Raw genomic sequence first — 56128 nt, forward strand, 5'->3', positions numbered from 1 at the left:
ACCGGTGACTGGGCCCTGCACGCCGACTACACGAAGGCGGGCGGCTGGACCTCCACCACCGAGCCCGTCAAGACCAGCGTCTCCCCGGTCAAGGCATCGTTCGAGGGCCGGGCCTCGGTCAGCGCAGGCCTCGTCGCCGAAGGCTCCGTCGCCCTCTACGACACGGTGGGCGTGAAGGCCACGGTCGAGCCGTATCTGCGGGCGGACGTGGACGGCTCGGTCAGCATCGACTCCAGCGGCGCCGGGCCGACCGTCCACGGCAAGGCCGGCCTCTACGGCGGCCTCGACGTGGACGGAGCGGTGCTGGCGCGGATCGCCATCATGGGTACCCCGCTGATCGAGAAGGACATCCCGTTCAAGCTCTACCACAACGAATGGCCCATCGTGGCCCGGGAGTTCACCTCCCCGCCCGTGGGTGCCCGGCCGAGCGCCTCACCGGCGAACTGACAGCTCCTGCTGTCACCTGATGCTGCGGGGCCTCGGCCACCAGGCCGAGGCCCCGCAGCGGATCACTGCAGACTTCCTGCTTGCATGCACCGGGTGCGCCCGCGTTCGGGGACCGCGGAGCCGGCTGCGTCGACCGGCTACGAGCGCGGCTCGCCGGTGGGCGCCATGACCGCCCGGGCCAGGACATGACCCCGGATGACGAAGTGCAGCGGGGCGAGCGCGGACTGCTTGCTCAAGCCGTCATCCATGCAGTGCAGTTGGCTCGCTGGCCGACTATGTCAGTCGCCCTGGTGTGTCTCCTCGGTCTCACCGGCGATGAGGCGGGTGATGAGCGCGCGGGTGCCGGTTGTGAGGCCGTCGAGGACCTCGGTGGCGTCGGCGCTGTCGGGGCAGCGGGTGAGGTTGCGCAAGGCGGCCCAGTTGTCGGCGATGGCGGTCAGGTGCTGCTGGTCGCGGCTGACGGCGGCCTGGCGCTGGGTGAGGTAGTGCTCGGCGCGCTGGTGGGCCTGGTGCCAGTCGATGTCACCGCGCTCGGCGAGTGCGCTGAAGGTCGGCCCCGGGTCGCGGTCAGCGAGGCGGATCGCGTCGACCTCCTCGACCCGTCGGCGAAGGCGTTCGTCTTCGAGCCGCTGGTCGAGTGCGGCGGTGGCGGCGTCGAGGGTGAGCTGGTCTTCGGTGACCTGGGCAGCCAGGTCGGGGGCATGCTGGCGGAGGCGGTCGCGCTGGGCCTGGATGGCGTCGGCCCTGGCCTTGCGCTCGCGGACCATGTCGCCGGCGGCGTCGAGGCCGAGCTTGCCGTCGCGGACCTGGTCGGCGAGGTCGGGCGCCTGCTTGAGTACGGTGTTGGCGAGGGACAGCCGGGTGCGGCTGATGTCGTGGAGCTTGGCGTGGGTGCGAAGGGAGTGTCCCGAAACTGAAAGCACCATCGCGTGGATCATGGAGCGCTGGCCCTCGCTGAGGTTCCGGCGGCGCAGGTTGGAGCTGAGGATGTACGCGGTCTGGTCGGTGCCGGTGTAGGTGGTGAAGCGGGGTTCGATGCCGCCGAGTTCGCAGGCGGCGAGGCGGTTGCGGCCGTCGAGGAGGACGCCGTCGGGGTCGAGGACAATGGGCATCGTCAGGCCGAACTCCTTGATGGACTCGGCGAGGTCGTGCATCTCATGCTCGGGGAGCATCGGGAAGCTGGCGGCGTACGGGTGGGTCTTCAGGGTGTCTCCTTGCTGGGTGGGGTTTCCGGGGGCACCGGGTCGGTTCCCCCGGAGTCAGCTGGTGCGCTCAGCGCGTGCGGCGCTGGGGGCCGGTGGCCGGTGCGGCGGGCAGGGTGGCCGGGCTGGCGGGGGTTATGCGCAGGCCGAGGGCGATCGCGCCGGGTGAGCGGAGGCGGGCGGCTTCGGCGGCGGGGTTGGGGGCGGGGTTGCGGCTGGTGTGCTGGATCCGGCCGAGGAGGACCTTGGCGGGCAGGCGGGCGGTGGTCAGTTCGCGCCTGGCGGCGGCTTCCTTGAGGAGCTGGTGGGGCTTGTGGCCGCTGGCTTCGGCGTCGTCGAGGACGGTGGCGAGGGCGGGCCAGTTGGGGTCGGTGAGGATCCGCTCGGCGTGGTCGGGGACGGCCGCGCGGACGTCGCCGGCGAGGGTGTTGCGGGTCTCCTCCTTAGGCTGGCGCTGGGCGAGGGCGGTGAGTTGCTCGGCGGCGGACTGGTCGTAGGCGGCCTCAAGGTGCTGGACCGCGCGTCGGGCGGCTTCGACCTGCTGGGCGTGGCCTCGGGCGGTGTGCCAGCGCTCGGCCAGGATCGCGGCCCAGACGAGGCCGGCGACCAGCACGGCGAGAGTGCTGCCGTCCTTGCCGCTGCCCGCGTACACGAGGTCGCGGGCCGCTTGGCGCAGGTCGGCCGCCGCCGCGTGGTCGGCCCTGACCTTCGAGCGCTGGGCACGGGCGAATGCGCGTGACGCGGCTCGCAGTTCGGCGCGCAGGTCCTCGGGTGCGGTCTGCGCGGTGGCCTCGATCAGTTCGCCGAGTGCGGTGACGTGGGCCTGTGCTCGCGCGTCGCCACTGGCGCCACCTTCCCAGTCGCCGTCGCTGTGGCCGAGGTCGGCGGAGAACGTGTCGAGGGCGTCGGTGGCACGCTGCCACGGGGTGCCGGGCCGATTGCGGCGAGCGGTGGGGTGCTCCTCGGGTGCACTGGCCGTGAGGAGGGCCTGGAGCTTGGGCAGCGACAGGTCCGGGGCGACCTTGCCGCCCGGGATGTAGACCTGCGCACCGCTCTTGTTGAGGTCGCCGGGCCTGCCGACGGAGTAGCCCTGGAGGTCGCCAGAGGGGAAGCGGCGGATCTTGACCTCGACGCCGTCGGCCTGGAGGTAGGCGAGGAGTTCCTCCAAGTCGGCGGCGTGGGGGATGGCGGCGCGGATGCGGTCCTGGAGCCACTCTCGGCTGGTCTGTTCCCAGCCGAGGCGCTTGGCCTTGTGCATCTCGGCCTGGGTGGGGCGGCGTTCGGCGGTACCGTCGCCGGTGCCGAGCTGGCGCAGGCCCAAGTCCTTCTCGATCTGGCGGCACTCGGCGCCGACGCGCTGGCCGCTCTTGTGGAGCTTGGGGCGGCGGCCGTCCTCGCGGACGGTGGTGGCGAGGATGTGGATGTGGTCGTCGGCGTGGCGGACGGCGATCCAGCGGCAGGCGAGGTCGTCGCCCTTGGGGGCGATGCCGGCGGCCTGAACGATGCGTTCGGCGACCTCGCCCCATTCGGCGTCGGAAAGGTAGCGGTCCTCCGGCGCGGCGCGGACGGGGCAGTGCCAGACGTGGTCGGTGAGCTTCTTGCCGGGCTCGCTGTTGCGCAGGTGCACGGGCTCGTCCAGGTAGCGGGCGAGTTCGGTGAGCGTGGCGCTCTCGTCGCGGCCGGGGTCGGGCATGCCGAGCATGGCGAAGCCGGCCACGATGTGCGGGTCGCGGTGCTCGTCGTGGCGGCCCGGCCCGTACAGGTAGGCGAGCAGGCCGCGGGTGTTGGATCCGGGCTTCTTGATGGGCGCGATCACAGTGGGTTCAGACCTCCTGGTCGGCGGGCTGGCGGAGGGCCTTCGCGATCTGCAGCAGCAGGTGCCGAAGTTCGTCGAGCGTTTGGCGGAGGTCAGCTGGCGGCCCGTATCCGCCGTTGAGGGCACGGGCGATCTGGTTGACGTTGTTCGCGATACCGCTGAGCAGGCGCAGGACCCTGGTGCGGAAGTGGTGCGTCTGGCGACGTTCTTCCGCCAAAGGCAGGCTGATGAAGAACCGGCCGTCGATGAACGCCAGGACCACGTCGGCGGCGAACCCGGACACGCCGTTGTAGCCGTTGGCGACGGCGGCGGCCTGCAGCCGGGCCTCCTCGTCGGGCTTGAACCGCAGTGGGCCGACGCGCTCCTCGCGCTTGGTGCCGGTGTAGCGGCGGTTCCTCAGCTCGGCACCGCTCGCGCCGCTGCCGTCGGCGGCGGGGCTGGTGTCATCGTCGGGCTCGCTGTCGCTCTCGTTGGGGTGGAGGGCGGCGAGGATCTGCTTCTGGACGGCGAGGAGCTTGTCCGGGTCGGGGCCGCCCTCGGCCCCGACCTGCTGGCCCGGCGCGCCCTCGCGTTGGGCCGTCTCCGCCACCCCTGGGGCGGAGACTCCGCGAGTCCGGCCACGAGTCGGACTCGCGGTACTACTGGCTCCGCCAGGGGCTCGGTCGCCGAACGCCCACTGCCAAAGACCCTTCACGGTATGGGACTTCCTCCTCTCCTTCGCGCTTCCGCCGGTGGGGCCGTGGGGGTGTTGGGTGTCGGTCACGGGCCGATCTCCTGTCGCGAGGTCGTCGAGGTGCTGTGGTGCGAGCGGGGTGTGAACGCGGCGCGCAGACCGGCTCGGGCAGAGAGCGGTTCGGCGGAAGCGCGATCCGATGCTTTGGCGAATGCCGCTGACCCTGTGTTGGACATCCGCCATACCGATTGACGGTGAAGGGGCCGCCCGCCAAGCGCCGTGCGGGTCATTGGCGGGCGGCCACCCATGGAGCGGTGACGCGTCAGGCGGGCACCGGATGCTCACGCGCCTGCTCAGGCTCGCGGTCGGCGTGCTCGGGCTGAGCGTCGGCCTGCTCATCCCGCAGGAGCGTCATCAGCTCCGTCCTGCGCTTGCTGCTGATCGGAACCCCGGCGTCGCCGAGGGCCTTCTCGACCACGGCGACGCTGACGCCGTACTCGTCGACGACCGGCCGCATCATGTCCACGAGCTGGTCCATGGTCTTCGCGGGAGGGCGTCCGGTGCGCTTGCGTGGCGCGACCGGTTCTTCATCGGAGGCCGGGACGTCTTCCCTGCTCTCCGTGACCGGCGCGGGGCTGGACGGGCCGTCCTGCTCCACCCTGGCTACGGGCTCGGCTGCCGGGGTGGGCTCGGGGTTTTCGTGCGGCGGGAGTTCGTCGTCGGCGGGCTCTGGCTCGGCGGTGACCTCGGTCGCGGCGGTGTTGTGGGCGAGGAGGGTGCCGCCGAAGAAGGCGAGGGCCGGCCATCCGGCGACCAGGATCCGCAGCCAGGCCGGGACGTGGTCGAGGTCGAGGAGTCCGGCGGTGGCGACGTTCGCGCCGAGCGAGGCGGTCAGGGCGATGGCGAACCAAGTCCAGGCGGTGCCGGCCGGGCGTCCGGTGGAGCGCAGGGTCCGCATCCGGTGCCAGGCGGCGACGAGCAGCAGGTCCACCGAGACGGGGTAGGCCCAGGCCTTCCAGCCGTGTTGCCCGGCAGCCTCGGCGATGTCGTGGAGGTGAGCGAAGGACAGGGCGCCCGCGATGGCGGCCTGTATGAGGACGGCGTCCAGGCGGGGGCGTATGGGTTTGGTGGCGGTCATGCGGGAGGGGTCCTCGCGGGTCGGGTGGTGGTGGTTTGCGGGATTGCCGTCTTTGCCGTCTTGCCGTCTTGCAGCTGCGGGACGGGCTCTGGGCTGGGGCGGGCGCGGCTGGCCGGTGGAGTCACTGCTGCGGCGGTGTTCAGGTTCGGGACGGTGCGCGTATCCGTCTTGGGGCCCGTATCCGTCCCAGCAGCATGGCCGGTGACCTGCGGTTTTACGGCAGGGACGGCTGGGACGGCACAAGACGGATGTGTTTCCCGTCCCGGGGCAGGCCCGCCGCTCGCATCGTGGTTCGGGCGGCGGCGGGCCGGTCGCGGCGTGGGACGGTTGCCGTCCTGGAGGTGGCGCCCTGCCGTCCTGGGACGGATGCGGCTTCCGTCTTGGGAGGCCGTTCCGTCTCGATGGAATGTGCTGTGACCTGCGGTTTTACGGCAGGGACGGCGGGGACGGCAGTTCGGGGAGGTTGGTCAGCCTCTGCTACCCGTGCCCGCGCTCTCGTCCGTGGCCGTGGGGGTGATGGGGTGAACGGTGGGGCAGTAGCGGCGCCAGGCGTCGAGGAACTTGTGGCGCGTGTAGCCCTTGCGCTGGGTTCCGTCGCCGAGGCGCACGTTGCCGGAGGTGATGCCGAACTCGCGGAGCATCGAGCCGAGCCCGCGCGGGCTCAGACCACCCCGGGCCGACTCGGCCCACGGGGCCTCGGAGTTGTCGTTGAGCTCGCGCAGCAACTGGTCGGTGGTCAGGCTGTCCGGCTCGCGGTTGGCGTGGAAGATCCGGCGGATGTCGGCGAGGATCCGCGCGCCGCCGAGGTTCTCCTCCTCCGCCTGGACCTCGGCGTCGACCATCCGCCTGCACGCCTGGCGGGCCAAGCGGGGCCAGGGGCCTCCGGCGAGGTCGGCAATGATCACCAGGGGCTCCCAGGTGTCGGCGGCGCGGTCCTCCACCGGCATGCTCGGCTCCAGGCGTAGGGCCCGGTCGCCAAGAGGTGCGGTCCAGCGGGCGATCCGGTCCCGGATCTCGTGAAACCCGGGGCTGTCGCGCTGAGAACGGTACGGCGAGACCGTCTCGCCCTCGGCGCGGCGGCGCATGCGGATCACGATCGAGCGGTCCATGATCGTGTCCGGGAGGTCGCCAATGCCGGCGATGGCCGCCATGGCGAAGGTATGGAATCGGCGCGGGGTGTGGTCGTTGCCGACGACCCGCAGCACGTACCGGTCGCGCTGGTGCCCGGCGTTGAGCAGGCCGCGCATCTCCTCGTTCTTCTCCGCCATCTTCGGGCTGCCGAAGATCGTGTCCGCCTCGTCCACGAGCAGGGTGGGCGGCTCCTCGGTGATCGAGCGGAACACGGCAGCCGGAGACGAGTTCACCGTCAGGAGCGCCTGGTGGACGGTCTCGGTGAGCACGTCCAGCAGGCGCGACTTGCCGCACCGCTTTGCCGGCCCGACCACCGCCAGGCGCGGGGCGTGCTGCCACGCCCCCTGCAGATGTGTCGCCGCCACCCACAGTGTGGTGGCGTCCAGCGCTTCCTCGGAGGGCAGGATCACGAATCGCGCGATCCGCGCTTTCAGCTGCGCGAGCAGCTCTGCGCCCTCTGTCGTCTCGGTGTCCGGCATCAGGTCGATCCCGTCCGGGACGGCAGGCTCAGCCGGTGCCGCCTCGACGTCGTCTCCACAGGCTGTGGACACAGACTCCGGCTGTCGGGCCGACAGCAGGGTGCCGGGCTCGCCCGGCTTGGCGACCGGCGGCCAACTCGCGATGGAAGCTGCCGGATCGGGCTGGTGGGACGTAGACTCCATGCTGAAGCTCCAGACTGGGGCGCGGGACCTGAGCCGTCGCGCGCCACCGATGAAGGTCGCGGATAAGGACTTCGCCTGGCCCTCGGTGTTCGCAGCACCGGGGGCCTTCGTGCGTCTTGGGGTCGGCGGACTGGGGATACCGGTCCGCTCAACTCGCAGGGACTGCCTGCACCTTGGCGGTGGTCCCTCGGCGGCCGAGGCCTCCGAGGGACCACGAACGTACGGTCATGCCGATGGAAGATCCACTCCATGCGGGCAAGTACGCCCACGGCAGACGGGCTTGTCGATCGGCCTCTCGCCACGTCAAGCTGCATCAGCCGCCGAACCTTCACCGACCGCCGCCTCGATGCCGAGCAGGCGCAGAAGGTCCGCCGTGATCACGCGGTACTTCTTGCCCAGCCGCAGGACCCGGCAGGGGTACGCGCCGAGACGGGCCAGCTCGTAGCCCTTGCTCCGCCCGAGGCCGATGGCGCGGTTGGCGGTGTCGAGGTCGATGGCCGCCGGCAACGCGAGGAGCTCGGCCCGGCCCATCCCCTGAACCGTCGCCGACATCTCACCAGTTCGCATATGAACTCCAAATCCAGGCTTCCCCTGAGTAGGGGGCGGCGGCGGAGTGCCGCAACAGAGAGGAGCTTTCCAGTAGCTACTGTGTCGATATGACACAACGCGGAAATGAAGACTGGTCCACCGACGACGAAAACGCACTCGACTGGCACGAACGGATCACCAAGGACGTGATCCAAGCAATCACCCGAAGGAGGAAGTGTCTTGGACTGTCCGCTCAGGATCTGGCCGACGAAACAAGGGACTTGGGCCACGAAGTCCCTCGGAACGTCATCGCCAACTGGGAATCTGGCAGGCGAAAGACGATCACGATTCCCGAGCTGATCATCGTGGCCGAGGCTCTGGAGACCGCGCCGGTCGAGCTGCTCTACTCCCCTGCCCTCGGCGGGCATGTCGACTACCTGCCGGGAACCAGCACCGGCCGCTGGGCGGCCCTCACCCGCTTCACCGGAGAAGCCCCCCACACGATGGGGATGTACCGGCTCCGCCTCTACCGGGAGCACGCTCGGATCTGGCAGGAGATCCAAGAGGAACATCACGACGCGGTCCAGCTGGAGTTCACGTTCTTCCGGAAGGACTGGCCGTCCGACGGGAAGGCGAAGTTCGACGCTTTCGTCGCCGCTATTCGCGAGCGACTTCACCCCGTCAGAGCACAACTGCGCGAGATGGGCCGGGAAGTCCCCCGTCTCACCTCGAATCTCGGCTTTCTCGACGCCGAGCTTCCCCCACTCAAAACCGACATCGACTTGGAGGACGAATGAAGGGTTCCACCTACCACCGCTGCTACTGCCGCGACGCCGAGACCGGGAAGCCGCTCGGCAAGGCGTGCCCGAAGGCGGGCAGCCGCAAGCACGGCTCCTACTCCATACGTCAGGAGCTGCCCAACGCCGATGACGGCACCCGTCGTTCGTTCAACCGCGCCGGCTACGAGATGCTCAAGGAGGCGCAGGCCGACCTCGACCACATCCGCGGCCTGCTCGCCCTCGGCAAGGAGGACCCGGACGACCTGGCCCTGGTCGCCGATCTGCTGGTGAAGGTCGCCGACGAGAAGGCGCAGCTGCCCGACATCGAGGAGACCCGCCGCCGCCTGAAGACCGGTCAGGACCTCTCCACCCGGGTCACCGTGGGCGAGTGGCTCGACACGTGGCTTGGCGGCAAGAAGATCCGCAAGTCCGGGATCACCCGCTACGAATCCGACGTACGGATTCACCTCAAGCCCCGGATCGGGCACGTCCGCGTCGACCGGCTGCGGGTGAGCACGCTCGCCGAGATGTTCACGGCCATCGCCGACGCGAACGAGGAGATCCTGGAGAACAACGCCCTGCGGCACGCGCTGAAGGCCGAGCTCGCCACGGTTCCGATCAAGGGCGTGGAGAACCGTGCCCGCCGCAAGGCCCTGCGGGCCGAGCTCGCCGAGATGCCGCCGTTCCGGCGCACGACCGGCGCGGCCACCCGCCAGCGCATCCGCGCCACGCTCCGGACCGCCCTGAACGCCGCCATCCCCGAGGGCTTGATCACCTTCAACCCGGCCGCCCACGTCGAGCTCGACCCGGCGACCAAGCCGAAGGGTCTGGTCTGGACGCCCGAGCGGGTCGCCCAGTGGCAGGAGACCGGCGTGAAGCCCTCCCCCGTGATGGTCTGGACGCCGAAGCAGACCGGCGCGTTCCTCGACTTCGTGGCTGACGACCGCCTGTACGCGATGTGGCACGTGATCGCCCTGCGCGGGCTTCGCCGGGGCGAGGCGTGCGGGCAGCCGTGGTCCGAGACCAATCTCGACAACAGCTCGTTGACCGTGACGGCCCAGCTCGTGCAGGACGGCTGGGAGGTCGAGGAGTCCGACCCCAAGACCGACGGGAGCTTCCGGACGGTGGCGCTGGACGACGACACGGTGGCCGTCCTACAGCGCCACCGCGAGCGGCGGCAGAAGGAGCGGGCCGACTGGGGGCAGGCCTGGAAGGAGACCGGCCGGGTCTTCACCAACGAGGACGGCTCCTGGCTCCACCCGGGCAAGGTCACCGACATGTTCGAGCGCCTCGTGACCGCGTCCGGCCTGCCACCGATCCGGCTGCATGACCTGCGCCATGGCGCGGCCACGCTCGCGCTCGCTGGCGGGGTCGACATGAAGGTGGTGTCCGAGATGCTCGGCCATTCCTCGATCAAGATCACCTCGGACACCTACACCAGCGTCCTGCCCGAGATCGCGAAGGATGCCGCCGAGGCTGCCGCGAAGCTCGTCCCCCTCCAGCGGAAGGCCGAGGCCGAGGTTCACGCCAAGGCCGCAGCCAAGGCCGAGAAGGCCAAGCGGAAGGCCAAGAAGAAGGCGAAGTCCAAGGCCAAGAAGGCCAAGGCCTAGAGCAAGATCAACACCCGCGCTCACGCATCGCTCACGCAAGCGATCTTGTAGCGCGTCACTGACGCCTGCCCGCACGCCCGGAAACAACAAAAGGCCCAGGTCAGCGGCTATCTGACCTGGGCCTTCTCGGAGCCGCCTGCGGGATTCGAACCCGCGACCTACGCATTACGAGTGCGTTGCTCTGGCCAACTGAGCTAAGGCGGCACCGTTGCCGTGTGTGGCGGCAACGCGGGCCAGTCTACACAGGTTCGCAGGTGATCCGTAGCCGAGGCGGTCGGGGCCGGGGCGGGGCCTGGACGAAGGCGGGGCATAGGTGGGCAAGAGGGGATAGTTTTCGCTTCAATCGACCACCAGTACGACGTTACGATGAGCGCCCCCCGCCCCCCTTCCCCACCCCGGAGCGCATCGTGCTCGGCGTCAACAACCTGGCGACTTACATCCTCGGCGCCCTCGTCATCATCCTGCTGCCCGGCCCCAACTCGCTGTACGTGCTGTCGGTCGCCGCCCGGAAGGGCATCCGGACCGGCTACCGGGCCGCGGCGGGCGTGTTCGTCGGCGACCTCACGCTGATCAGTCTGACCTCGCTGGGTGCCGCCTCGCTGCTGAAGGCCAACCCGGCGGTGTTCGCCGTGGTCAAGTTCGGTGGGGCCGCGTACCTGCTGTGGATCGGCTTCGGGATGCTCCGCGCTGCCCGGCAGCTGTGGCGCGAGCGCCGGGTCGAGGCCGATCCGGCGGCCGAGGCGGCGCCGGAGGCGGTCGAGCGGCCGTTCCGCCGGGCGCTGGTGATCAGCCTGCTGAACCCGAAGGCGATCCTCTTCCTGCTCTCGTTGGTTACCCCGAGTAAAACAGGATTCTATCCCCGTGGTGGTTGGGCCGGTAGGGCGATCGTGAACTGAGTGAGCACCCCGGCCGAAACTGGATAGCCGCCTTGGGGGAGATGCACGGAAGCCCCTGCCCATCTGGGCAGGGGCTTCCGCGTGGGGCGGCTGGTTGGCTACACGCTTGTTCGGCCCAGCAGCCGGCGCACGGCGGGGAGACAAGTCCCGCAGGCAAGGACGACATAGGGTCGGCCGCTCGGCCTGTCGATGGCGCCGGCGGCGGTCACGTCCGGGCCGGTGTGGTCGCACTGGCTGCATGTCCGATCGGACGCGCGCTGTGGCGTAGCGACGGTGTCGATCATCACGCCACCGCCCCAAGGGAGTGCGCACCTTCGTAGGTGTAGCCGGGATCGGGCATGGCATCCGAGCCGATGACCGCCAGTGCTTCGCGCCGGGCGGCCTGTCGTTGTGCCTCGGTCGTCTCGGTCTCCCACCGACGGACCCAGAGCGGGACCACGGCGACGGTTGCCGGTCGGGGCAGTTCCTCGGGGGTGGGAATCGGCTTCGGAGTCGGCGACGGCTCGACCGTCTCGGGCGCGTGGTGTGCTCGCTGCTCCCGCTCGATCGCCGCGGCGTCGACTTCCTGCCGGGTGGGGCCGAGGGGCAAGGTTCGTACCGGCTCTGGCAGGTTCACCGGCTCCGGCGTCGGCTCGGGGGCGAAGGTCACGGGGGTTGGCTCGCGGCGGTGGTAGGCGGGCACCCGGAGTCCTGACACGTCCGGGCGGATGGGAAGGGCGCTTCCTGCCCGGTGGCGGCCGGTGGGGGTGTCCGTCGCGCCGCTCATGTAGAACGCGAGGGTGGACGCTGCGACCAGGCAGCCGGCGGCTGCGGTGAACCAGCTCCAGAATGTAATGTCCGACATGCTGTCGAGTGCTCCCTAAAGCCTCGGCGGTTGACCCCCGGCGCCGGCCCTAATCGGCTCCGGGGGTTCTTTCGTTGGTGACGGTACTCAACCTGTCCATACCTGTCCATGGCTAACCCTGGCTATGCCTGGCTAACCCCCGCCGCTACCGTCATGGGGTGTTTGAGTTCAGCCCTGCCCGCGCCAAGTGGGAGCAGATTGCCGAGGTCGTCGGCGAGAGAATCAAGGCCGGCGAGCTTCGCCCGGATGACAAGCTGTCCGAGGTGCAGCTCACCGAGGAATTCGGCGTCGACCGGAAGACGGTCCGCAAGGCAATGGCTTCACTCCGATCGGCGGGCTTGATCATTACCAGGACCGGCATGGGCAGCTTTGTGACCCACCCGGCGGAACGTCCCGACACGCTGTCTGCATGAGCACGAGAGCGTGAGCCCTAGCCTTGAACTGACTTACTGTCAGCTCTAGGGGTTGGTCACCGTGACTTCGTTCCTGGTTGGCTCGCGCGCAAGCGCTCTGGCGCGGGCGCAGGTCCGCGAGTACCTAGCTCTGGTGCGCGAGCAGGTGCCAGGCGTCACGTTCACACAGCGGCCGATCCTCGAAGGCGGCGACCGCGACCGCCGCTCCCTGCTGTCCAGCGTTAGCGCCGTGAGCGGCGGGTCAGCATTCAGCACCGAGCAGGAAGCGGCGTTGGTCCGCGGCGATGTGGACGTGGTGGTCCACTCCCTAAAGGACCTGCCCACCGCCAACCCCGAGGGGCTCATGCTGTTGCCTCCACCCGGCCGCGAGGAAGCGCAGGACGCGCTGTGCGGGTCGACCCTCGCCGGCCTGCGGAAGGGCGCGCGGGTGGGAACCGGTGCTGCTCGGCGCGTCGCGCAGCTGCTCGCGGTGCGGCCTGACCTTGAGATCGTTCCGATTCGTGGCAACGTACCCACCCGTCTGCAGAAGCTGCGGACCATGCGGCTCGACGCCGTGGTGCTGGCGGTCGCCGGTCTTCGCCGGCTCGGTCGCGATGATGAGATCACCGAGGTTTTGCCGCTCGACCTGTTCCCGCCGTCGCCCGGGCAGGGCGCGTTGGGGATTCAGGTCCGGGAGGACAACCGGGCGATCCGAGACGTGCTGTCGACGGTCGGGGACGCTGCCGTTGACGCCGAGGTGCGCGCCGAGCGAGCCCTACTTGCCGAGCTGCACGGCGGGTGCAGCGTCCCCGTTGGCGCGTACGCCGAGATGAGGCCGGACGGCTACATCACGTTGTACGCACAGGTGACCTCGCTCGACGGCAGGCGCCGTGTGTCCGGGGAATTGCTCGGCCACGGCAGCGAGCCGGAGTCGCTGGGTGCCGCCCTAGCCGGTGATCTGATCGACCAGGGCGCACGGTCCATCCTCGACGCTATCCGGCCCGCCGCTGCGGTCTAGCTGTTGAGCTGCCGGGCGATCTCCACCGCGCCGTACGTGACGGTGGCGGTGGCGCCCGCCCGGCGGAGCGTGGTGCACAGCTCGGTGAGCGTCCGCACGTCTCGCTTACCGGCGGCGTCGAGCGGCGCGAGCTTGTTGTACTCGCCGCTCACCGAGAACGGGAACAGGGGCGTGTCCGTCCGGGCTTTGAGATCCCGGACCATGTCCGCGGTGAACATCGCGGGTTCCAGCAGCAGCAGGTCGGCGCCGTCCTCGACCAGCCGCAGGGCCGCACTGACGAAGTCGGCGGGTCGAGTAGGGCTGATCTGGAACTCGCGGTCCGCCCCGGCGTGCGGCGTCGCCCCCATGGTCAAGCGGAACCCGTCGTACAACGTGCTGAGGTAGATCACGTGGGGCATCACGGACCGGTCGCTGTATCCGGCCTGGTCGAGCGCGGCGCGCGCAGCCCGGGTTGTGCCAAGCACCATGGACGCCGGGCCGATGATGTCGGCGCCCGCCTCGGCGTGGGCGACAGCCTGCTGTGCCGTGACCTCGATCGTCGCGGTCACGTCCGGCCGGCCGTGCTGGTCGGTCACGTAGCACAAGCCGCCCGGGGTGTACGAGCACAGGCACGTTTCCGTCATGACGGCGATCTCGGGGGCCGAGCCCTTCGCCGCGCGAACCGCGCGAGCCATCAGGGAGTTCGGTTCCAGCGAGACGCTGCCGGTGGCGTCCCGCGCGGTCGCCTTCGCGAAGATCTTCACGGACGGTATGCCGAGCCGGCTGCACTCGCGCATCACGGCGGGGATGCGGTCGACGGTCGTGGTCGGCATGGGGCCGTCATCGGCCCGGCTGTCGGTGACCAGGAGCACCATGGACAGGTGGGCCGGGGTAAGGGGCGGACCCTCCAGCATGCGGCGGACGGCGGGGTTGGCCCGCAGGGGGTGGCTGCTCACTTCGGTGTCACGGGGGCTGTGCATGGTCTCGCTCATGGTCCCTCGCTTCCTTGGGTGATGAACCCGTCCCGGCCGGCGGTCTTGGCAGAGAGCAGCAGCCGGGACGGGGGTCTGTGGGGTGTTACCGGACGGACTTCGGCGGCCGGTCGGCGCGCCGCGCCTCGTATTGGGTTTCGATGTGTCGGGGGCCCGCGCACTTGAGCGACCAGGTAGCACGGCGCCCGTCGCTGTTGACGCACTCGAAGCGCACTGCGGTCCGCAGGACGGTCCCGGTGATCGGGTCGAGCTTCCTCGCGCGCAGGATGAGCGTTCCCCGGCGCCCGTCGTGATGGACGTACCAACCTCCGATGCGCGGGAGTGCGAGGCGTTCGACGCAGCCGCCGGCCGCCCTTTCGGGACACTGGCAGCCGTTCGCGCGTTCGTCGAATTCCGGCGTGTAGGTGGCGCTTTCGTCCGAGGCGTATGGGTCCGGCGCTACCGGTTCGGCACGCTGCCGTTTCGGGATCGGCACGGTCGCTGCCTTCCTGGTGGTCCTGATGATCTGTGGGTGCCTAGGCGGCGCGGAACTGCTCGGCCGGCTCGCCCAGGTAGGCCAGCCGCAGCCGGATTCCGCGCAGTGCAGCGGCGTACGCCGCCCGAATCCGGTGCTCGGTGAACGGCATCGTGTACTCGTGCAGTACGCCGAGGGGCACCCATTCGAGCGCTGCGATCGCCTCCGTGCGCACCGGCAGGGACAGCGCGTCGGCCTCGGCGTTGGCCATCACCCCGCCGTCAATGACCACGGTCAGCACCTCGGCCGCCCCGGTGTCGAGGGCGGCCGGGTGGCGGTCGAGAGTGAGTACGCCCGCGGTGGTCCTGCGCATGCCCATGTCGTCGACGAGCGCCCGTACGGCGACCTCGGTGACCGACTCTCCCGGGTGCATGGCGCCGCCGGGCAGCACCATGTCGTCTCGGTGGGCCGGCTGGATCAGCAGCACCCGGCGTCGCCGGTCACGGATCAGCAGGGAGACGTCGACACGGCGGCGGGGCTGTTGTGGCGCGATGCGTGGGGGTTCCACGGGAGTTGTTCCGTTCGTTAGAAGCGTCGGGGGCCCGCCCCGGGCGGAATGGACCAAGATTCCGAGGCCCGGGGCGGGTGTCGTGGTGCCCCCTGCCCCGCGAGCAGTACAGGGCAGGGGGCGGCGTGCGCGCGTCGGGGGCATGACGTCCTTCGCGCGCCCCGACACGGTGCGGACCCTCGTAGCCGCGTGTGCCGGGCGTATGACCCGCCCTGGTCGTACTGCGGACCACGTGCGCAGCACCAGGGCGGGGATTTCCGAGGGCGGTGTCAGGTGTCGCCCTCGGAGTGTGGGGCCCGCTCGGGTCACGGCTGGGGGGCACACGGCGCTCGCCGGGAAGGTAAGCCGCGCCGTGTGTGCGCGTGATCAGAGCGGGCGGTCTGTGGGTTAGGCGTCGATCGGCTTCGGGAGCAGGTCGAGCGCCGGGAGTCGCCAGAACGGCCGGCGGGGGCGAGGTCGGGCGTGCCGGGCACGGGCGGACGTTCGGGCCGCCATATCGCGCCGACTGGCGAAGTTCCACGCCCGGTCGGCGAGTTGGTCAACGCATGCACTACAGGCGAACATGGGGGCGTTGACCACGCCGGGGACGGTCACCGCTCCCACCCACAGCACGGGTACGGCGGCGCGCCCGCAGGACAACCAGCAGTCGCCGACCGTCCATTGATTCCCGTCGTCGGGCTGGGCCGGCAGCGGACGGTCCGCGGGAGCAATGCCCGCCAGCACGGCAGGCGCGGCAGCGAGGGCGGTCACAGCGGCTCGACCTTCGGCACCATCACCATCGGCAACTCGGCCAGCAGCCGGTAGGACCGATGGCCCGGGTTGTCCCAGACGTGCCGGCGCACCCACTCCCCGTATGCGGCATCGCTCTGCACCGAACCCGAGTCGGCATGACACGGCTTCTCGTTCTCGTCCTCGGACACACAGGTGAGGATGAACGAAGCCCGGACGACGTCCGGTCCGGGGTCGCGCTGAATCGTCCACTCACTGTGGCGCGTGACCTTCTCCGACTCACGGGCGACGCCGAGGGGACGGTTCGTCGGGTCGGGCGTCCACAGCCCGTCGTCGCGGATCACGCGGCGTCCGCCGAGCCGACCCCGGGAACCGGGTACCGGTGGTCCGGAACGATGTCGACGACCACCCTCGGCTCATCCCCGTAGCGTTCGATGTTCGCGGGGTTCGTCGTCCACTCCGTGCCACCCTCGGGCGGTCTCAAGTAGGCCTCGCCGCCTCGCATATCCATGTAGGCACCGAGCCGGCCGGTTCGCCGATCCTTGACTAACTCGCCCACTTTCGGGCGGTAGGGCTTCGGCTTGGCGGGGGGCGTGGAGGTGCGTTTGCGCGTCACGGCAGTGGCTCCGTTCCGTAGTGCGATGACTACCGGGGGCGCCAACTGTCCTCTAGCCTTGCCTAGTTCTCAACCTGCTGAAAGTGATTGGAGAGGGGCCGTGAACAAGTCGGAGCTTGACCCTGACGCGTCTCCCGAAGCCGAGTTTGGTGCCTTCCTCCGCAGCTCACGGGAGGCACGGGGGTGGCGACAGGAGGATGTGGCAAGTGCCGCTGGCTGTTCCCCGACCCACATCTCGGCGCTTGAAAATGGTCGACGCCGCCCAACTTCCAAGACGGCGCGTCAACTTGACAGGGCATTTGGGTGGGATCGCGTCTTTGTAAACAAGGCCTTTGATGCTCGATCCACAGTGCTTCTCGAAGGTTTTGGGCAGTATGTAGACCAGGAATCGAAGGCCCGAGAGTTAAGGCTGTTCACTCTGGGCATCGTGCCCGGGGTACTCCAGACGCTCAGCTACGCGAGGGAGATTGCGGCTGGGGCAGTGCGGCGCGGTAGCATCACGCCCGACCAGGCAGACGAACGAGTCGCCGTTCTTGCGCGTCGACAGGCGAAGCTGCAACGAGAACCGCGACCGGTGATCCATGCTGTCCTAGACGAGAGTTGCATTCAGCGTCCCGTAGGCGGACCCGGCGTCATGGCCGAGCAACTAGACGCACTCGTGGCGTTCGCCAACCTGCCTCACACGGTCCTACAGATCGCCCCACTGACCATAGGCGCGGATCGGGCATTCGATCTTCCGGTGTACATCCTCACGTTCCCGGACCGATCGCTGATGTCCTACGCCGAGAGTTCGCAACAGGGGAACCTAGAGAGGGACAGCAGCGCCGTACTGCCTATCCTCACGACCTACTATCAGCTACAGGCCATGGCGCTGTCACAGGCGGATTCTGTGGCTCTGATCAGGGAGCGAAGGAAGGAACTGCCGTGACCGCCGAGCCGGCATGGTTCAAGTCGTCATACAGCAGCAACGGCGGAGAGTGTGTCGAAGTATCGACCAGCATGCCGGGTGCCGTGCCCGTTCGAGACTCGAAGGACCCCGAGGGGGCGGCGCTAATCTTCCCGGCCGATGCCTGGTCGTCCTTCGTCGCCGCCGTCCGCTCCGGCGAGTTCGGCGACGTCTGACCGCGCCAAAGACAAAAGCGCCCCCTGTGCCGGCCGTAGCCGGTACAGGGGGCGCGGTGCTTCCGAGGGTGCTACGCCGACGAGACGGCGAGCTTGGCGGCGAAGCCGGCGAAGAGAACGGCTACCCCGCTGGTGAGGCTGGCGGACAGCCGCTTTCGGCGGCTGAAGGCGTTTGCGAGCGACGTGCCGGCGAAGATCAGCACGGAGAGGTAGAGCACGCTGAAGGCCTGCAGGATGCCGCCGAGCAGGGCGAAGGACAGGGCGGGCATTCCGTAGGAAGGATCAACGAATTGCGTAAAGAATGACAAAAGGAACAAGATCGCCTTCGGGTTCAGCAGGCTGATCACGAGCGCGCGCCGGAACGGCCGCTCGACGGCCTCGGGGGCCTGCTCGTCCGCGGCGGTGGCGGTGGCGGGGTCGGCGGCGACGCGGTGTTCGCGCCACATCTGGCGGGCTGCGCGGAGCATGCCGAAGCCGATCCACAGCAGGTAGGCCGCACCACCGAACTTGACCACCGCGAAAACGGCCGGGTTGGCCTTCAGCAGCGAGGCAGCGCCCAGCGAGGTAAGGCTGATGAGGGTGAGGTCGCCGACGAAGACTCCAGCCGCGGCCCGGTAGCCAGTCCGTATGCCCTTGCGGGCGGCGACGGACAGCACATACAGGGAGTTGGGGCCGGGCAGTAGAACGATGACCAAGGCGCCGAGAACGTACGTCGCCAGATCGTTGACACCGAGCACGGGTTCACTCCGGGGAGAGGACGGGGGGTCGGGCAATCGTAGCTTTAACGCGAGTTCGGACAATATGTCTTATCAATAACGAAAACGCCCCCTGCACCGGCACGTGGCCGGCACAGGGGGCGTGGGTGTTCAGTGGCCGGCGGCCTGCCAGATCAGGGCGACGGCGGCGACGGCGGCGGACGCGATGCTGAGCGCGGAGTGGGGCAGGCGGCGTTCCTCCAAAGCTCTGAGCCGGCTTTCGTGGTCGGCGATCTGGCTGCGGTGTTCGGCGAGGGCGTCGAGCTTGCCGTCGACGCGTACGAGTGCCTCGCGGATGGCGGCGATTTCCCGGTAGACCGGGTCGGGCTCGGTGCGGACGTCGGCGGCCGGGGTCGTCATCGGGCCTCCGGCGGGGCGGGGGCCGGCGGCGGGGCCGCGGGCGTGGTCATGCGGAGCCACGCGGGCAGCACCTGGTCGACGACGGGCAGCGCCATCACGCGGGTAACGCCGCCGGCGACGGCGAGCACGACGGCGACGCCGGGCAGCGCCTCGGGGACGCCGGCGGCATGGATGATCAGTGGGGCGCCGGCGAACAGGGCGAGGGTGGTCTGCACGACGGTCCGGATGGTGCGCCGGGTGGAGTCGGTCACGGGGTACCTCTCGGGTCGGGTGGTGATCAGGCGGCGGGAACGTGCAGGGCGGCCCAGGACGCCGGGCCGGGGATGCCGTCGGCGGCCGACCCGCGGTAGCCGAGCTGTCGCTGCCACGCGGCGTAGGACGCCTGGTCGGCCGGCCCCCAGTCGGGACCGGGCCCGACCTTGTACCGGGAGCAGCCGACGGCGACCAGGCGCTCGCCCATGCGCGTGATCACGTCGGAGTGCTGGCCGGCGTGGAAGAACGCGCCGCCGGGGAACGGCTCGTCGCCGTCGCTGGCGCCGGGCAGGTCGCCGAGCAGCTGCCGCAGCGAGGCCTCGCCGGGCACGCCGTCGGCGGCCTGTCCGGCGTACCCGAGGCTGCGCTGAAAGTCCGCGTAGTTGAGCGTGTCGGCATCCGTCCACGTCGGGCCGGGACCCTCCGTGTAGTGCTGGCCGAAACCGCGGGCGACGAGCGCCCTACCGACGGCGGTCACCTGGTCGCCCTCGGCGCCGTAGCCGTAGGCCAGGCCGCCGATAGTGACCTGGTAGCGGGCGGGCGTGGCCGGCGCCGGGTCCGGGGCGGGTGCGGGGCTGGTCGGTGTCGGGTCGGGGGCCGGGCTCCACCGCCATTCGGTGACGGCCGGGCCGCCGCGGGGGTCGGCCGGGTCCGCGGTCGGCGGGCACTGGCCGTCGTCGTAGCGCGGGGCGAGGTAGCCGGTGACGTAGGGGTCGGTCCGCAGGTGGCGGTGCGACCAGACGCCGTTGCCCTGCCCGTTGTCGCTGGCACCCGCCTCGATCGAGTTGCCACCCTTGGTGTAGACATACTGGCCGTCGAAGCCGATCACGACCTCGCAGTGCCGGCCGCTCCCGAAGTTCGTCCACGCGCCGATGGACGGGTACTCGCTCCACTGTCCGCGGCTCTGCGCCCAGTCGGTGAACGCCGAGACGTTGTCGACCCGCGGCACGATGTCGTCGAGGTTGCAGTCGTGGAACATGTCCCATGCGAACTCGACACACCAACTGACGCCGTCCTCCCCGAACTCGACGCCGAACGGGGTCCGGTTGTCCCAGCCGTCCGAGCTGTTCCAACCCTCATAGATCCGCTCGGGGACGTTCATCACGTGGTCGACAAGCTGCTGCCACTGTGGCGCCATCAGGTGCCCTCCGTACTTGTGGTGGTGGTGAGTTGGGCGATCTGGGCGCTTTCCTCGCGGAGCAGCGCGAGTTCCTCGATCACGGCGTCGTGCGTCTCGTTGGCGCGCCGCTCGGCGGCGCGGCCGAGGACCTGCTGCCCGACCATGAGCAGCGGCAGCGCGACCAGCTGCACGCAGTTCGACCAGTAGAGGAGTTGGGCCTGCTGGTCGGGGAGGATGAGCGGCAGCAGGCTGAAGACGATCAGGGCGTAACAGGCCCACATGGTGCCGAACCCGCGGGTGGCGGCGACGGCCACGCGTTCGTTGATCCGGGTCACGTGATCAGCCCCGGCACGTAGAGCTGTGCCTGCCAGTCGGCGTGGCTGGCGACGTGGGCGCCGCCGGCGCCCCGGTGGTGGTAGCTGCACAGCCACCGGAACTCACCCGGCGAACTCTCCAGCCACCGGGCGACGTCGTCGGCCGTGGCGTCCGCGGCGATCTCGGGGTAGTCCTTGTGCAGGGCGGACGCGTCGGCCGCGTTGGCGACGGCGAACTCAAGCGTCGCGTGATGGAGTTCGAGGCCGCCGGTGCACTGGGCGTGGCCGGCGCGTTCGCCGACGTAGCAGCGGGCCCCCTTCGCGTGGTGTCGGCGGAAGGCTGCGAACGCGGCGTAGTGCGGGTCGTGCTCGCGCGGTTCGTGGGACGGATAGTGCATGGTGTAGCGGTGGGTGACGGTCGCCGTGTGGGCGGCCACCGTCCGGTGCGGATGGTCGGTCACGATGTCTCCGGGCATGCGAAAGCCCCCGGCCGCCGAGCGGCGCGGGGGCGCAACGGGTCTTCGGTCAGCTGGACTTGGGCGGGTTCACCCAGTGCGGCGGGATGTTCGATGCGGCGGCCGGGGCCGGGTCGACGAGCAGCTCGTCGGCGGCGGGAATCGGTTCGGGCACACAGCTGCAGACGGGCAGGCGCCCGGGGTCGGCGATGCACTCGGGTTGGTGGACGTGGGCGGCGCCGTCGAGGCTGATCGCGTGGGCGTGGCAGGCGTACACGGGGGTGGTGTCGTCGGTGCCGGTTGAGCGGCGGCGCCACTGGACGGTGGGCTGCTCGGTGCAGCCCACCAGCCAGCACGCGGGCGGACGTTGGGTGAACAGGGCAGCCTCCTAGGCGTGCCACCAGAGCACGGTTAGCGACGTGTCGTTGTCGGTCGACAGGGGCGCGCCGCTCGACTGGTAGCCGTTGGCCTCGACGTAGTCCCCGGCGGCGAGGTAGACGAGGGCGCTGGACTGCACGGCGGTGGTGATGTCCGGGGATGGGTTGGGTACGCCGAACTGACTGGCGGGGATGAGCGCGCCGTTTTTGTGGATGCGCACGAGACGGGCACCGGTGCTGCTGGTGCCGAAACCGGCGCCGCCGATCACCAGGTACCAGCCGGGGACTTGGGCGGTGTAGCGGCTGGTGTTGACCGTGGTGGAGTGGCCGCCGTACGAGTCGACGATCACGGTGTCGATGGCGAGCGGGGTGACGGCGTTCGCGGGCACCGACTGTGAGGTCGACTGGTAGCCCCGGAAGACGGGCGGGTTCAGTAGGAACGACAGCGCGTCGCGGGTGCTGTTGCCGATGGCGGCGGTGAAGCTGTCGCCGACGTTCCAGCTGTAGGGGATGGGTATGGGCAGGTTGGCCAACGGGCCTCCTCCGGTGGTCAGTAGGCGGCGCGGGGGCCGCCGGTGGCGGTGAGGGTGGCGGCGGCGTCGAGTGCGGCCGGGTAGACGGCGCCGGCCGGCAGGGTGACCGAGCCGGGCAGGGGTTGGCACACCGCGTCGCCGGTGGCGTGGCCGCTCGCTAGTGGGGCGGTGAGGGTGACGGCGACGGTGGTGTAGCCCGGGCTGGTCGGGGCGACGCCGCCGGGCGCGACGGTGACCTGCTCGGCGGCCGGGGTGCCGTAGCCGATGGTGAGCACGGTGCCGGCGGGCAGGACGGCCGACGCGGGGTTCGTCGCGGCCCCAGTGAGCGCGGAGAGCGTGACCGTGGTCGCCCCGGCGGAGGCCGGTGCGGCGAGGGTGGTGTGCAGGGCGGCGGCGACCATCCACCCGGAGTACGGCGCGGCGGCTGACTGCTGCACGGTCACCGTGAGCCGGCCTTGATCGTCCCCCTTCCACTCGACTTGTTCGACGTACGTGTCGAGGCTGATCACGTTCGGTGAGGCGTTGGGGCGGCGCATGAGGCGGGCCCGGGCCCCGAACTGCAGGCCGAGCAGCCGCGGCCACGCCGTGGGGTTGGCGGACGGGTCGACGATGATGCGCGAGACCCGCGGCACCGGGGCCGCGTACTGGCCGGCCAGGTACGCGGCGGCGTACCGGGCCTCGTTCGGGTCCTGCACGTTGATCGTCCGGGCGAGCGAACTCGGGAAGTACGCCGCCTGGCTCGCCGGGTTGGATGCGTAACTGTCGGGCTGTTGCGGCGCGTTGGGGGCTACCTGGTTGGTGACCTGCACCGTGTTGTAGACGTGGTCGGGGTCGAGGTCGACCTGAATGTCATCTAGGTACGGCACTTCGCCGGCGGCGGCCATCTCACCGAACACGACGGCGGGGGCGGTCTGCAGGTAGCGCCAACGCCGACCGGCGAGGGTGATGGTTCCGGCCGGGTCGGCGTAGACCTGTCCCGCCTCGCTGTCCGCCACCATCTGAAGCGCTCCACCGGCGTTCTGGCCGGCGAAATTCGCCGCGCCCATGGTGGTCTGGGTGTTCAGCGTTGCGACGGCGCCGGGGTATCCGGCCGCGGTCAGGATGCGCTGCGCCCGGGTGGCGCTAGCCTCTCCCGTCCAGCCCTGGGCGAACCCATGGCCCAAGTCCAACGCGGTGCCGACGTCGAGTTCGACGGGCAGCTCGACGGCGTAGGCGATGTCGCCGGTGAAAAGACCTTGGCTGAAGCCGGCGACCATGCTGCCGCCGATGGTGTCGGTGGTGCACCCGGTGGGGTGGCAGTCCCCCGTCGTGGTGTTGAAGTACGCCAAGTTGTCGACGCTAAGCGTCAGCATGGTGCCGTCGGCGGACACCTTGGCGAGTGCCAGGTGCCAGTTGCCGTCACGGACAACGATCCCGGGGACGTTCACGGTGATGACGGCGCTGCCGTCGGCGTTGTTGGCGCCCGCGCTCACGGTGCCGTCCGCGTTGATGAAGATCGCGAATGCGGACCGCGGGCCGGCGTAGACCTGCGCGCCGCCGCTCATCAGGGCGCCTGGCGCGGAGCTCGACCACAGGGCCATGGGACCGTTCGGTGTCGCGGCGGTGCGGAAGGCGATCAACCGTGTCCACCCGCCCGTGGCCGGTGGTCCGACCGCGGCACCGGCCGGCGCGTTGATCACCATTCCGGGCAAGTTGGCGAGGTTGCCGGCGTTCGGGTTGGTGATGGTCACCACGGGTCCGGCCGCGCCGTTGAAGCCGACGCCCTGCAGCGCGCTTCCGGCCGTGACGGTCGCGCTTCCGGCGCCCGGGGGCGTGGCGGCCACGGTCCATGCCGGCCGCTGGCCGGTGGCGTCGGCGAACAGGGCCGCGCCGGAAGGCTCGTTGAACGGGATCACGAAGTTCGGGTTCAGCGCGGCGAGGGACTGCTGAAACCCGGGGCGGAGCGTGAGGCGGGCGAGTCCGGCGAGAGCGTCGCTGCAGGCGAGGGTGACCGTGCCGTAGGCGCTGCCCTTGGGCCAGTGTGCTTGGTACCGCTCGACGTACCCACTCCACAGCGGGTCCGTGACGCCGGGGTCGGCCCACGGCGTCGGGGCGGCGGCTTGCTCGAACTGGGCCCCAGTGAGATAGACGGTGGTCGCCGTGGTGGTCACGGTGGTGGCCGGGCTGATGACGGCCGGGCGCGCCCAGACGGCGCCGGCCGGGGCCGTGGCCGTCAGGGTGAGTCGTGTCCAGCCGGGGACGGTGGGCAGCGTGACGGGGGTGGAGTCGACCGGCGTAATCCGGGTGCCGTCCTGCCGGTACCAGCTGATCCGGGCGGACAGCTGCAGCCCCGCCTGCCCGCCGATGGCGGTCGAGGCGTACACGGTGTACGTCCATGGCTGGCCCGGCGCCTGTCCGGGCTGGCCGATGACGGGGACGGCGTCGGAGTCGGCGCCGGCCCAGTTGGCGTTGGTGGCGCCCAGGCCGCACGCCTGGGCGCCGGAGATGGCCGGGTACGTCCAGGCGATCGCCTGGGTGTGGCCGGACGGTGCGGCCGGCACGGTGGCGACGGTCCGGGTGCCGTTGGTGACTTGGACGTCGGCGAGCGATGAGCCGGTCGCCATGCCCTGCGGCAGCAGGTTCTGACTCGGCGGCCACGTCGCGGTGAGCCTCACCCGCCGGAACGGCGTGATGCTCCCGTAGTACGGGCCGCCCGGGTTGGTGGAGTCGAGAGCGCCGTCGGTGCTGTCCAGCACGAACGACGCCGTCCCGGCCTGTACCGCGTCCATCTCGTACTGCCGGCCGGCCGCCGTCGCCGTCCAGCTGTCGCGCAACCGGGCGGTGAGATCGGTGTAGAACGGCGTGCCGGCCTGGGTGCCGCCGACGTTGAACGCGACGCCGAGCGCGATGCGCGGCCAACCCGGCAGCAGCCCGGGAACGGTCACAGGAGTACCTCCCTTGGTAGATCAGGCGGTGGCGCGGGCGTAGACCATGCCGGGCCGCGGGTTGCGGCGGTCGTTGCGCAGCGCGTGCTGTTGCACGGCCCGGAACAGTTCCTTGCCGTCGAGGTTGACGACGGTGGTGATCTCGGCGGCCTGGGTACCGCCCGGCCCGTAGCCGCCGGCGGCGCCGGCGTTCGCGCCGGCGAGGGACAGTCGTGGGGTGATGGTCTGGGCGGACAGTCCGGCGGACATCGCGGCGACGGCGCCCGCCGCCACGTGGGCGTGGTCGGTGATCCCTTGGGCGATGCCGTGCGGAATCCACTGCCCGACCTCATCGGCCATGACCCGGCTCGGGCTGCTGATCCCCAGGAACGACTTGGCCGCATTGAGCGCACTCGACGCCAGGTGCTTCAGCTTGTCGACCACGAAGTGCGCGGCACCCTCGATGCCGTGAACGATCCCCATCACGAGGTCACGGCCCACGCTCAGGAACTTGTCGCCGATGCTCTCGGCACTGTGCCAGGCGGACGACAGGGCGTCACCGACGGCGTTCTTGATCTTGTCGAACCAGCCCGTCACGTCGCGCCAGATCTGCATCACCGGGCCGAGGATGTGTGCACGAACGAGCCGCCAGGCGGATGCCGCAGTGTCGGCCACCTGTCGCCAGATGCCATCGAGCCAGGCAAGCGCCCGGCGCGCCACCGACACGACCTCGTCGTAGGCCTCGCGCATCGGCTGGATGATCACGCGCTGCGTGTAGCGCCAAGCCGTCTCGGCGGCGCCGGAGATGGCGCGCCAGATGGCCACGAAGAACGCGGCCACGGCCGACCACACGGCCTTCGCCGTCCCGATGATCTGCTCATGCCAATGATTCCAGATCGCCACGAGCACCGCGATGTACGGGAAGAAGATCACGAGCAGCAGGGGCCACCAGCGGCGGAAGAACGCGGCGATCCCGCCGAAAACGCTGAGCGTCACGCGCTCGGCCAGCCGCCACGCGGCGACCACCGGGTCGACGACGGCGTGATAGGCGCCGACGAAGAACGCGGCGATCGAACGCCACGTGCCCGTGGCCCAGCTGGCGACCGCCCGCCACGCGGCGGACGTCTCGCCTTCGAGCCACCGCCAGGCGCCCACGGCAATGTGGGCAACCTCGACCGCGATCGCCTTGATGAACCCCCAGACCTCCCGCCAGTGCATGACCAGCAGGACGACCGCGGCGATCAACGCGACGATCCCAAGGATGATCCACACCACGGGGTTGGCGAGGGCGGCGGCGGTCCACGCCCACATCTGCGCCACGACCGCGGCCAGTGCGATGACCAGGGCGCCGCCGATCACGCCGGCGACCATCTTCGCGGCCGTCTCGTGCTTGCCCAGCCACCCCGTGAACGAGGCGAACAGGCTCATTGCCCGCGACGCAACCGGCATGAGGTACTGGCCGACCTGAATTGCCATGGCCTGCGCCCCGGCTTTGGCCTCGGCCATTTTCTGGTTGAACGTTCCTTGCACGTCCCGCCAGCCCTCGATTTCCTTACCGCCCTGCTTCACATGCTCGTTGATTGCGGCGGTCGCATTCTTGAAATCCTGCATATGAGGGCCGGTCAACTGCAAAGCGGCCATCATGCTTTTGGTTCCGCCGACCATGTTCGCCAAAGCGCCGATATACGTCTGCTGCTCCGGCGGCAGGTTCGCCAACACCTTCTGATAGTCGGTGGCGCCCTGTGCCGCTTTCCGAAGATGCTCAATGAGAACGGTACCGGCCGGGCCCATTTTCTTTTCGATCGCGCCGGTGAGCATTTCCAGCGTCGAAGCGAGCCCGTTTTTCCCCAGGTTCTGGCCGACCTCGACCGCGTTCAATCCGAGCGATTTCATTTCCTGCGCCGCTTTCCCGGATGGATTGGAAAGCGCTCCGATGGTCTGCCGGAGGTAGGTTGCCGCGACCGCGGCCGGGGTTCCCTGGCTGGTCATCGTAGCCATGGCGCCCAAGACCTCGGTGAGCCCGACGTGCGCGGCGGCAGCCGTCGGGAGAATGGAACTCATACTGCCGGCGAGGGCTTCCATATTGGTTTTGCCCTGCGCCTCGGTGGCAATGAGTGCATTCGTCGCCTCGGCCGACTCTCCGGCCGACATTTTGTAGGCATTCATTGCCGTTGTGACGGCATCTGCGACCGTTCCCAATTCCGCCGCGCCGACCTTCGCGCCCTGTGCGGAATTCCGCAGCACGGTCAGTGCATCGGCGCCATGGAAACCGGCTGATTCGATCTGGTAAAGCCCTGCGGTGAGCTGCTGCGTGCTCTGCCCGACTTGGCCGGCCATGGCAAGAACGCCTTGGCTGACCATGCGCATATTCGAGGCAACTTCACCCGCTCCGGTGCGCACGCGGGTCATTTGCGTTTCAAAATCGGCGGCCATTTTCACGGCGCCGACCGCGGCACCGGCGGCGGCTATTCCGATGCCGGTAACGGCCTCTTTGGAGACGCGCCCGAAGCGCTGGAATGCCGTTTCGCCCTCGATCGCGCCGCGGCGGGTCTCGCGCTTGACGTCCGCCATGGCGCGGCGCACGCCGTCGGACTTGCCAAGGAACTCGACGAACACCGGAGGCAAGCTCGGCACGCCGCATCACCCCCTGTTCTGGCGTGAGTTGGGGGTGCGCGGCGGCGCCCGCGGTCAGTGAACGGCGCGGTTCCAGGCCTTGAACCAGACGGCTTCGAAGGCCGGCAGGGCGGCGTCGACGCCCGGTTTCAGGTAGGCGAACCGGGCCTCGGTGCGGCCCTTGTAGAGGTTGCGCACGCCGCCGCCGACGCCGACGCCGCCGGCGAATCCCGCGGGGGTCTTGCGGGGCTTGCGCACCCCGCCGACGCCGCGGGCGAGTGCGCCGGTGAGCCGGCCGGGGCCGCCCTGGCGCGGCTGGTGATGCGGGTTGAGATTCAGGTTGACGGCGTCGCCGGTGCGATCGGACGCGCCGCGGTGGTCCCACCGGGGCCGGCCGCGCATCCTCGCCCGCACGCTCTGCTTGGCCAGGTTCTGGGTGGCCTTGAGAGCGGCCACGGTGGCGTGGTCAACGTCGTGCATCATCCGGTCGAGACCGGCGTGCAACTCGGTCAACCCTTCGATCCTCATGCGGAGTTCAGCCACGTTCGGACTCCCGTCGCTCGACGTTGGCACGCGCCTCGGCGACCGCGTCGTCGACGGCGAGCAACCAGTCGAGTTCGACGGCCGGCATGTCCGCCCACGCGGCGGGCGGGCCGATGATCTGGCACAGCCGCCACGTGCGGTAGTGCTCGGTGGGCAGCTGGTCGGCCCGGTACTCGAACGCCCCCTCTAGCGCGGCCCTCAGGCGGTAGAGGGCACGATAGGGGAGGTCTCGTCCATGCTCGGCCGCAGGTCGACACTGCCGGCCGCCGGGTCCTTGCACAGCTCGCTCAGCTCGTCGTACACGTCGCCGGCCAGGTCCTGCAGGACGTCGAGCGTGACGTCGCCGAACGACCAGCCGGCCACGCGCTGCAGGATGGAACGGTCCTGCAGCTGGAACACGAGATCGATCCCGCTTTCGCCCATGGCGGCGGCCATCTGCGCGGCCTGCGCCTCGTCGACATCCGGCACGCCGTCGGCGCCGGTGGCCTGCTCGACCACGGTGGAGAAAGCGGGGTTGCCGGCCATGAGCATCTGCAGCTTGCGCACCGGGCGGCGCAGCCGCTCGGGGATCTCGTTGGGCTCGCGCAGGTCGGCCCAGCCGCCGCCGGCCGTCAGGTTCACGCGCTTCACGGGTGGTCGTCTCCTACTTGTAGGTGCCCGCGGGCAGGGCGTTGGTCAGGGTGGCCTTGATCGGGGAGTAGCCGCCGGACGCCCCGGCGTCGGTCGGGTTGGCGATCGCCTTGAAGCTGATCGGGAGTTCCCAGTACTCCTTGCCCGGGTTCGGCGTCGCCTCCGGGTAGTAGATCTGGGAGCAGTGCAGCTGCAGGCCGTTGGCGGTGGCGCCGGCGCCCTGGGTGCACGAGACGTCGAGGCTCTGCACGGTGGACGCCTGGTAGATGTTGCGCTGGGTGGAGTCCTCCATCACCATCGTGATCTTTCCGTCGACGCCGATGTCGCCGCCCCACACGCTGTAAGGGCTCTGCGTCCCGTTCGCCGCCTTGATCACGTCGACCTTGCGTTTGATGGTCAACTCGCCTTCGAGCACGGGGATTTGGGTGCCGCCAAGCTTGGTTGTGATGGCCCAGGTGGCGAAGGGGTGCAGCGCGCCCTGTGCGGGGGCGGGCGGGGATGCGAGTACGACGTACGTCCATCCGTCGCCCTTGGCCGTCCACGTGAGCAGCCCGTCGGCGTTCCATTTGAAGGTGATCGAGTTGATCCGGACGCCCGGGTACTGCCAGGCGCCGAGGTTGGGGTCGACCACGGTCCACGTCTTGCTGACGCCCTGGGTGTCGCCGGTGCACAGGACTGAGAACGCCGTCGCGTACGGGGCGGCCGAGCCGGTGACGGCGACGTCGCCGAGCAGGCCGGCCAGGACGTGGCCGATGCTGTCGGCGAACACGTCGCCGCCGAGGTCGAGCTGTGCGGACTTCTGTCCTTGGACGATGCCGTAGACCTCGACCGGCGCCCCCCTCACGCCCTTGTCCTCGTTGTTGGTGACGGCATCCTTGGGGGTGAAGGTCTTCCACGGCACCCACATGGACGGCGGCACGGCTGTGCCGGGGGTCGCGGCGGCCTCCGTGCCGACGCCGACCGCGGCGAGGTGGGTTGGCTTAGGCATCGGCGGACACCTCCTTTCCGGTCGCGGCGGGCGCGGTCTTGGTGGCGGCCGGCGGCGGGGCCGGTGTCCACGCGCCGTCGCCCGGGTCGACGTCGAGGTCGTAGGACTGGCCCGGCGTCGGGGCGACGCCGAGGGTGGGGTAATAGCGGCCGTCGTCCGGGCCGGTGTACGTGTATGCGGCCAACTCGGCGTCTCCTAAAGGGTCTTGAGGCAGTCGACGACGATGTCGATCGACACGTGTCGGCCGCGGTGCTCGTCGTCCCAACCAGCGGTGTGGGTGGCGGTCGTGGGCCGCGCGCGGTCCACGGCGCCGCCGAGCGACGGATCGCTGCGGACGACGGCGACGACCAGGTCGGCGAGCGCCCGGGCCCGGGTGAACGTTCCTGCGGGGTCGTCGCCGCCGCGGTAGACGTCGACCGTGACGTGAAGTTGGTAGTCCTCGCGCAGCCACCCGGCGCCGCCGGAACCGACCACGGATTCGGGGCTGTAGGTCTGGTGGACTTCCCCGACGCTCACGATGTCGTCCGGCTGATACGGACCGGGTTCGTCGAGGCACACGAGCAGCTCGGACGACTTCGACAGCGGGTCGGCGGTGAGGGTGGCCTGCAACTGGGCGAGCAGCCACGCGCGGGCGGCGGGGATGCTGCTGGCGGGGATAGCGCCGATGGGGGTCGTCATGCGATCCCCGGCGGCCGGCGGTACGGCGCCCAGAGCTCAACGACCCTGTCAGGCAAGGCGAACCCCGAGGGAACGTGCACCTCGCCGCCGTCCATGGCGCCGCCGCCGAACCTCGGCCTACCGCCCTGCTGGGTGAGCTGCCACAGATGCCGGATCAGCTCCAACACGCCGAGCCGCACCGAGTACGGGACCTGTCCGGCCCTACCGACCGTGTAGACGATCTTGACGTTCTTCGTGCCGACGGCGAACAGTGCAGACTGCCCGCCGAAGGTGCGCCGGGTGATCGCACCCGTCCGGTAGTCGACCGTGAACGCGAACGCGGTCGCCTGGGCGCCGAGCGGCTGTTCGGTGAGCGGAAAGGCGCTGAGTCCGTAGTACTCGGTGATGCTCTGCACCGTCGCGACCGGCAGCCAGTCGGGGACGATCGCACCTCGGCCGCCGTCGTGGTACTCGGTGTGCTGCTCGGGCAGGAACGGCCCGCAGACGTCACGGGCCAACTCGCCCGCGGCGAGCACGAACCCTTGCAGCTCGTCGTCGTTGGTGCCGCCGGCGGGCATGTTCAAGTGGCTCTTGACGCTGGGCAGGTCGACGAGCTGCTCGACGCCCAGCGGCCTTACTTGAAACTGCCCTTCGGCCGCCCAGCCGCCGGCGAGGCCGGCGCCGGTGGCCGTCCACCGGTACAGCCACACCCCGGCGACGGCCACCGACGGCACCACCGCGGCGTATCCGCCGCCGCCGGTTGACGCCGTCGCCGGCGTGCTGACGGTGCCGACCGGGTCGGTCACGGTGAGCGTGACCGCTACAGCGCCGGCCGCGGGCGTCCCGGTATCGGTCGCGACGACGGTCGTCAGCCCAACGTCCTGCCCGGAGAGGTAGATGAGAGCCACGAGGGCGCTACCTCCTTTCCGACTGGTCGCCGAGGAACCAAGAGCGGTGCAGGTCAACGGTGTTGGTGGGGTGCTAGGCGCGCCCGGGCGTGGCGAGGCCCTATGCTGAGTGGGTGTCCCGTCCGATCGCGATCGAGGTTCCGCGGATTACCGCGCCCGCCTACTCCCGCCTTCGTCGCCCGGTGCGGCAGCGGAAGTGCAGGCGCGTGGACGCGCTGCTCTCGTCGCAGATGCTTGCGGTCGGGATCGACACCGAGCCAATGGGCGATCTGAAGATCGCGGAGATGTGGCGCAAAAGGTCGTTCGCACAGCTCGTCGGCCGGGGGGTGAGACTCGGCATTGCGCCAGCGTCCACGGATATCAAACGCGGCCACGGCGATCTGAAGCATTCCGAGCAGTGGTTTTCGGTGATCGATGCGAACCCCGATGACCTCTGTAAGGACGTGTCTCCGGCTGGCCCGGGCCTATCCGTCGTCTGGAAGCATGCTCAGCGGTGGGATGAGTGCATCCCGAGGGGGCGCCCGGCGTGCACGTCCGGGCGGCGTTCACCATCTCGGCTTTCGGGGTGTGTGCGGAAGCTGATCGCCTTTCTCGACAGGCGCCCTGCGGCGAACCAGCCGCACGGCCCGCTTCGTCAGGTTGCGGAAGCTGACTGGGGGCTCGACTCGGTTCCTGTCCCGGGCCCTGAGATGGGCGCGAACGGAGCCGCGGTTTCGGGCGCGCGCGTCTCTCGCCGACTGGCGGTTGCCCTCTCCGCTGCCCTGCTGTTCTTCTCCCTGTGGTGCCCACACGTGCTGCCAACTGGCATCGTCGGATGGCCGCCGGATTGGCCGCCGGTGGACCGGCTGTCGATCGCTTGTGGAATCACCCGGTTGAGAGTCGCTCTCGTGCCCAGGGCCCCTGGGCGTGCTGCCGCGGGCGGCAGCGCGCCAGGGAGTGCGAGCGCATGCCGCCAGAGCGGTTTCCGTCTGGCTGCCTAGAACCTTTGGGTAGACGCCCTCCCGCTCAACGTGTCTCTGAGCAAAGGGAGTTGTCATGCAAGACTTTCCGTGGTCGGTCGAGAAGTTCGCGGCGAGCCTGCTCGCGAACCTGATCATCAAGGGTGTTGAGGCGGTGGTCCGCCACCGGCGGCACAGCAACGGTGAGGACGGGCAGGCCCCGGTTGCTGTCCGGGGCCGCCGGTCGACGGGGACCCGTCGGCCGGGCGGCAGCACCCGCCCGCCGCACAAGGATGCGGCTGGCGGACGGCGGTCCCGTCGCCGTGGTCGGCGCAGCAAGCGCTGACGAGCGTTGACAGGGCCCGGCGTCTTCGGACGCCGGGCCCTCGCCGTCCGGCTATCGGTAGCGGCGGTGCTGCCGGTGGGTGGAGCCGCGGCGGTGCTGGTGGTGCGCCGTGCGGTGGTGCGCCGTGCGGTGGTGCGCGGCGCCGTGGTGGGCGCGGCGGTGGGCGAGGTGCCGGCGGTGTTGGTGGCGGTGGTGGGCGTTGTTCAGCCGGTGGTGGTGCAGGGTGCGCCGGTGGCGGGCCCGGTTCCGGTGGCGCTGGACGTGGCGGGTGTGGCGGTGTTCCGCGCGGGCGTGCCGGCGGTGGTGCAGGTGGGTGCGGTGGTGGCGCCGCACCTTGTGGGCGTGGCGTAGGTGGCGGCCCTTGGGGTGGCGCTTGACGTGCCGCAGCTTGGGGCCCGTGTGGTGCCGGTGCTTGCGGTGGTGGGCTTGCTTGTGGTGGTGGCCGTGGGCGCCGGGGCGGCGGCGGTGGGTGGCGCCGACCCGGCTTCGGTGACCGGACGCCGGGCGCCGGGGCCGGTGCTCGGACCGGACCCGGCGCAGGTGGGTGCCGAGCGGGTCGCGCTGCACGGCGCTACGCGGCCGGCGGGCTCGGCTGCTCGGCCGGCGCCGGGGTGGCCGGCGGCGTGAACCCGGCCGCCGGCTTCACCGGGGCGGGCTTGGTCTCGGCGAGCACCTGGTCGAGCCGCTCGTCGACCGCGCGCAGCTCGGCGACCGCCGGGTGCTCGACCGTCCGCAGGTCCGACAGGGTGCGAACCTCGGCCCCAGCCGCGGCGGCGGCGGCCCGCGGAAGTTCGGCCTTCACGTCGGGCGCGACGCGCTTGATCTCGGCCCGAACGCGGTTGGCGACGGCCTTCGCTTCGGTGCGCACGGCGCCGTCGAGTTCGTCGAGCAGGCCGCGGACGTAGTTGATGACGTTCACTGGAAGGTGTCCCCTTCGGTATGCGTGGGCGGCCCGGCCGCGGAGTAGTCGACCGGGCCGCCCGCGCGCGGGTTAGAAGACGGGGGCGGTCAGGCCGGTGCCGCCGATGACGGAAATGGACTGCGGGTAGCGGCCGGGCTGGAAGCTCACGTAGTTGTAGAGCCGTACCAGGACGGACAGGTTGGCGGCGTAGGTCTGCTGGAAGGCTTCCGCCCGGACGGAGCTCTCCCAGAGCAGCAGGTCGGACATGCGGCCGACCATGATCACGTCCTGATTGGTGCCCGCGCCGAGGTTGGTCGGGATCGTGGCGTCCGCGTACACCGGCAGGCCGAGCATGCTGCCGACGTAGCCCTGCGCGGCCTGCTCGCCGAGGTTCCCGATCGCGTTGAACGGGCCGCCCGAGTTCGGGACGACCAGGGGGCGGTTGTTCGCGTCGAGCTGCGCTTCGACCCAGGCCCACCGGTTCGGGTGCATGACGATCGCGTCCGGCGGCAGGAACCGCTTGGTGTGGATCGCGGCGATCGCCCCGGCGAGCTTGGAGTACAGGGCGCCCAGGGCCGGTGTGGCGGACGTGTAGGTGATCGAGTTCGTGCCGGCGAGGGTGAGCGCGCCGGTCAGGGTGCCGCCGGTGCCGGGGCCGCTCAGGACCTGCGTGTTCAGCTGCCGGGCGTAGTCGGCGGCGAGGTCGCGCAGCACGATGCCGTCGATGTTCACCGGGCTCTGTTCGAGCAGTTGCAGCGACATCGTCTGTCCGCCGGCGATCGTCACGACCGGGCTGGAAACGCTGGTGGTGGTGATGTCGGTCTGCTGGATGCCGGTGTTCTGCGCGGCCTGCGGCGCCGTCGCCGTGCCGCTCGACACCTTGGGGATGTTGATCGAGTCGGTGCCCGGCGGCAGGCCCTCGGTCGGGATCAAGTTGGCCGTGATGCGGCCCGGGCGGACGTAGGCGATGAAGTCCTGTTCCAGCCACTCCGGCGGGACGAACTCACCACCGCCGCCGTTCACGGTAGAGATGGCGCGCTGCTCGGTGACCATCCGGTCGTTGCGCAGCAGGCGCTCGACGGCGTCCCGGTCGCCCTTGTTGCGGGCGAGGTGCAGGTCGCGGAAGTAGCTGCGTTCGCCGCCCTTGCGGTACACCTCGGGCTCGCTGGTGATGGTGGCGCGCGGCGTCGACAGGTAGCGCTTCGCGACGTCGGCGGCTGCCTCGTCGCGCTTGATCTGCTCGTCCAGCTCGGCGACCCGGGCGTCGATCTCGCGGATCTCGCCCTCGCCTGCGTCGAACTGGCCGCGTTCCTCGTCGGTGAGGGTGGTGCGCTGGTCGGTGCGGACGGTCTCCAGCAGCGAATCGAGGCCGGAACGGATCTCGGCACGCCGATTGAGGAGACCTTCGATCATGTCCCGCTTGTTCACGGGCAATCTCCAGTCTTGTCGGGGTGGTTGGCGGTGTGCCTGCCGTCGGGGGCTCGGGTGGTGGCTCGGGTGGTGCCCCCGCGGCGGGGGTCCGGCGCGGGCTCCGGCGCGGCGACCGGGCAGGCGGAAGCGCCCGGCCGCCGCAGTGCGGCGCCGGGTCACATCTACGGATTCACGTCTGGCCTAGCCGGACATGTAGAAATTCAGCTTGAGTGAGACAATCAAAGCTGTGCGATTCCATTGCAGATTCTGCAAAGAAAGGGCGGGGTTGCTATCCGACCCACGCGGCCCGGATAGCTCAAGGGATGACCTCGCGTATCAGGCTGCACTGCGGATGCTTCAAATGCAGGACGCAAGCCTTACCAACCTGCGAAATCGGGCAAGTGGCCTCCTGACCATCTCCACGCTGATCACTTCATTTACGGCCACTTTGGGATGGCTCAATGGCGGCCACGTTGAGGGCTGGTACCTAGTCACGCTGACTTCCTTGCTGCTGGCCACCCTGGTAACGATCGGCTTCCTGGTTATCGTGATCTTAAAGCCTCGACTGTGGTATTTCTGCCCCAGCGCGGAAGACTTTCTAAACCCGCTTCAGCAAGAGAGTGCAGACGAGACTCGTGCTGCGGTAACGCGGAAAATGATCCAAAAATCTGGGCGCAACAGAGAGATCCTTTACCGCCTCTCCCGGCTATATAAATTTGGCCTCTATTTTTTACTGGTAGAGGTTGGGCTAGTTGTTTGGATCTCGTTCATCCCTAAGCCGAAGGGGCCTTAGTGATGCCAAAGAAAAACAGGAGGATGTCAAAGAAAAACGGGAGTGGAGATCCAGGCGAGTGGCCCAGTGTACGTGATTCAGGTGGGCGGCCCAGTGTGGGCTACGACGCGTGTGCCGGCTGGGGAGTTCCGGATGGGGTAAGCCTCGCGCTAGCCCTAGCCATCTCTTCCAAAAAAAAGAGAAGACTGGCGGGGTATTCCGTGCATGGCGACCAAGAGAGGGAGTGGCAAACTAAAAGAATTAGGGTGAGAGTTGGGTTGGTTAAGCTGACGCAGCACGCAAAGGCGCCTCCCATTGCGCAGGTTAGGAAATCGGCGATCCGAGCAGGCGGCGGCAAGAGTAAAGGAAAGTGATTCTCTCCTACAGCGCCAGCAGGCGACGGCGCAGCTCGAACAGCTCCATACCGTCGGCGCGTTCGCCGTCGCCCGGGTCGGGGTCGGCGTCCGGGTTCGGCACGTCGAGCACGGAGGCGAGCAGCGGTTGCGCGACGTCGACCGCGCCGTCGGCGGCGGCGATCAGCTGCAGGACCTGCCCGAGCGTCTCGACGGCGTCGGGCGTGAGCGTCTGGCCGGCGCGCAACTCGCGCAGCGCGGTCGCCACGTCCCGGGCCCGCAAGTGGGCCGAAGTCGCGGGATTTGCGCCATAGTTGACGATCGAGACGTCGCCGCGGTTCAGGTTGACTTCATGGATGTCGCGCTGCGTGTAGTCCGTGTTCCAGGTCTGGCGGACCACCCGGAACGCGAAGCTCATCTCGTCGAGATCACGCCTCTCCATGGCGCTCTGCAGGGTCTGCACCTCGGGCGAGCGCGGGTCGAGGTCGGCGTCGACATGCAGGCCGGTCGAATCCTCCGCCAGCCGCATGGTGCCGCTCTTTGTCCTGGCCAACGTGATCCCGCTGTGATTGATCTTGAACGGGACGTCGGCGCCCTCGGCGAGGGACTTGGTGAACGCGCCGCGCCTGACGATCTCGGTGTACTGCCCGGCCCAATCCTCCATCTCGTAGGGGGATTCGGTGATCGAGGCGTAGCCCTCGAACCGGAGCGTCGCCCCGGCGTCGGCGGCGCGCAGTTGCATACCGGTGAACGGCACGGCCCGGCGCTGGACGCCACGGCCGGCCGCGCGGTGGGAGAAGTCCACTACGGCTCCTTTCCTGATTCGGCGGCCGACTTCGGGGTCTGCGCGCCCGGGTCCGTGCCGTCCGTCGACAGGCCGGAGGCGGAGGAGTTCAGCGGAACGAACGGATCGGCACCCGCGCCGTCGGGCAGGGGCGCAAGGTCTTCCTTCGCCCGGATCTCGTCGATCGTCAGCAAGCCGGCGTTGCGGGCCATCATGTAGACGGCGAACCGACCGGCGGTGTCGGTGCGCAGCAGCCCCTCGACGTTGAATTTCGCCACCTGCGGGGCGGGGAGCATTGCACTCCAAGCGTCCTCGAAAAGGCCGATCCAAGAGGCTAGGGTGTATTTCAGAAAACCTAGGGATTGCTGCTCAATTCCGGTTCCCCACGATGTGGTGCGATCTACCTGTCCGAGCATGTGAGGCGGAATTCCGAAAAGCATCGCGATATCCAGATTTTGCGCTGCCCGGGTTCCCAAGAATTGCGCATCTTCGGGGGTGACGGAAATTGGCTTCCACTCTGCACCACCGGTCAGGACCCCTACTGTGTGGGCGTTCGACAGTCCGCCGTGCGATGCCTGAAACGAGTCCTTGAGCTGCCGGGCGCGTTCCCGGTCGAGGTCTCCGGGCACCTGGACAATGCCGGACATGTGGGCCCCGGAGCCGAAGAATCGGCTTCCGAATTCCTCGGCCGCGAGCCCCAAGCCGATCGACTGGCGGGCGGCCTGAATAACGCTGACACCCTTCGGGGATTCCGGCGGCGCCATGGCGGCGATATGCACGATGTCCTCGGCGTCCACCGGCGTCCGGTTCACGGTGTACTGGCGCCGGCCGGTCGCGTCGAGGGCGACGTCGACCCGGTCCGGGTGCAGGACCTGCAGCATGGTCGGCCGGTAGTACCGGTCGCGCTGCAACACGACCGCGTAGGCGTTGCCACGCAGCAGGCAGGACACGGCCATCTGCTGGATGCCGACCCGGCGCGTGAGCCGCGCGAGGCTGTTGGTCCCGCCGAACGGGTCGGAGACGATGAGCGGGGGCGGGTCGAGCGGCCGGCGTACCTCGCCCTGCATCCGGACGGCGTCAAGTGGCAGCCCGGACAGGGCCGTTGAGATGATCCGGACGCACGCGTATACCGCAATGAGCTGCATTGCGGTTTCCTCGGTGACCGGCACGCCGGCGGCGGTGTAGGCAGCCAACGAGCCGTTGGTCGGGATCGTCCACGGGTCGCCGCCGCCGGAGGGTACGAAGAACCGCCGCTCGCGGACACCGCGGGCGGCTCGTCGGAGCAGGCTCACCGGTCGACCACCCACCCGGCGACGAGCAGCGCGGCCCCCAGGACGACCAGGCCGGCCGTGGTGCACCACGACCACGCGGCGGCGTCGAGGGCGGCGAGGCCGGCGACGTCGAGCACCTCGGCGACGGCCTTGCGGGAGATGCGCAGCCGCATCCGGCACCCCCTCTACAGGTCGGCCCAGCTGTAGAACTGGGGTGGTGGCGGCGGGAGTTCGGGCGGCTGGCATGCCCGGTCGAGCGCCATTACGGCGGACACCGCGAGGTCGATGCGCCTGGTGCTGTGGCGGTGTTCCTTCGTGAGCCGGGTGCCGCGGGCGTCCGTTTTGATCGCGCAGTTCGCGATGTGGCGGGCGAGCCGCGGGTCACCGGACTGGATCAACTGCCCTTGCGTGACGGCCTCATAGAACCTCTGCGTCGCCGGGATCATGCGGGCCGGAGACTGCGGATACTCGACGATCGGCAGACCCTCGGACTCCAAAATCTGGTAAGTCCGCGCCCACCGGTAGGGGTCACACACGATCTCCCGGACCTGCCAGCGCTTGCAGGCGGCCCGGATCGCGGCCTCGACGTCGAGGATCGGCACCTGCCAGTCGCCGACGACGGTGTCGGGGCGCTCCCACGCCTCGACCACGTCTACATGGGGCAGTTCGCCGTCGTCCGTGGGGCACGAGACGACCGTCAAGGCGGTGCTGTCCCCGTTGTACGACCCGTCGAACCCCAAGACGACTTCCGCGCCGTCGGGGATGGGCCCGGGGCGCTCGCAGGCCTCCCACGCCCCGGTGGGCAGCCACCGCTCGGCGACGGAAGTCCAGACGCCCAGGTGGTAGCGGGCGAACTCGTGCCGGGGGATTTGGTAGTAGCGGGCGGCGACGTCCGCCACATTCAGGAACTGGTCGGCGGCCGGGTTCGCGTCCCGGATCGCCTGCAGCAGCTGGTCGTGATCGTCGAGGTCGTACCGGTCTTCCGGGCATCCCCAGCAGACGAACAGGAACTCGGGGTCATCGATCTCGCCGCCGTTGACCTTCAGGCCGTACTCGTGCAGCCGGCCAGCCATGCTGTCGAGGTCGGCGCCCGGCGTGGTGGTGTTGACCACCACGCTCCCGGCCCGCTTGGCCGCGCCGTTGGCGATCACGAGGTGAACGCGCGCTTTCCCGCCGGTCCATTCGTGGATCTCGTCGAAGAACGCCGCCGACGGCCGTTGACCGTCGTTGGTTCCGGCGACGGCGGCGATCTTGTACGCGCGCCCGGGGCCGTCGACGACCTGCACCTCGCCCTCGAAGGCGTGGAACAGGTGCCGGAGGGTGGGCGACTCGGCGATCGTGGTCCGCAGGTCGCCGAACAGCAGCTCGGCTTGGGCGTACGAGGCGGCTGCCACCGGGATGACGGCCGAGCGCTGCGTCGCGAGCAGGTATGCGGCTACCCAACTGGCTATCGGGGTCTTGCCGTTGCCCTTCGGAACCTCCAGCAGGGCGCGGCGGTAGCGCCGGGTGCCGTCCGGGCGCAGCTCGAACAGCCAGTGCAGGAAGATCCGTTGGAAGATCTCCAGCTTGACCGGCTGGCCGAACTTGTCGCCTTCGCCGTACCGACAGTGCTTCTCTATCCAGCGGGCAACCCGCGCGCCGTCGCTGCGGGCGGCGGTCAGGGGCGGTGCGGACAGCGGGCGCGGCACCCCGTCCGGCCACGGCAGGACCTCAGGCGCCGGAGAGGAAGGCGAGCGGGTCATCGTCGCCCCCCTCCACATCGGCCGCGATGTCGGACAGGGACGTCTGCACCTCGGCCAACTTGAGGCCGAGGCGCAGCCGGTTCAGCGGGCCGATGCCGAGCTGCTGTTCGTCGGCCCGGATCGAGGCCTCGATCTGGTAGGCGAGGGCGTACAGCCCGTTGGGCTTGGGCTGGCCGGTCGAGCCGGTGACGACCGGTTCTGCGTCGGCCAGGGCGAGCGTCTGGTGGTAGCGGTCGAGGTTGCGCACCCACCGGTCGACGAGCGACGCGTCGCTCGGGCGCAGCGCGCCGGCGACCACGTCGCCCCAGTACGCCGACCACCCTTCGACGGCGGGCCGGCACAGGCCGTCGGGCGGCTGCGGTAGCTCACCGGACGGCGCCGTGACGGCACCCAGGTCCCGGGCGTTGCGACGCTGGCGTTCCTCGGGTGGTTTGGGCAGCGGCCCCGACATCCAACCACCGCCCCTGGTCGCACTCCGTGCCTGCCGGTCGAGGCCTCGACAGTGTCGTCGCGGCCCAAAAAAATCGGCCAGAACCCGTACAGGAAACTTTGGGGCGGGGGGCCGGGTCCGGAGATGATCACCCCCGCGACATCTACCCACCCCCCGGTATTCGGCTACGGGGCGGGGTCGCTATCACGCAGTGTGACCACCGCCGCGGGGGCGCCGGCCACCCTTGCGGCTGTTGCACGGACGGCACAGGACGCGCAGGTTCTCGGGCTCGTCGCCGCCGCCGAGCCGCTTGGGCACGAGGTGGTCGACCGTCAGATCGCTGGCCGGATGGGGCGGCACGCCGTAGCCCGGGCACATGTCGCCGTAGCTGCGGCGGTGGTCGGCCAGTGCCGCCGCCGCGGCGCGGCGGTAGGCGGCGCCGTAGCCGCGCTGGGTGGCGCTGCCGCGCAGTTGGTCTTGGCGGGCCTGCCATTCGGCCTGGTGCTGCTCGCAGCGTGAGGGATTGGTGGTGAGCTGACCGCACACCAGGCACGGGCGTCTGCGCGGCATGTCCGATCACCCCCTCGGAATCCTCGGGCGGGGCCGGCCGAAACCCGGCGGCCCGGAAACCGGGCACCCCTCGAAACTTGGACCCGGGGTCATGTTCCCGGCGCCGGAACGCGAACGGCCCCGCCGAGTGGGCGGGGCCGGTGTCGTTGGCTTCCGGGCACGCCGGAAGCGCTTCGAACTTTAGGTCACGGATCGATAACGGCGCAAGAGGGTTCGTTGCCCAACCCGTCCCTCAGTCGATGGCGTCGGCGTCGGAATCCTCGCCCAGCTGCTCGGCGGCCCTTGGCAGTGGGTTGGGCGACGGGGTCACGTCACCGGGGACGTACGGCTGACCGGTCCCGCGGGCGTAGAGTTCGCGAGCCCGCTCGAACCCGCCCTCGATGTCCGTGCGGGCGGCGTGCTCGGCTGCTTGCCGTACGGCGGCCAGCATTTCGGGAGTGGCGTATGTCAGCAACGCTTCGGTAGCGCCCGGGACGAGCCACATTTGGTACGTGCCCGAGACGTCGGTCGCCTCTGCGATCACGGCCTCTGCTTCTTCCCGGGTGATGGCCTGCGGCAGCTGAAGCTGCCCGGTTTCGTCGTAGTCGACGTACAGGCCGCTCAGCTTGAGGCCGTGGGTGTCATTGGCAGCAGCCTTGATGGCTGTGAACCGGTTCACAACCGACTGGCCGTCCAGGGGGCTGCCGAGCGACTGCATGCCGAGGGTCTCGAACAGCTTGCTTGGATGCAAGCGCCACGCCTTCCAAAAGTCCTTGGCATCAGGGTTGGCGCCGATCGCAGAGATACACAGGTTGGCCTTACCGAACTCCTCAAGCGCCAGCACAGCGAGGGAGTAGGCGCGTGGCACACGACCGGCGTCGAGCAAGGTACGCGCGTCACCGAGAAGCTCGTCGGCGTTGTTGATCACTGCCGGGATGATGCGAAGGATTTCCGGCACTGGGGGAATCGGTCGGGTCATGGCGACCAGGATGGGGCTGCGTGCCGACCGCGCGCACCCGATTTCGCGCCGCCGGCACGCAGCCCCGGTGGTCCGCCTACGCCGCGCGGTCGGCGGTGCCGGCCTTTTCGAACGCGGCGACGAGCGGCCCCAGATCGACGACACCCCACACGCGGCGCTGCTGGTCGTCGAGCGGCACGGGGGCCGAGCAGGTCGGTCCGGTCGAGCAGGTCACCCGCGGCGCCTGGCCGTCGGCGGTGTGCAGCACCATGTCGCCGCCGCACCACGGGCACGGCCGGCCGGCCGGGGTCGAGCGAGCGTCGAGCTGCAGAGCACGTAGCACCAGCCACGCGCACTGTCCGGCAACCCGTATCGCCTCGTGCCGCAAGTGGTCGGGCAGCAGGCCGAACAGCCCGGGCCGCAGAACTCGGTCGCCGTGGTGCTCCGGGCCGGTGTCCTCGGACAGTAGGCGGCCCTCGACCCAGACGGCGGCCCAGTGCACGCCGTAGGCGCGGCTGCCGGGGTCGGTGGGGCTGGGGAAGCGCCAGCGACGCGGGTCGGCGGCGTCGACCGGGTCGTCGGCCCAGATCGGCATCCGGCCGGGCGTGTTGACCAGCCGGCGGGCGATCGGTCGCTGCACGGCGGCGGCCAACGTGTCCGCCGTATCGAACAGCAGTCGCTCGACGCGCACAGCAGCGTCGAGGGCCTCCAGATTCAGCGGCGCCGGGTGCCGGCGCAGCACGAGCGGCGTCCGGTCGACGACCAGCGGGCCACCGTCGTCGTCGCCGGCCTGCTGCTGGGCGAGGTGTGTGGACAGCTGCGCCGGCGGCCACACCGCCGCGGGCGGCGTCTCGATCGCGGCCAGCAGCGCACCCCATTCCTCGCGGACGGTGCGCAGTTGGGCGACGGCTCGGTGCAAGTGGGCAGGCGTGTACACGAGAACTCTCCATGCTTGTCCGGTTGGGCAGTTAGCGGGCCCGGGCGCCCCTCTGTGAGGTACGGGGGCGCCCGGGCCGGTCACGAGGCCGCCCGGCCGGGCGGGTTGGCGGCGGCCGGGCGACGGCCGGCCGCGGTGAGGCGGGGCAGCAGTTGGGCGGTGAGCAGTTGCTCGTACGCGCTCTGCACCGGTTCGACCTCGGCGAGAACCGCCTGCAGGTCGCGCAGCTCTGCCTCGGCCGCCGCGGTGCGCCGGGCCCGGCCGAGCGCCCGCACCAGCGCCCGGCGAAGCAGCACGATGCGCGAGCGGTAGGCGGCGGCCCGGCGGGACCACTGCACGCACCAGTCGCGGTAGTTGGCCATGCCGCGCACCCCGGCGCGCAGCAACTCGGCCTCGGCCGGGAGCAGGGCGCCGCGCTCGGCGCGGTCGATCAGGTGCAGCAGTGCGTCGACGTCCGGGTCGAGACGGGTGGTGGTCATGCGGCGTGGTCCCTTCGGGAGATGCGGGCGGCGGCGTCCTCGCGGCTCGGGTGCGGGGTGCGGCGGCGCGTCCAGGTGCCCGGCCGGTCGCCGGCGGCGTTGGTGCGGCGCCGGCACTGCTCGCCGACCGGGGCGCGGCACCAACCGCACGGCACGGCGAGGGCGTCGGGCCGTCCGGCCGCCGCGGCGGCCTCGCGGGCGGCCCGGGTCGGGCGAAACCGGGCGAGTTCGGCGGCGGCCTCGGCTGGCAGCGCGCGGCCGGCGCCGATGCGGGCGGCGACGCCCGGGTGCGGGCCGCCGGTCAGCTGCCGTGCGCTGCTCGGCGCGGCCTGCCCGGTCGCGACCGCCGTTCGCTGCGCCCGGATGGCGTCCTGGTAGCCGGCGACGTCGTCCGGGTCGACGTCCGGGCGCGGGTCGGTGTGTCGGTCGAGCAGCTTGCGGCGGTGGGCGATCCACGGGCGGGTGATGTCCACCGGCAGCACCGGGTACGGGCTGCTCGCCACGTGCCGGCGCAACACGGCGGCGGCGTCCCAGCCGCCCGGCGCGGTAGCGGGCACGTCGTACAGAAGCTCACACCAGTGAGCGAGCTGGGCAGCCGTCTCGGCGGCGTCGAGATGGGCGGTACGCGGGTCGATCCGGCCGGCGTAGGCGAGCAGCGCGGCCACCTGTTCGCGGGTCACGCGGTCCCCTCCGTCCGGTTGCCGGTGGACATCTCGTCGAGGGCGGCCTGCAACGCGGCGGCGTGCTGGTCGGCGCGGGACAGCCGGGTAGGCGGTACGGCCTGCAGGTGGCGGCCGGCCGACGGTGTGTCGGGCCGCTCGCGGGTGATCCACTGCTGCCAGTCGAGGCGCCACTGCTCGGCGGTCCGCCGCGGCCCTGTAGCCCGGTGGGCGCGCCACTTGGCCGTGGCGTGATCCACCCCGTCGAGTCCCAGTCGCTGCATGTGGCCAGCGGCCATGGCCCAGGCGAGCAGCGCGTCGTCGGGTTCCCAATCGGGTGGCAGAGCGCAGAGAGCAGACGACGCCGGCCCCCTACGGTTAGCACTCTCTCTACTACCCCCACCACCTACGGCCCGGGACGGGCCGGGCCGGGACAAGCGGGACACTCCCGCGCCGTCCGGGCGGGACACCCCGTCGTGACCTGCGGAATCCTCGGAATCTAGGGGTGAATCCGTGCCCGTTTCGTCGGCGTCCGGGTTCGGATCGGCGCCGGTTTCCGGCGCGTTCGCGGGCGAATCGGAGCCGTTTCGCCGGCGTGTGCGCCCCCGTTGCTTGCGGTCCGCCGCCCGCCGGCGCGTGTCCTCGACGCTCGCCCGGGTCGGGTTGTAGTGCAGGAAGTCGTGCATCAGGTAGCCGTCGCCGACGGGCCGGCAGCGCGGGCAGGTGTGTCCTGCCTCGTGCCACAACTCCGCCTTGACGAGCCTGGCTATCTGGGGGCCGGTGCCGAACATGGCGGCGACCACAGCCGGAACACGCCCCTCGGTCAGGTGCTGCGCGGCATAGGAACCCGCGCGCAGCCACAACCCCACCGCGGCATTGCCGGCCTTGATCAATTTGGGGTGACTGTAGGCAGAGTCATCAACTTTGAACCACGGCACGGGACTTGGACCCCTCATCTATGTTCGGGTGGGCGGTCGGTGCGGGTCGAGTCAGCGATGCGATGGCGTCGAGGCCATCCAACTGACCGGGAACGATGGGCAGTTCGGCATCTGCTGCGGCAGGGCGGCGCCGTCGACGGCGGGCCGGCGGGGTGGGCGAGGGGAGCGTCGCCGGGTAGGGGACGGCGTCGCCGTCGACCGCGAGCTGCAGCGCCGGCGGGCGGTCGCCCTTCATGCCGCGGCCGGCATGGGCCCGGCGTCGCCGCGGGCGCGGCCGATGGCGGCGATCCGGTCGCGATACCAGCGAGGCTCACCAGCGGCGTACGCCGCGCGCCACACTGCCCGAACGCCGTCGACGTCGACGGCGGCGACCGCCTCGGCGAGGAACATGCGGGCCGGCGCGACGACGGGGCCGCCGGCCGCCGCGGTCACGTCTCGCACTCCAGTTCGAGTGCATGGCGACCCGCAACAGTCTGCGCGGCGAGGCCGCGCAGCCGCTCGCCCAACTCGACGGCGACTCGATAGGAGAGGTCGACGGCGAGCAGCCCGTCGAGCGGCGGCAGTTGGTCGAGCAGCGCGGCTTGGCGCCGCTGCACGAGGGCCGACCACGGGCGGCGGCGCCGCATTCGCGACAGCGTGAGGCGTAGGCCGCGGCGTGCACGCTCGCGGGCGGCGTCCCGCGCCGCGGCTGCCGATTCGACGTCGTACTCGGCTGCTGCGGGGTTGGCCTGCCGCGCCTGGTGACGGCTGGCCGCGGCGGCGAGCGCCCGCAGCAACTCGCCGACGTGCTGCTCGTCGTCGACGTAGGCGACGGCGACGAGGTCGAGCAGCCTTTCGGCGGCGTCGGTCGCGTCGAGGCGGACCGTGTGGCCGTCCGGGTGCAGGAACGCGCGGATCATGCGGCCACACCCCCGGCCGCATTCCGGGCCGGGGCGCCGACGTACCGGGCGTAGACCCGGTGCTCACCCTCGACGGTCCGGGCGACCGCCTCGAACGCGCCCGCCGGCCCGTAGGCGAGCAGCTTCGCTGAACGGATCGCCTGCGCCGCGGACGCCGCCCGCGCGATGCTCCCAGCACGCTGCACGACCGCCCACTCGGCCGGCCGGTCGCGCAACACCCGGGAAATCCGACCGTGCTTGGTCTCGGCCACCGGCGGCGGCCCGCAGAACTCGACGACATCCCGCGCGGTGCTCATGCCGCCGCCCGCTCGACGGCGATACGGGGGCTGGTGTTCTGCTCGGCGGCGAGGCGTTCGGCTCGGGCGCGGTGGATGTGTGGCGCCAGAATGCGGGCGATCAAGCCGACTTGTTCGTCGGTGGGATCAGGCCACGCCCGCGACTGTGCAGGCTGGGCGACGTGGTCGTGAGTAGACATCCGCTCCCCCTCGTTCTCGTTGCGGAACAGAGACAGAGGGATCGCAGGAACGTGCAGCTCACGGCGGTGCATCTGTCTCTGTTTCGAGACACGAGCGACACTAGAACGGCCGATAGTGCACGTCAACGGCATATGCCGATTGGTCCAACCACAGGCATGTGCGCTTCAATGGGCCTGTTCGCGTAACGCGACACGAACGGAGATGAGAAACGATGTGGGAGTCGACCCCGTTCGCCGACATGGTGCGCGAAGCAGCGGAACCCGACGGCGTGACCTACCGAAAGCTAGCCGAGCGCGCCATCGACCCAAGGACAGGCCAGAGCCTCAACCACAACGCGCTCTGGAAGATCGCCAACGGCGACCCGATCAAGATCAGTCCGTGGATCGTGAGGGCTGTCGCCGTGGCCATCGACAGGGACGAGCGGGACGTCCAGTTGGCAGCCGCCGAGCAGTACATCGGACTCACGGCCGGCGACCCGTTCGACGCAACCACCCCCGAGGCAGCCGTCGTCGTCGCCCATGTGCCGGGGCTGCGCAAGGCGGACATGCCGCGGGTGGAGGAACTGCTGAGGCGCTTCGCGTCTGGGGATGCGGAATCTGGGCACTCAACTAGTTGAACTCGCAACCGGAACATGCGTGACCAGCAGTGTTGCCGGCGGTACTGTGAGCAAGTTCGATTCGTATGCATGTGCGAATCGGGCGTTCGGCATGCTCACAGGGGGAAGATCATGATCAAAGTCCGCCGAACCCGACTAGACCCAGGCGCGCCGGCCGTCGTCCGCGTAGCCGCCGGGCACCTCGTGCTCTGCGTCGACGACCGGCACGTCACCCCGACCGGCGCCACAGCCATCGAGACAGCTCTCAACGGTCTGGCCGGCCGCCCCGACCACGGCCCCGAGCCGAGTGGCAACGACTCATGACCTTCCGCACCAACGCCGATGGGCCGCACAGCAAACGCTGTGCGGCCCATCGGCGTCCCTGCACTATGCAACTAGGTCCAACCGCCGAGGCGTGACCGTCACGAACGGCTCTGCGGACTCGGGGCGAATCCCGCGGCCGACAGGCTTCACACGGACGTCGAGCAGCGTTTCCACGATCAGCCGCTGCTGAGGCAAATCGAGCGCATCCCAAGCCGCCTCGATCTCCTCACGCGTCGCACCAGCGATACCGCGCACGACCGACGGCACGCGCAAGCTGCTCGAAAGCCGCTCCGCCTCGGCGATCTTGGGCAGCAGACCGGCCTCGATCGCCGCGAAACTCTCCGCCGACATCGTCCCGTCGATCGCCGCCTGACGGAACGACCCAAGCCGCGCCCGCAACACCTTGATCTCCCCCTCGGCGTCCGCGACCCGCTGCGCGCGTTCCTCGTCGCTCTTGACGTAGGCCTCGATGAACCCCGGCGACGCGAGCCAGTCGAACAGCTCCGACTTGACGTAGTCGTCGGCGAGTTGCATGTCGAAGCTGACGTGATAGCCCTTGGCGTCGCCCTGCCCGGGCTGCATGCAGTTCAGACGCCGCATCTTGGTGCCCTTGGCCGTGGCCGTCGCCGGGGCACCATTGATCCCAGAGAACAGAGGTGAGCTGCAGACGTCACAGACTGCATTGCCCGGAAGCAGGTACTTGGCCCGACCCGGCCGCTTGTTGTAGGTCGTCGACGTACGCCGCTTCCCGATCACTGCCAGGCACTGGGCGTGAGTGCCGGGGTCCGTAATCCTCGGCCAAGCCTCATCGTGGGTGGCAACCCCGTTATGTGTGCGCACGCCGATGTACCGCGGATCACTCGCGAACTGAGTGACCGTTGCCGGCCACCACTGCCCCGCGATCAGCGGAAGCGCGCGTTCGTTGAAGTCCCTTGCGATCTCCTTCGCCGCCTCGCCTTCGTCGAACCGGCGGATCACCTCGGCCCTGATCGCACGATGCTGCGGGTGCTCGCCGATCTGAAGCCACGCCATCCGGTCGACCTGCTTCGCGGTCCAGAACTCGGTGGGCGGAACAACACGGCGCACGTTCAGGTCGTCGGCGATCCGCTTATACGCCTGCCCGGCCGCGACGCGCTCGCAAATCTCCCGGACGATCTCCGCCTGCTCCGGGACGATCTCCGTCCGCAGGTACGCCCCGGTTTTCTCGTCGTAGACCCGCCGGTAGCCGTACGGTGCCCGGCCGTGCGGACGGCCCTCGGCCGCATTCGACCGCAGGGCCCGCATGACGTTGTCGCGCAGCTCGTCGACCTCGCGCTCACCGACGAGCGCGTCGAGGCCGGTACGGAAGCGGTCGTCCTTGTCGGACAGGTCATAGACCTTCCCGCCGTAGCACCACAGCACGCCGGCACGCGCGCACGCGTCCCGCAGGCGGACGTACACCGCGAGGTCGCGCTGCAGACGAGTCGAGGCCCAAGCGATCACGATGTCGAGCCGCCCATGCTCGATGTCGTCGAGCAGGCGCTCAAAGTCGTTCCGAACGGTCTGCGTGGCGTGGCGAGAGGCGGAGATCCCATCGTCGACGTACTCGCCGTGCTCGCCGATCACCACGCCGAGCCGGTCGGCGTCCTCGCGCCCCGCGGTGAGCTGCTCCGCGACCGACCGGTGCCGGCTGCTCTTCTGTCCCCGGTACTGGCTCTTGCGGGCGTACAGGCCACCCCGCAGGCCCGCATACGACCGCTGCCCCGCCCGACGCCGAGCGAGTGTCTTCAAGCTCACAAGGTCCCCCAATCATGTGATCATCACGATTATGGCTAGCTCGGGGTTACCTTCTTCACCCAGTTCGTCGACCCGTCGTACGGGCAGCCCGTGCTCTCCTTCGGCCTGCTCGGCGGGATCCTGCAGGCCTTCAGCCTGCTCTACCTCTCACTGCTGATCTTCACCGGCACCACGCTGGCCACCGCCTTCCGCCGCCGCAAGCGCCTCTCCGCGACGCTGACCAGCGGCGTCGCCGTGCTGTTCGCCGGCTTCGCCGCGAAGCTGGCGGTCTCCTCCGTGTGAGGTGAGCCGACTACCGGTCGCAGCGCTTGCCCTGCTCCGGCGCCTCCCCGGTCAGCAGGAAGTGGTTGACCGCGCCGTCCACGCAGGTGCTGTGCCGCCCGTACGCGGTGTGGCCGTCCCCGTCGTAGGTGAGCAGGCGGCCGGACTCCAGCTGCCCGGCCAGGGAGCGGGCCCAGTCGTACGGGGTGGCCGGGTCGCGGGTGGTGCCGACGACGACGATCGGGGCGGCGCCGGCGGCCCGGATGGTGTGCGCCGCGCCGGTGGCCCGGACCGGCCAGTAGGCGCAGGTCAGCGCCATCCAGGCCATGTCGCGCCCAAAGTGCGGCGAGGCCCGCTCGAAGTCGGGCACCGCCCGCTGGACGTCCTCCGGCGAGCGGAACGGGGCGGGCAGGTCGAGGCAGTTCACCGCCGTGTTGGCGAACATCAGGTTGGGGTACGAGCCGTCCGCCTCGCGCCCGTAGTAGGAGTCGGAGAGCTTGAGCAGCCCGGTGCCGTCGCCCGCCTTGGCGTCGGAGAGCGCGCTGCGCAACTTGGGCCAGAGGAAGTCGGCGTACAGCGACTGGATGACCCCGGTGGTCGCCTGGGAGCCGGTGAGCCGGCGCCCGTTGTCGGTGCTCGGTAGCGGCTGGTCGTGGACGGCCGTGAGCAGGGCGGCGAGCTGCTCGTCGACCTGCTGCTCGGTTCGGCCGAGCGGGCAGTCCTCGCGCTTGGCACAGTCTTCGGCGAAGGCGGCCCAGGCGGTCTCGAAGCCGCTGGCCTGGGTGCGGTTGTCGGCCACCGAGTCGAGTGCCGGGTCCATCGCGCCGTCCAGCACCACCCGTCCGACCCGGCTCGGGAAGAGCCCGGCGTAGGTGGCGCCGAGGAAGGTGCCGTAGGACTTGCCGACGTAGTTCAGCCGTTCGTCGCCGAGCAGGGCGCGCAGCACGTCCATGTCGCGGGCCGCCTCGACGGTGCTGAGGTGGCCGAGCGCGGCCCCGGCCTGCCGGTGGCAGCCCTCGGCGAACTCCTTGTCGGCGGCGACCAGCGCGTCGATCGCCCGCTGGTCCCCGGGATCGAGGTCGGCGGCGGTGAAGGCGTCCATCCGCTCGCCGTTCAGGCAGCTGACGGGGTTGCTGCGGCCGACCCCGCGCGGGTCGAAACCGACCAGGTCGTACCGGGCGCGCACCGAGCGGTCGTAGGTCCGGGCGACGGCCTCCAGGTACTCGATCGCCGAGCCGCCGGGCCCGCCCGGGTTGAGCAGCAGGGAGCCCAGCCGGGTGTCGACACCTGAGGTGGCCTCAGCGGGGACGGCCGCCGCCCGGGCCGCCGAGAGGGTGAGGTCGCCGTCCCCCGGGCGGTCGTAGTCCATCGGCACCCGGAAGGTGGTGCACTCGAACCCGCCGTCGCAGGGCTGCCAGACCGGCCGCTGCGCGTAGTACGGCGCGAGCGCGGCCGGGACGGCGGCGGGCAGCGGCTCCAACGGGGTGACAGCGGCCGCGCCGGAGCCCGTCGAGTCGGACGCGGCCTGCCCGGACACCCCGCTCGAACCCGCGGAACCGTCCGGACCGGACCGCCCCGCGCTGCACCCACCCGCCGAGACCGCCAGCAGCCCGACCACCAGCACTGCGGCCGCCGCCCGAACCCGCCGCCCGAAGGCCCTCATCCGCTTCCCTTCCACGAACTCCACGAACCACGAGCTCCACGAACCACACGAAAGTACGAGAGCGAGGAAACGCGGCTGCCCGGTACCCACCCCGGGTACCGGGCAGCGTAACGCCCGCTCAACCGCCATTCAGGACACCTTCACCAGCGCCTCGGCCAGGAACTGCGCCGCCTGCCGGACCAGCCGCAGCCGCTCCCGGTCGGGGCTGAAGTCCTGCACGTTGTCCGAGATCCGCACCTCGGCCTTGGCCGCCGGGCCGGGGCCGGCCTTGAGCGCGGCCTGGAGCTTGCGGGCCGCGTCCAGCCCGGCGGCGTCGGCCTTGGCCGCGGCGAGCAGCAGCTTGGCCGAGCTGCCCGCCGGGGCCTCGGCGCCGGTCTGGGTGAGTGCGGCGGCGTCGTACCGGCCGGAGACCGCCGCGGCCACGCCGTACAGGTCCGGACGGGCCAGCCCTGCCGCGGCCGCGCACGGCGCGCCGCCCTCGACGCCGAGGGTGCCCCAGGAGGCCGGGCCGGGCGGCAGGGTGCGGAAGGACGTCGCGATGGTGGTGCGCAGCGCCACGTCGTCGGAGACCGCGGCCGGGGCGGCGGCGACCAGCTCGCAGGGGTGTGCGGTGCCGTTCGGCGCCTCGGGGGCGACCAGGATGAACGGATGGGCCCGGCCGCCCTGCAGGGCCTCGCCGATGCCCTCGAAGACGTCCGGAACCTCGGCGTCAGCGGTCTTGCGCGGCGCGGCGGCGTGCATCACGACGACCGGGAAGCGCGCGTTCGGCTCCTTGGCGTACTGCGGCGGCAGCCAGACCCGGACGTTGCGCGGCTTCCCGTCAGGGCCGACCACCGCGGACTGCAGCAGCTCGCCGCCGCCCGGGTGCCCGACGTTGTCGAAGCGACTGACCACGGCGGGCGTCGCGGAAGCGGAAACGGAAGCGGTAGCAGCGGCAGCGGCAGTGGCAGTGGCAGTGGCAGTGGCAGTGGCAGTGACGACGCCGGCCGCAGCCGGAGCGGCCGAGGCCGACTCGGTCAGCGTCGGCGGCGCCGCCGGCTGCCGGACCGCCGCACTCGCGCCGGAACCCGCCCAGGCCCCCGCCGCGGCCGCGTCCACGGCGGGCGCCGACCGGTCCGCCTCCGGCCTGCCCCGGCCGAGGCCGCCGAAGGCCCCGAGTGCGGTGAGCAGCGTCAACGCGCTGACGCACACCCCGCAGACCATCGCCCCCGCCGCCCGCAGCAGCATCGGCCACCGGTCCCCCGCCAGCTCGTAGGTCTTGGCGGCGCGCAGGTCACGCCAGCGCTGGAGCGCGCCGCGCGCCAGCAAGATGCCGCCGACGGCGGCGGCCAGCATGGGGATGACGAGGAGCGGACGAACCACGGAACGCACCACCTCGGAGAAAGGCCGGCGCCGGACCGGCCCGGTGCCGTACGGGGGGCGACCACTCCGGCGGCGGGCCCTCCCGACACAGGAGGGGGCCCGGGGTACGGCCGGGGCGCAGTCGGCCCTCCAGCGTGCACAACGGGCGCACCGTCACACGCGGGTGTGCCCGGCGAGTATCGCCCGTTCACTCGAAGGTGGGATGCCGGGCCGACTCCGGGAGGCCTACCGGGGGACCGGAACGGGCTCAGCCCGCCCGCAGCGCCACCGTCATCGCCTCGACCGCGAGCAGCGGGTCCACGTTGCGGTCCAGCGCCTGGCGGCAGGCGAGCACCGCCTCGATCCGGCGCAGCGTGCCCTCGGCCGGCCCGGCCTGGGCGACCCGGTTCAGCGCCTGCCGCTGGTCCTCGTTGGCGAGCGCGCCGGTGGAGCCGAGCTGGATCGCCAGCACGTCCCGGTAGAAGCCGAGCAGATCGAGCAGCGCGACCCCGAGGGTCTCCCGGCGGGTGCGGGTGGCGCGGCTCTTCTGCCGCTTCTCCAGTTCCTTCACCGCCCCGGCCATGCCACGCGGCGCCTTGCTGCCCTCGGCGGCACCGTAGGCGGCCTTCAGGTCGTCGGTCTCCTTGGCGTCCTGGGTCTCGGCGAGCGCCTCGGCGTCGGCCTTGGCGGTGTCGACCAGGCGCTGGGCGGCGCTCAGGCAGCCGCCGATGTCGGAGACCTCCAGCGGGATCCGCAGCACCTCGGTGCGGCGGGTACGGGCCTGCTCGTCCACGGCGAGGCGGCGCGCGCGCTCGATGTCGCCCTGCCCTGCGAGCGCGGCCAGCCGGGCGGCCTCCGGCTCGACCCCGTCCCGGCGGACCAGCATGTCGGCGACGGCCCCGGCCGAGGGCGTGCGCAGCACGAGCAGCCGGCAGCGCGAGCGGATGGTCGGCAGCACGTCCTGGACGGAGGGCGCGCAGAGCAGCCAGACGGTGCGCGGGGAGGGCTCCTCCACGCCCTTGAGCAGCGCGTTCGCGGCGGCCTCGGTGAGCCGGTGCGCGGCGTCCACCAGGATCACCGACCAACGACCGCCGGTCGGGTAGCTGGAGGCGCGCAGCACCAGGTCACGCATGTCGCCGACGCCGATGGACAGACCGTCGGTCCGCACGTACTTGACGTCGGCGTGGCTGCCGGCCAGCACGGTGTGGCAGCCGTCGCAGAACCCGCAGCCGGGCGTGCCGCCGAGCGCGAGATCGGGGCTGGTGCACTGCAGGGCGGCGGCGAAGGCGCGCGCGGCGGTGACCTGCCCGGCCCCGGGCGGGCCCGTGAACAGCCAGGCGTGCGTCATCAGGGAGGCGTTCCCGCCCTGCTCCGGGGCGGCGCCACGGCCGGCCTCGACCGCCGCCCCGGCCGCCCGGGCGGCGGCGGTCAGCTGCTCGACCACCCGCTCTTGGCCCACCAGGTCGTCCCAGACGGCCACCGCTGCTCCCAAGCTCAGTACGACAGCGCTCCCGGCGCCGATTCCCCGCCGTCGAGCATACGTCTCCGCCCCGACAGCCACTGCTCCGTCCGGGTCACCCCGGGTACGGACCGCGCCGGTACGACGGCGGGCGGCGCCGCCGGGGACCACTGCCCCGACGGCGCCGCCCGTCAACGGTGCGAAAGGGGCTCAGCCCCGACGGCCCCAGCGCCGACCCTTGCCCTTGCCGCCGTCCTCGCCCCGGTCGTCCCCGTCGCCTCGGTCGTCCCCGTCGCGCCGGTCCTGGCCGTCGTGCGGGTGCCGCCCCTCGCCACCGCCCTGCTCCCAGCGCGCCCACTCGTCGCGCGAGCCGAGCAGGGTGTCGGTCAGGCTCGGCAGGTCGTCCATCGGGGTCTGCTCGGCCCACTCAGGCCGGGGCCGCTCCGCCGTGGGCCGGTCGACGCCGGGCTGAGGCTCGGCGCCCGCCTGCCGCCCGTCGACCACCGGCAGCTCACGCGTGCTGTCCACCGGCTCACCGGGCCGGCGGCCCGGCTCGACCCGGGGCAGCACCGCGGTCTCGTCCACCGCCGGAACCTTCGGCAGCACGGCGGTCTCGTCCACGGTCGGGGCCGGCACCACCGGCAGCTTGGCGGTGGCATCGGCCGCAGCGGCCGGGTCGGCAGCCCGGACGGCCGCCGACCGGTCCCGCAGCGACAGCTCCCGCGTCGCCTCGTCGCCGAGCCCCGCCGAGGCGTCCCGCGAGCCGCCCTGCGGCGTCTCCCGAACCGCCCGCAGCTGCGTGGTCGCCGCGTCCCCGACCTCGGGCCGCCCCTCGGCCCGGTCCGCCGCCGTCTCGGCGGCAGCGGAGGCCGCCGCGAGCGCCGCGGCCTGCGCCAGCCGGGCCTCCTCGGCCCGCTGCAGCGCCTCCTCCGCCCGGCGGCGCTGCTCCTCGCGGGCCAGCTCCCGCTGCCGCTGGAGCTCCGCCTGGGCGGCCGCCTCGTCGGCGATCCGCTTGCGCTCGGCGGCCTCCGCGGCCAGCCGGGCCTGCTCGGCGGCACGGCGCTCGGCCTCCTCCTCCGCCCGGCGCTTCGCTTCCTCCTCCGCGCGGCGGCGGGCCTCCTCCTCGGCCTTGCGCCGCGCCTCGGCTGCGGCCCGCTCGGCCTCCTCCTTGGCCAGCCGCTCCTGCTCGGCCTGCTCGGCCCGCAGCTGCGCCAGCACCTCCTGGCGCTTGCGCTCGGCGGCCTCCGCCTCGGCCTTCTTGCGGGCCTCCTCGGCGGCGCGCCGCTCGGCCTCCTCCTTCGCCAGCCGCTCCTGCTCGGCGCGGGCGGCCTTCTCCTGCTCGGAGAGCGGCAGCTCGCGGTCCAACCGGTGCCGGATGGCGGTGGTGACGAAGCCGGGGGCCTGGCTGCCGTCCACGACCAGGTAGCGCGCCGGGTCCGCGGCCGCGAGGGCGAGGAAGCCGGCTCGGACCCGCTGGTGGAACTCGGTGGGCTCGGACTCCAGCCGGTCCAGCGCCTCGGTGAAGCGCTCCCGGGCCTTGGTGGGGTCGACGTCCAGCACCACGGTCAGGTCGGGCAGCAGCCCGCCGGTGGCCCAGCGGGAGATCCGGGCGACCTCGGTGGCGGCCAGGTCGCGCCCGGCACCCTGGTAGGCGATCGAGGAGTCCATGTACCGGTCGGTGATCACCACGGCGCCGCGGGCGAGAGCCGGCCGGATGACGTTCTCGACGTGCTCGGCCCGGTCGGCGGCGTAGATCAGCGCCTCGGCGCGGTGCGACAGGCCGGTGTTGCCGACGTCCAGGACCAGGCCGCGCAGCCGCTGCCCGACCGGGCTGCCGCCGGGCTCGCGGGTGAGCACGACCTCGTGCCCCTTGCCGCGGATCCACTCGGCGAGTGCCTGGGCCTGGGTGGACTTGCCGGCGCCGTCGCCGCCCTCCAGGGCGATGAAGAAGCCGGTGCCGGCGCCGCGGTGCGGCACCGGGCCGCTGCCGCCGCGCACCGCGTCCACCAGGTCCTTGGCGAACGGGGCGGTGCCGCGCCGGTCGTCGGTGCGCAGCAGCACCACGGCCGCGAGCACCAGCGTGAGCAGGCCCGAGGTGGCGACGGCGAGGGCCGCGCCACCGTGGATGAAGGTGAAGGAACCGGGCTCGACGGTGCCGTACTCGACGTCCCCGTAAGCGGCGGCGATCAGCGGGACGACCACCAGCGCGGCCGCGACCACGGCCCGGAGCACCGCGTACAGGTGCTCGGCGACCTTGGGCAGCCGGGCCTCCTCGACCTCCTGGGCGAGCAGGGTGCGCCCGGCCGAGACCACGATCCCGGCGGCCAGACCGGCCAGCGCGGTGAGCAGCAGGACCAGCACGAAGTCCAGCACCAGCCCGGCCAGGATCAGCGCGACGCCCTCGGTGAGCAGCGCCAGCGCGAGCAGCCGGCGACGGGAGAGCGAGGGCAGGGTGACCCGGGTGAGCCGGGCGCCCAGCGCCGGGGCGAGGGCCGCGGCGAGCACGATCAGGCCGTAGCCGATCGGACCGGCCCGGTGCTCGGCGGCGGTGAGCAGCGCCAGCGCGGCGACGCCCGCCATCGAGGCGAAGCCGGCCGCGACGGCGAAGGTGAAGTACGGGGCGCTGCCGGTTCGGCCCTTGCTCAGCGCGGGCCCGGGGGTGGCGTCGGTCGGGGCGCGCAGGCCGGTCAGCGGCGAGTGCGGGGCGACGGCCACCGGGCCGCCGGGCAGCTGCTGGAGGTAGCCGCGGACGGCCGAGGCGGCGAACAGGCCGGCCGCGCCGAGCGCCGCGAAGGTCAGCTGGTGGGCGCGCAGCCAGTCCGAGCCGAGCGCCGCGCCGATGTTGTTGACCAGGGTGAAGGCG

62 protein-coding genes, 1 tRNA gene and 2 pseudogenes (1 of these 65 cut by a window edge) are annotated in these 56128 nt (G+C 70.9%); 13 read left to right on the forward strand and 52 right to left on the reverse strand.

Annotation, left to right across the window (positions count from 1 at the left end):
- Positions 1-447 (forward strand): annotated as a pseudogene (locus tag ABZW30_RS29860) (hypothetical protein); the annotation flags it as partial.
- A 278-nt stretch (positions 448-725) separates the two neighbouring features.
- Here the strand turns inward: ABZW30_RS29860 and ABZW30_RS29865 are convergent.
- From ABZW30_RS29865 to ABZW30_RS29890, 6 genes are all read right to left on the reverse strand, one after another.
- Complete coding sequence (locus tag ABZW30_RS29865) at positions 726-1619, reverse strand: ParB/RepB/Spo0J family partition protein (RefSeq protein WP_355674315.1); 894 nt, start codon at positions 1617-1619, stop codon at positions 726-728.
- Positions 1620-1719: 100 nt separating this feature from the next.
- Positions 1720-3465: a mobilization protein gene (locus ABZW30_RS29870; protein ID WP_355674316.1), complete on the reverse strand. Its 1746-nt coding sequence runs from the start codon at positions 3463-3465 to the stop codon at positions 1720-1722.
- A 7-nt stretch (positions 3466-3472) separates the two neighbouring features.
- Positions 3473-4054: a MobC family plasmid mobilization relaxosome protein gene (locus tag ABZW30_RS29875; RefSeq protein ID WP_355674317.1), complete on the reverse strand. Its 582-nt coding sequence runs from the start codon at positions 4052-4054 to the stop codon at positions 3473-3475.
- 406 nt (positions 4055-4460) lie between these two features.
- Entirely contained in the window at positions 4461-5276 is an 816-nt protein-coding gene (locus ABZW30_RS29880) for a DUF2637 domain-containing protein (protein WP_355674318.1), read from the reverse strand.
- 467 nt (positions 5277-5743) lie between these two features.
- Positions 5744-7069 carry a DUF3631 domain-containing protein gene (locus tag ABZW30_RS29885; RefSeq protein WP_355674319.1) on the reverse strand — a complete coding sequence of 442 codons (1326 nt, stop codon included), beginning with the start codon at positions 7067-7069 and terminating at the stop codon, positions 5744-5746.
- Positions 7070-7372: 303 nt separating this feature from the next.
- The gene (locus tag ABZW30_RS29890; protein ID WP_355674320.1) at positions 7373-7636 is read right to left on the reverse strand and encodes a hypothetical protein; all 264 of its coding nucleotides are present in this window, start codon (positions 7634-7636) and stop codon (positions 7373-7375) included.
- An 89-nt stretch (positions 7637-7725) separates the two neighbouring features.
- On the opposite strand from ABZW30_RS29890, the gene ABZW30_RS29895 reads away from it, so the two are divergent.
- Complete coding sequence (locus ABZW30_RS29895; protein ID WP_355674321.1) at positions 7726-8394, forward strand: helix-turn-helix transcriptional regulator; 669 nt, start codon at positions 7726-7728, stop codon at positions 8392-8394.
- Positions 8391-9986, forward strand: a complete 1596-nt coding sequence (locus ABZW30_RS29900) for a site-specific integrase (protein WP_355674322.1) — start codon at positions 8391-8393, stop codon at positions 9984-9986. The genes ABZW30_RS29895 and ABZW30_RS29900 overlap by 4 nt, the downstream gene beginning before the upstream one ends.
- Before the next feature lie 130 nt (positions 9987-10116).
- Here the strand turns inward: ABZW30_RS29900 and ABZW30_RS29905 are convergent.
- A tRNA-Thr gene (locus ABZW30_RS29905) sits at positions 10117-10190 on the reverse strand.
- Between the two features lie 203 nt (positions 10191-10393).
- Here ABZW30_RS29905 and leuE (ABZW30_RS29910) point away from each other — a divergent pair.
- Positions 10394-10882, forward strand: coding sequence for a leucine efflux protein LeuE (gene leuE, locus ABZW30_RS29910; protein ID WP_355674323.1), 489 nt, complete (start codon positions 10394-10396; stop codon positions 10880-10882).
- Between the two features lie 283 nt (positions 10883-11165).
- Here the strand turns inward: leuE (ABZW30_RS29910) and ABZW30_RS29915 are convergent, their stop codons facing one another.
- A complete protein-coding gene (locus tag ABZW30_RS29915; protein WP_355674324.1) occupies positions 11166-11726 on the reverse strand; it encodes a hypothetical protein in 561 nt (186 codons plus the stop codon).
- Positions 11727-11884: 158 nt separating this feature from the next.
- On the opposite strand from ABZW30_RS29915, the gene ABZW30_RS29920 reads away from it, so the two are divergent.
- On the forward strand, positions 11885-12139 hold the full coding sequence (locus ABZW30_RS29920) for a winged helix-turn-helix domain-containing protein (protein ID WP_355674325.1): 255 nt from the start codon (positions 11885-11887) through the stop codon (positions 12137-12139).
- A gap of 61 nt (positions 12140-12200) precedes the next feature.
- Entirely contained in the window at positions 12201-13136 is a 936-nt protein-coding gene (gene hemC / locus ABZW30_RS29925) for a hydroxymethylbilane synthase (RefSeq protein WP_355674326.1), read from the forward strand.
- Here the strand turns inward: hemC and ABZW30_RS29930 are convergent.
- From ABZW30_RS29930 to ABZW30_RS29955, 6 genes are all read right to left on the reverse strand, one after another.
- Positions 13133-14107 (reverse strand): hypothetical protein, encoded by a 975-nt coding sequence (locus tag ABZW30_RS29930; RefSeq protein ID WP_355674327.1) that lies wholly within the window; start codon positions 14105-14107, stop codon positions 13133-13135. The two genes, hemC and ABZW30_RS29930, sit on opposite strands and share 4 nt — an antisense overlap.
- 85 nt (positions 14108-14192) lie before the next feature.
- Positions 14193-14582, reverse strand: a complete 390-nt coding sequence (locus tag ABZW30_RS29935) for a hypothetical protein (protein WP_355674328.1) — start codon at positions 14580-14582, stop codon at positions 14193-14195.
- A gap of 40 nt (positions 14583-14622) precedes the next feature.
- Positions 14623-15129, reverse strand: coding sequence for an NUDIX domain-containing protein (locus ABZW30_RS29940; RefSeq protein WP_355674329.1), 507 nt, complete (start codon positions 15127-15129; stop codon positions 14623-14625).
- Between the two features lie 387 nt (positions 15130-15516).
- A complete protein-coding gene (locus ABZW30_RS29945) occupies positions 15517-15879 on the reverse strand; it encodes a hypothetical protein (protein WP_355674330.1) in 363 nt (120 codons plus the stop codon).
- Positions 15876-16202: a hypothetical protein gene (locus ABZW30_RS29950; protein WP_355674331.1), complete on the reverse strand. Its 327-nt coding sequence runs from the start codon at positions 16200-16202 to the stop codon at positions 15876-15878. Before ABZW30_RS29950 ends, ABZW30_RS29945 begins: the two co-directional genes overlap by 4 nt.
- Positions 16199-16474 carry a hypothetical protein gene (locus tag ABZW30_RS29955; RefSeq protein ID WP_355674332.1) on the reverse strand — a complete coding sequence of 92 codons (276 nt, stop codon included), beginning with the start codon at positions 16472-16474 and terminating at the stop codon, positions 16199-16201. The genes ABZW30_RS29950 and ABZW30_RS29955 overlap by 4 nt, the downstream gene beginning before the upstream one ends.
- A gap of 100 nt (positions 16475-16574) precedes the next feature.
- Between ABZW30_RS29955 and ABZW30_RS29960 the strand changes: the two genes are divergently transcribed.
- Complete coding sequence (locus tag ABZW30_RS29960; RefSeq protein WP_355674333.1) at positions 16575-17402, forward strand: helix-turn-helix transcriptional regulator; 828 nt, start codon at positions 16575-16577, stop codon at positions 17400-17402.
- Complete coding sequence (locus tag ABZW30_RS29965) at positions 17399-17596, forward strand: DUF397 domain-containing protein (protein ID WP_355674334.1); 198 nt, start codon at positions 17399-17401, stop codon at positions 17594-17596. The genes ABZW30_RS29960 and ABZW30_RS29965 overlap by 4 nt, the downstream gene beginning before the upstream one ends.
- Positions 17597-17667: 71 nt before the next feature.
- Here the strand turns inward: ABZW30_RS29965 and leuE (ABZW30_RS29970) are convergent, their stop codons facing one another.
- The 16 genes from leuE (ABZW30_RS29970) to ABZW30_RS30045 all read right to left on the reverse strand — a co-directional run bounded on the left by leuE (ABZW30_RS29970) (position 17668) and on the right by ABZW30_RS30045 (position 31004).
- Positions 17668-18333 (reverse strand): leucine efflux protein LeuE, encoded by a 666-nt coding sequence (gene leuE / locus ABZW30_RS29970; protein ID WP_355674335.1) that lies wholly within the window; start codon positions 18331-18333, stop codon positions 17668-17670.
- A 129-nt stretch (positions 18334-18462) separates the two neighbouring features.
- The gene (locus tag ABZW30_RS29975; protein WP_355674336.1) at positions 18463-18711 is read right to left on the reverse strand and encodes a hypothetical protein; all 249 of its coding nucleotides are present in this window, start codon (positions 18709-18711) and stop codon (positions 18463-18465) included.
- The gene (locus ABZW30_RS29980) at positions 18708-18962 is read right to left on the reverse strand and encodes a hypothetical protein (protein ID WP_355674337.1); all 255 of its coding nucleotides are present in this window, start codon (positions 18960-18962) and stop codon (positions 18708-18710) included. The genes ABZW30_RS29975 and ABZW30_RS29980 overlap by 4 nt, the downstream gene beginning before the upstream one ends.
- A gap of 26 nt (positions 18963-18988) precedes the next feature.
- Positions 18989-20101 carry a peptidoglycan-binding protein gene (locus ABZW30_RS29985; RefSeq protein WP_355674338.1) on the reverse strand — a complete coding sequence of 371 codons (1113 nt, stop codon included), beginning with the start codon at positions 20099-20101 and terminating at the stop codon, positions 18989-18991.
- On the reverse strand, positions 20101-20418 hold the full coding sequence (locus ABZW30_RS29990; protein ID WP_355674339.1) for a hypothetical protein: 318 nt from the start codon (positions 20416-20418) through the stop codon (positions 20101-20103). Before ABZW30_RS29990 ends, ABZW30_RS29985 begins: the two co-directional genes overlap by 1 nt.
- Complete coding sequence (locus ABZW30_RS29995) at positions 20415-20858, reverse strand: hypothetical protein (protein WP_355674340.1); 444 nt, start codon at positions 20856-20858, stop codon at positions 20415-20417. The genes ABZW30_RS29990 and ABZW30_RS29995 overlap by 4 nt, the downstream gene beginning before the upstream one ends.
- 64 nt (positions 20859-20922) lie before the next feature.
- Positions 20923-21198 (reverse strand): hypothetical protein, encoded by a 276-nt coding sequence (locus ABZW30_RS30000; protein ID WP_355674341.1) that lies wholly within the window; start codon positions 21196-21198, stop codon positions 20923-20925.
- Positions 21199-21240: 42 nt separating this feature from the next.
- The gene (locus tag ABZW30_RS30005; RefSeq protein WP_355674342.1) at positions 21241-21762 is read right to left on the reverse strand and encodes a hypothetical protein; all 522 of its coding nucleotides are present in this window, start codon (positions 21760-21762) and stop codon (positions 21241-21243) included.
- A 17-nt stretch (positions 21763-21779) separates the two neighbouring features.
- The gene (locus tag ABZW30_RS30010; protein WP_355674343.1) at positions 21780-24686 is read right to left on the reverse strand and encodes a hypothetical protein; all 2907 of its coding nucleotides are present in this window, start codon (positions 24684-24686) and stop codon (positions 21780-21782) included.
- 21 nt (positions 24687-24707) lie between these two features.
- The gene (locus ABZW30_RS30015; RefSeq protein WP_355674344.1) at positions 24708-27281 is read right to left on the reverse strand and encodes a phage tail tape measure protein; all 2574 of its coding nucleotides are present in this window, start codon (positions 27279-27281) and stop codon (positions 24708-24710) included.
- 72 nt (positions 27282-27353) lie between these two features.
- Positions 27354-27791, reverse strand: a complete 438-nt coding sequence (locus tag ABZW30_RS30020) for a hypothetical protein (RefSeq protein WP_355674345.1) — start codon at positions 27789-27791, stop codon at positions 27354-27356.
- Between the two features lie 228 nt (positions 27792-28019).
- Positions 28020-28451: a hypothetical protein gene (locus ABZW30_RS30025; protein ID WP_355674346.1), complete on the reverse strand. Its 432-nt coding sequence runs from the start codon at positions 28449-28451 to the stop codon at positions 28020-28022.
- 13 nt (positions 28452-28464) lie between these two features.
- Positions 28465-29439, reverse strand: a complete 975-nt coding sequence (locus ABZW30_RS30030; protein ID WP_355674347.1) for a phage tail tube protein — start codon at positions 29437-29439, stop codon at positions 28465-28467.
- Positions 29432-29623 carry a hypothetical protein gene (locus ABZW30_RS30035; RefSeq protein ID WP_355674348.1) on the reverse strand — a complete coding sequence of 64 codons (192 nt, stop codon included), beginning with the start codon at positions 29621-29623 and terminating at the stop codon, positions 29432-29434. Before ABZW30_RS30035 ends, ABZW30_RS30030 begins: the two co-directional genes overlap by 8 nt.
- 11 nt (positions 29624-29634) lie before the next feature.
- Positions 29635-30117, reverse strand: coding sequence for a hypothetical protein (locus ABZW30_RS30040; RefSeq protein WP_355674349.1), 483 nt, complete (start codon positions 30115-30117; stop codon positions 29635-29637).
- Positions 30114-31004: a hypothetical protein gene (locus ABZW30_RS30045; protein ID WP_355674350.1), complete on the reverse strand. Its 891-nt coding sequence runs from the start codon at positions 31002-31004 to the stop codon at positions 30114-30116. The genes ABZW30_RS30040 and ABZW30_RS30045 overlap by 4 nt, the downstream gene beginning before the upstream one ends.
- A gap of 1035 nt (positions 31005-32039) precedes the next feature.
- Here ABZW30_RS30045 and ABZW30_RS30050 point away from each other — a divergent pair.
- Positions 32040-32288 (forward strand): hypothetical protein, encoded by a 249-nt coding sequence (locus ABZW30_RS30050; protein ID WP_355674351.1) that lies wholly within the window; start codon positions 32040-32042, stop codon positions 32286-32288.
- 51 nt (positions 32289-32339) lie between these two features.
- Here the strand turns inward: ABZW30_RS30050 and ABZW30_RS30055 are convergent, their stop codons facing one another.
- From ABZW30_RS30055 to ABZW30_RS30065, 3 genes are all read right to left on the reverse strand, one after another.
- Positions 32340-32855 (reverse strand): hypothetical protein, encoded by a 516-nt coding sequence (locus ABZW30_RS30055; protein ID WP_355674352.1) that lies wholly within the window; start codon positions 32853-32855, stop codon positions 32340-32342.
- Positions 32856-32859: 4 nt separating this feature from the next.
- Complete coding sequence (locus tag ABZW30_RS30060; protein ID WP_355674353.1) at positions 32860-33207, reverse strand: hypothetical protein; 348 nt, start codon at positions 33205-33207, stop codon at positions 32860-32862.
- A 72-nt stretch (positions 33208-33279) separates the two neighbouring features.
- The gene (locus ABZW30_RS30065; RefSeq protein ID WP_355674354.1) at positions 33280-34617 is read right to left on the reverse strand and encodes a phage major capsid protein; all 1338 of its coding nucleotides are present in this window, start codon (positions 34615-34617) and stop codon (positions 33280-33282) included.
- Between the two features lie 208 nt (positions 34618-34825).
- Here ABZW30_RS30065 and ABZW30_RS30070 point away from each other — a divergent pair, with 208 nt between their 5' ends.
- Positions 34826-35392 carry a hypothetical protein gene (locus tag ABZW30_RS30070; protein WP_355674355.1) on the forward strand — a complete coding sequence of 189 codons (567 nt, stop codon included), beginning with the start codon at positions 34826-34828 and terminating at the stop codon, positions 35390-35392.
- Positions 35393-35752: 360 nt separating this feature from the next.
- Here the strand turns inward: ABZW30_RS30070 and ABZW30_RS30075 are convergent, their stop codons facing one another.
- The 14 genes from ABZW30_RS30075 to ABZW30_RS30140 all read right to left on the reverse strand — a co-directional run bounded on the left by ABZW30_RS30075 (position 35753) and on the right by ABZW30_RS30140 (position 45666).
- On the reverse strand, positions 35753-36529 hold the full coding sequence (locus ABZW30_RS30075) for an HK97 family phage prohead protease (protein ID WP_355674356.1): 777 nt from the start codon (positions 36527-36529) through the stop codon (positions 35753-35755).
- Positions 36529-37800: a phage portal protein gene (locus tag ABZW30_RS30080; RefSeq protein ID WP_355674357.1), complete on the reverse strand. Its 1272-nt coding sequence runs from the start codon at positions 37798-37800 to the stop codon at positions 36529-36531. The genes ABZW30_RS30075 and ABZW30_RS30080 overlap by 1 nt, the downstream gene beginning before the upstream one ends.
- On the reverse strand, positions 37797-37952 hold the full coding sequence (locus tag ABZW30_RS30085) for a hypothetical protein (RefSeq protein ID WP_355674358.1): 156 nt from the start codon (positions 37950-37952) through the stop codon (positions 37797-37799). Before ABZW30_RS30085 ends, ABZW30_RS30080 begins: the two co-directional genes overlap by 4 nt.
- A 12-nt stretch (positions 37953-37964) precedes the next feature.
- Positions 37965-39521: a terminase TerL endonuclease subunit gene (locus ABZW30_RS30090; RefSeq protein WP_355674359.1), complete on the reverse strand. Its 1557-nt coding sequence runs from the start codon at positions 39519-39521 to the stop codon at positions 37965-37967.
- Positions 39490-39972, reverse strand: a complete 483-nt coding sequence (locus ABZW30_RS30095; protein ID WP_355674360.1) for a hypothetical protein — start codon at positions 39970-39972, stop codon at positions 39490-39492. The genes ABZW30_RS30090 and ABZW30_RS30095 overlap by 32 nt, the downstream gene beginning before the upstream one ends.
- Before the next feature lie 183 nt (positions 39973-40155).
- The gene (locus tag ABZW30_RS30100) at positions 40156-40521 is read right to left on the reverse strand and encodes an HNH endonuclease (RefSeq protein WP_355674361.1); all 366 of its coding nucleotides are present in this window, start codon (positions 40519-40521) and stop codon (positions 40156-40158) included.
- Positions 40522-40753: 232 nt separating this feature from the next.
- Complete coding sequence (locus tag ABZW30_RS30105; RefSeq protein WP_355674362.1) at positions 40754-41479, reverse strand: AbiV family abortive infection protein; 726 nt, start codon at positions 41477-41479, stop codon at positions 40754-40756.
- Positions 41480-41555: 76 nt separating this feature from the next.
- Entirely contained in the window at positions 41556-42395 is an 840-nt protein-coding gene (locus tag ABZW30_RS30110) for a hypothetical protein (protein WP_355674363.1), read from the reverse strand.
- An 80-nt stretch (positions 42396-42475) separates the two neighbouring features.
- The gene (locus tag ABZW30_RS30115; RefSeq protein ID WP_355674364.1) at positions 42476-42874 is read right to left on the reverse strand and encodes a hypothetical protein; all 399 of its coding nucleotides are present in this window, start codon (positions 42872-42874) and stop codon (positions 42476-42478) included.
- Positions 42871-43554 carry a hypothetical protein gene (locus ABZW30_RS30120; RefSeq protein WP_355674365.1) on the reverse strand — a complete coding sequence of 228 codons (684 nt, stop codon included), beginning with the start codon at positions 43552-43554 and terminating at the stop codon, positions 42871-42873. The genes ABZW30_RS30115 and ABZW30_RS30120 overlap by 4 nt, the downstream gene beginning before the upstream one ends.
- The gene (locus tag ABZW30_RS30125) at positions 43551-44426 is read right to left on the reverse strand and encodes a mucin-2 (RefSeq protein WP_355674366.1); all 876 of its coding nucleotides are present in this window, start codon (positions 44424-44426) and stop codon (positions 43551-43553) included. Before ABZW30_RS30125 ends, ABZW30_RS30120 begins: the two co-directional genes overlap by 4 nt.
- A gap of 276 nt (positions 44427-44702) precedes the next feature.
- Positions 44703-44903, reverse strand: a complete 201-nt coding sequence (locus ABZW30_RS30130) for a hypothetical protein (RefSeq protein ID WP_355674367.1) — start codon at positions 44901-44903, stop codon at positions 44703-44705.
- The gene (locus ABZW30_RS30135) at positions 44900-45370 is read right to left on the reverse strand and encodes a hypothetical protein (RefSeq protein WP_355674368.1); all 471 of its coding nucleotides are present in this window, start codon (positions 45368-45370) and stop codon (positions 44900-44902) included. Before ABZW30_RS30135 ends, ABZW30_RS30130 begins: the two co-directional genes overlap by 4 nt.
- Positions 45367-45666 carry a hypothetical protein gene (locus ABZW30_RS30140; RefSeq protein ID WP_355674369.1) on the reverse strand — a complete coding sequence of 100 codons (300 nt, stop codon included), beginning with the start codon at positions 45664-45666 and terminating at the stop codon, positions 45367-45369. Before ABZW30_RS30140 ends, ABZW30_RS30135 begins: the two co-directional genes overlap by 4 nt.
- A 391-nt stretch (positions 45667-46057) precedes the next feature.
- Here ABZW30_RS30140 and ABZW30_RS30145 point away from each other — a divergent pair, with 391 nt between their 5' ends.
- Both ABZW30_RS30145 and ABZW30_RS30150 read left to right on the forward strand, forming a co-directional pair.
- Positions 46058-46462, forward strand: a complete 405-nt coding sequence (locus ABZW30_RS30145; protein ID WP_355674370.1) for a hypothetical protein — start codon at positions 46058-46060, stop codon at positions 46460-46462.
- Positions 46463-46573: 111 nt separating this feature from the next.
- On the forward strand, positions 46574-46765 hold the full coding sequence (locus ABZW30_RS30150) for a hypothetical protein (RefSeq protein ID WP_355674371.1): 192 nt from the start codon (positions 46574-46576) through the stop codon (positions 46763-46765).
- 63 nt (positions 46766-46828) lie between these two features.
- Here the strand turns inward: ABZW30_RS30150 and ABZW30_RS30155 are convergent, their stop codons facing one another.
- Positions 46829-48535 (reverse strand): recombinase family protein, encoded by a 1707-nt coding sequence (locus ABZW30_RS30155; RefSeq protein ID WP_355674372.1) that lies wholly within the window; start codon positions 48533-48535, stop codon positions 46829-46831.
- Between the two features lie 51 nt (positions 48536-48586).
- Between ABZW30_RS30155 and ABZW30_RS30160 the strand changes: the two are divergent.
- Positions 48587-48823 (forward strand): annotated as a pseudogene (locus ABZW30_RS30160) (LysE family transporter); the annotation flags it as partial.
- Positions 48824-48833: 10 nt separating this feature from the next.
- Here the strand turns inward: ABZW30_RS30160 and ABZW30_RS30165 are convergent.
- From ABZW30_RS30165 to tmk, 4 genes are all read right to left on the reverse strand, one after another.
- Positions 48834-50465, reverse strand: a complete 1632-nt coding sequence (locus ABZW30_RS30165) for an alpha/beta hydrolase (protein ID WP_355674393.1) — start codon at positions 50463-50465, stop codon at positions 48834-48836.
- A 129-nt stretch (positions 50466-50594) separates the two neighbouring features.
- Complete coding sequence (locus ABZW30_RS30170) at positions 50595-51827, reverse strand: hypothetical protein (protein ID WP_355674373.1); 1233 nt, start codon at positions 51825-51827, stop codon at positions 50595-50597.
- 247 nt (positions 51828-52074) lie between these two features.
- Entirely contained in the window at positions 52075-53286 is a 1212-nt protein-coding gene (locus tag ABZW30_RS30175; RefSeq protein ID WP_355674374.1) for a DNA polymerase III subunit delta', read from the reverse strand.
- 189 nt (positions 53287-53475) lie between these two features.
- On the reverse strand, positions 53476-56128 hold the 3' portion of the coding sequence (gene tmk / locus ABZW30_RS30180; protein ID WP_355674375.1) for a dTMP kinase. 686 nt of this gene lie beyond the right edge of the window; 2653 of the gene's 3339 nt are visible here — the last part of the coding sequence; its start codon lies off the right edge, out of view — the gene reads right to left on this strand; the stop codon is at positions 53476-53478.

Source organism: Kitasatospora sp. NPDC004669, from assembly GCF_040609455.1.
Lineage (GTDB): Bacteria > Actinomycetota > Actinomycetes > Streptomycetales > Streptomycetaceae > Kitasatospora.

Coding starts and splice junctions, on each gene's coding strand:
- ABZW30_RS29865 (WP_355674315.1), bottom strand. CDS start 1,619: ATGCTCCCCGAGCATGAGATGCACGACCTCGCCGAGTCCATCAAGGAG.
- ABZW30_RS29880 (WP_355674318.1), bottom strand. CDS start 5,276: ATGACCGCCACCAAACCCATACGCCCCCGCCTGGACGCCGTCCTCATA.
- ABZW30_RS29885 (WP_355674319.1), bottom strand. CDS start 7,069: ATGGAGTCTACGTCCCACCAGCCCGATCCGGCAGCTTCCATCGCGAGT.
- ABZW30_RS29890 (WP_355674320.1), bottom strand. CDS start 7,636: ATGCGAACTGGTGAGATGTCGGCGACGGTTCAGGGGATGGGCCGGGCC.
- ABZW30_RS29895 (WP_355674321.1), top strand. CDS start 7,726: ATGACACAACGCGGAAATGAAGACTGGTCCACCGACGACGAAAACGCA.
- ABZW30_RS29900 (WP_355674322.1), top strand. CDS start 8,391: ATGAAGGGTTCCACCTACCACCGCTGCTACTGCCGCGACGCCGAGACC.
- ABZW30_RS29915 (WP_355674324.1), bottom strand. CDS start 11,726: ATGTCGGACATTACATTCTGGAGCTGGTTCACCGCAGCCGCCGGCTGC.
- ABZW30_RS29930 (WP_355674327.1), bottom strand. CDS start 14,107: ATGAGCGAGACCATGCACAGCCCCCGTGACACCGAAGTGAGCAGCCAC.
- ABZW30_RS29975 (WP_355674336.1), bottom strand. CDS start 18,711: ATGACGACCCCGGCCGCCGACGTCCGCACCGAGCCCGACCCGGTCTAC.
- ABZW30_RS29985 (WP_355674338.1), bottom strand. CDS start 20,101: ATGGCGCCACAGTGGCAGCAGCTTGTCGACCACGTGATGAACGTCCCC.
- ABZW30_RS30030 (WP_355674347.1), bottom strand. CDS start 29,439: ATGCCTAAGCCAACCCACCTCGCCGCGGTCGGCGTCGGCACGGAGGCC.
- ABZW30_RS30040 (WP_355674349.1), bottom strand. CDS start 30,117: ATGACGACCCCCATCGGCGCTATCCCCGCCAGCAGCATCCCCGCCGCC.
- ABZW30_RS30050 (WP_355674351.1), top strand. CDS start 32,040: ATGCAAGACTTTCCGTGGTCGGTCGAGAAGTTCGCGGCGAGCCTGCTC.
- ABZW30_RS30085 (WP_355674358.1), bottom strand. CDS start 37,952: ATGCGGCTGCGCATCTCCCGCAAGGCCGTCGCCGAGGTGCTCGACGTC.
- ABZW30_RS30090 (WP_355674359.1), bottom strand. CDS start 39,521: ATGACCCGCTCGCCTTCCTCTCCGGCGCCTGAGGTCCTGCCGTGGCCG.
- ABZW30_RS30095 (WP_355674360.1), bottom strand. CDS start 39,972: ATGTCGGGGCCGCTGCCCAAACCACCCGAGGAACGCCAGCGTCGCAAC.
- ABZW30_RS30100 (WP_355674361.1), bottom strand. CDS start 40,521: ATGCCGCGCAGACGCCCGTGCCTGGTGTGCGGTCAGCTCACCACCAAT.
- ABZW30_RS30105 (WP_355674362.1), bottom strand. CDS start 41,479: ATGACCCGACCGATTCCCCCAGTGCCGGAAATCCTTCGCATCATCCCG.
- ABZW30_RS30115 (WP_355674364.1), bottom strand. CDS start 42,874: ATGACCACCACCCGTCTCGACCCGGACGTCGACGCACTGCTGCACCTG.
- ABZW30_RS30135 (WP_355674368.1), bottom strand. CDS start 45,370: ATGATCCGCGCGTTCCTGCACCCGGACGGCCACACGGTCCGCCTCGAC.
- ABZW30_RS30140 (WP_355674369.1), bottom strand. CDS start 45,666: ATGAGCACCGCGCGGGATGTCGTCGAGTTCTGCGGGCCGCCGCCGGTG.
- ABZW30_RS30145 (WP_355674370.1), top strand. CDS start 46,058: ATGTGGGAGTCGACCCCGTTCGCCGACATGGTGCGCGAAGCAGCGGAA.
- ABZW30_RS30150 (WP_355674371.1), top strand. CDS start 46,574: ATGATCAAAGTCCGCCGAACCCGACTAGACCCAGGCGCGCCGGCCGTC.
- ABZW30_RS30165 (WP_355674393.1), bottom strand. CDS start 50,465: ATGAGGGCCTTCGGGCGGCGGGTTCGGGCGGCGGCCGCAGTGCTGGTG.